Here is a 57,671-nt window from a genome sequence, read left to right on the forward strand (position 1 = left end):
ATTCCTCGGTTGGATGCGATGCTCGGCGGGGAGGGGTTTTACCGAGGCAGCACGGTTTTGATGTCCGGCACCGCGGGGAGCGGCAAGAGCAGCATCGCCGCCCACTTCGCCGCTGCTGCGTGCAAGCGTGAGGAACGCTGCTTGTACTTCGCGTTCGAGGAATCGCCCGGGCAAATCCTACGCAATATGCGGTCGATTGGCATCGACCTGGAGCCTTGGGTGGAAAAGGGGCTGTTGCACTTTCATGCCAGCCGCGCTGCGATCCACGGCCTGGAAATGCACCTGTCAACCATTCACAAATTAGTCCGCGAGTTTAGGCCCCGCGTCGTGATCATGGATCCGGTTGGCAGCCTGACTGCGGTCGGGACGCGTCAGGATGCCAGCGTGATGCTCACCCGCTTGATCGACTTCCTCAAGATGCAGGGAATCACGGCGCTCCTCACGAGTCTGACGAGCGGGGAAGAGGCACTGGAGCAAACCGATGTCAATGTTTCGACGCTCATTGACACCTGGCTGCTGCTCCGTGATCTGGAACTCGATGGCGAGAGGAATCGCGTGATGTATGTCCTCAAATCGCGTGGCATGGCCCACTCCAACCAACTCCGCGAATTCTTGCTGACCGATCAAGGAGTCGAGTTACAAAACGTCTATCTCGGCGCCGAGGGTGTACTCACCGGCTCCGCGCGACAGACTCGCGAAGCCATCGAAAAGGCCGACAGTTTGCTCAGGCATCAAGAAATCGAAGCCAAACAGCGCGAGCGCGTCTTGAAGCGCGAAGCCCTCGCAGCCCGGATCACTGCCTTGCAAAAGGAATTCGAGGCCGAAGAAGAAGTGGCGAAGCGGGACATCGAACAGGAAAATTCTCGCGAGGAAACCCATCGGCAGGATCGCGACCGAATGGGAATCAGCCGCCAAGGCGACAAGGTGCTCAAGGATGCCGAGCCCGCCGCTCGTTCCCACGAGACCCCACGGAGCCGCAAATGAAGACGACCACAAGCCAGGAAGGACCCGCCGGGGTTGGGGAAGAGACGGAAACTTGGGAACTGCGGCTGTACATCGCCGGACAAACTCCGAAGTCCGTGGCCGCCTTTCGCAATCTCAAGAAGCTGTGCGAAGAACATCTGCCGGGCCGATACCAGATCGAGGTCATCGACCTCATGCAGCATCCGCAATTGGCGGCCGGCGATCAGATCGTCGCGATCCCCACGCTAGTGCGCAGGTTGCCTGAACCGCTGCGGCGGATTGTCGGCGACCTGTCGAATACGGAACGTACACTGGTTGGATTACAGCTGCGACTCGCGAAACCGCTCACAACGACTGAGGAGGGCTCCGATGCCCGCTGAGTTGACGCCCAAGGAAATCGATTCGTCTGCGGCCTTCGAAAAGTTAGTGGCTGGACCTCCAGCGGACGCGCGCTATGTCTTACGGTTGTATGTCACGGGCATGACGGCCCGCAGCACGGAAGCGTTTGCCGCGATCAAAGCCATCTGCGAAGAGCGCCTGCAAGGACGATATGAGTTGGAAGTGGTCGATATCTATCAACATCCACAACTGGCCATCGATGAGCAGATTATTGCCGTCCCCACCTTGGTCAAAATGCTGCCGGCGCCACTCCGCCGGATGATCGGCGATCTATCCAACGTGGATCGGGTGCTGTTGGGTCTCGATCTGCGGCGCAAGCCAGAATGAGCGAGATCGCATGGCAGATGTGAAACAGTCGGAACTAGCCGAATTGCAACTTCGGCTCGAAGAAGCTGAAGAGACAATCCGGGCCATTCGCAGCGGTTCGGTCGACGCGTTTGTGGTCGAGGTGCCGAACGGAGCGCGGGTTTACACGCTGGAATCTGCAGACCGTCCTTACCGACTGCTGGTGGAAGAAATGCAGCAGGGGGCGATCACGTTGAGCCTTGATGGCACGATCGCCTACTGCAACCGACGCTTTGCCGATTTGGTGGGTAAACCTCTGGAACGGTTGTTGGGCGTGGCCTTTCATGAATTCATCCCGTTTGCCGCACGAACTTTTTACGAGAGTTTGTTACAGCAGGGGCGCGCTGGTTCCAGCGAGGGCGAAACGCATGTCCAGAAATTCAATGGCACCCTGGTTCCAGTATTTCTCACGATTAACGCCCTGCCGCCGGAGAGCGGCGTTGCCATCGGCCTTTTGGTCACTGACCTCACGTCGCAGCACCATCATGAAAAATTGAACTCGCTCTTAGGCGAACTCAAGGAGTCTGATCGTCGCAAGAATGAGTTCCTGGCGATGCTGGCTCACGAACTCCGTAATCCGTTGGCTCCCATTCGCAATGCCGTTCAACTGCTGCGCCTGACCAAGGGTGGCGATGGGGCGACGATTCATTCGATCGCCGAAATGATGGAGCGCCAGCTGGGCCAGATGGCGCGGCTGATCGACGACTTGCTGGACATCAGCCGCATCAGCCGGGGCACGATTGAACTGCGCCGGGCGCGGATTGAATTGACCTCGGCCGTCCAACATGCGGTCGACGCAGCCCGCACACTGGTTGACGAGAAGGTTCACACGTTGACGCTCACCTTACCGTCGCAGCCAGTCTACTTGAATGCCGACCCAACCCGGTTCGCGCAAGTGGTCGGCAACCTGCTCAGCAATGCCTGCAAGTTTACAGACAAAGGTGGTCAAATTTGGCTGACCGTTGCGGTGGATGAAGTCGGTGATGCGAAATCAGGAGCCCATCCGTCGAGCGAGAGTTCTTTGCTTCCTGCCATGGCGACGATCAGGGTGAGGGACAGCGGCTTGGGGATCGCCGCCGACCAGCTGATTCGAATCTTTGAAATGTTCGTGCAGGTGGATACCTCCCTGGGGCGACCCGTCAGCGGCTTAGGCATCGGCCTAGCGCTGGTAAAGAGTCTGGTGGAAATGCACGGCGGGAGCGCGGAAGTCAACAGTGCTGGTATCGGTCAGGGGAGCGAATTCGTGGTTCGGATTCCGATTCTGGTCGAGCGACTCACGCCTTTACTGCCCCCCGCTGACCAGCCCACGGCCATCAACTCACACCGCATCCTGGTCGTCGATGACAATCGTGACTCCGCTAGAAGTCTCGCGATGTTGTTGAAGTTCTTGGGCAACAAAACGCAAATGGCGTTCGACGGGCTGGAAGCCGTGGAAGTTGCTGCGACGTTCCTGCCGGAGATTGTCTTGCTCGACATTGGCATGCCCAGGCTCAACGGCTACGACGCTTGCCGAAAGATTCGCGACCAGCCGTGGGGGAAATCGATGGTGCTGGTTGCCTTAACCGGTTGGGGCGAGGACGAAGCCCGGCAAAAGTCCAAAGACGCTGGTTTCGACGGCCACATTGTCAAACCGGTGGATCACGCCATACTCGCCAAGCTGCTGGCTGAACTGTTGCCGATCCCAGCTTAATTTTCCCGACCTCAATTCGAGTGATTCTCTAAGACGAACTCGGTTCGGTCACATGGACCGAAGAGGAATGGCCTCGTTCGATCCGGGGTACTGGTCGGGACGCAGATACTAACTGGAGAGCGTGGTCACCATTACTGCAGGTTCCCAGCGCGGTAGGCACCCCACCGACGACATCCAATTTGGCCGAGCTAGCCCGAAGCAGTGGTTGCTGTCGTCCCGCTTGCCGAGCCGCGAATACTGGCCAAGGCACGCTAGATTCAGGCTAAACTCTGGTGCTCTCCTCTCCCTTCGCCAAGGACAATCCGTGTCTGACACTTTTGAATCTCACACGCCTCTGCGGATATTAGTCGTCGAGGACAACAAGGACGCCGCTGACAGCTTGGCAATGCTTCTGCGAATCCAGTGCGCACACTCCGTAGACGTGGCTTACACGGGGCTTCAGGCCTTGCAGATCGCCAACATTCGCCGCCCTGACGTGATCTTGCTCGATCTGGGCCTCCCCATCATGAATGGCTATCAGGTCGCTGAGGCTGTGCGAGCTATGCCGGATGCTGAAGAGATTGTGATCATCGCCATCACTGGGCACAGCCAGCCGGAAGCAGTTGATGCATCGGCCGCCGCCGGAATCGACCTTCACCTAGCCAAACCGGTCGACATTCGGCGCTTGCTCAGCTATTTAAGCGGTCGTGGCCTGAGCTGATCGCAGGATGCGTGTGGTTCGTTGGGTTGAGGTAACCAGAGAACGCCGAGTTGAAATCTCAGTTAATAGCGTGGATGCAGCCATTCAAGTTCTGCCCCATGCGGATGAGCTAACGCCAGAAATTCATCTCTTCGCTCACCGCGATGAAATGTTGTCCGGCCTAGCAAGAACGGACGTGGACCCGACGGCGGAGCTAACGCGGCAATTTCCGGAACGACGGATCTCGATTCATTCGAGATCCAGATGATGTCACGTGCTCGGGACGCATCGGCCATGTTACTGGCAAAGATATTTCGTTCTTGAGGGGATACGTAGCTGAGCACTGCCGAATGAAATACGACAAGTTGTGCGTGGTCGGGGGCAATGTCAATTAGTTGCCTTAGGTCAGTCACAAGATTGCCTTGATGCACCTTGACTTCGCGTCGTCTGCCCAAATCCATCGCCGCCTGAAGCCGCTGTTGTCTCTCGACATGATCAGCGAATACGCACGATGACATCCAGCGAGCATCAGTTTGGTCCCGTAAATTGACCGGCGCAAGATCTAACCCCGCTCGCCATACAACCTGCGGCAGTTTTTCGGGCAACGGAAGCACGCCCTGAGTCTGGCACCGTAGCCTTACGGGTGACTCTGGAATGCCAATCTTTGTGTCACCATAGTCGTAGTAGAACTCGTCTAGAAGCAGACAAAGCCCGGCACTTGCACCGACCTCCAGTAGTGCGAGAGGACCGTCAGGCAATGCTGGCAGTAGTACTGCACAGCGACCAACTTCGTTAGTTTGCGTGCGTCGCAATTTCATTAGCGTCGCTATTTCTACACCTCTCCGCTGCACAAAAACTTCTAACTCTTTAGCCGACTTTGGCATCCACTCCTGCCCGGCAAGGTATTGAATAGCAGCCAGAAAGAGATTGGGCTGAATGACGGGCAAGGGGGAAAGGAATGCAACAAGCTCCTCCTTGGCGGCAACCGCATGGGCCAAGTTGAAGTACAGGTCGGAGTAACCCTGGCATTCATTGTCAGCAAAACTCCGGTAAACGCCGCTCACGTGGTCAAAATCAAACATCCTCGTGTTTCCTCAGTAACCTGCTGACATGGCGAAGCAAGTAGCTGTGTTCACGCTGATCGACAACAATCTGGCCGATCCTGTTGTCGGTAACTTCGCCGGGCAACTTGGCGGTTCGCTGGTGAACGTAAATGGTTTCAACAAGCAGATTTCGTATATTCGCGCCGCCACCGAAACTACCTCAAAATCGCGAAGTCGTTGTTTAAAATTACTTTCGGTCTTCAGGAAGAGAGAGCTTTTGTTCGAAGAGGGTTGGGCACAGGGAGAATCAACGCGATCCAAGAGCTGGTGACGTCCGACGAGTACCGGCATGTGCCAACCGGGACACTGGCTCGGATCGGGTCTACCAAGCCGGGACCGGCATGGGCCAAAGTCCAAAGTGGCGAGAACTCGCGCACAAAAGTCCAGAATGTCGTGAAACACAGCGTAGCGGACATTCTCACTGCTCATTCTGGCCGTAAGTCAGCCCAGTGGTGAAATGGTCGTGGGCGCAGTGCTGACTATCGGCTTGCAGCGAAGGATGTTCTCATCGTGCTCGCAAAACCCGAGAACCTCGAACGATTTCGCAGGCATCACGGCCGCGGAGCCGAACCGATTTAGAACAACGGGCTTGGAGTTCGTAGGGGGGCTCGGCTGGTATCGCAAGCATCGAGCAATTGAAGAAAGCGTGATGCGGCTATGCGAACAGTTGGCTAAGGCGTGCAATTTGAGGGCTAGCGCCGATAGGGTCGTGTGCGATCAGAGCTATTTTCCAGCTCCGTGGTAGGTATCGGAATGACGCGTAGATCAGGACCCTTTTCAGAAATGTGAAGAACGTGTCGGCAGTGCTCGTGACAACTGATGCACGTGGTGAGCGAGTTCATGTAAGTGTACGACGAGCCATCAAGGTTCTTCTCCTCCGCTAGCAGGATTAGCTTCTTGGCGGTGCGTCGTAATTCCGCACGATAATGGGAGTAGACTTGGTCGTCGGTAGCGTGCCAGTTTGTTGCATCGCAGACCTTCGCCATTTCTTCGGCACCCTTGCGGATCAGGTCGAAGTCGCTGGCCATCAAACCTTCCACCACTTTCTGCGAGCTTGCCAACTTCGCTCGCATCAAGCCGGCCAGGGCGTCCTCGCTATGCGTTGGGACAGCGGGCTTGGGTTGCCCCCACGCCAACATCGCTAGGGCAGTTGATATTACGCCGACAATGCCCAGGAGTTTCAACTTCGACATCACCACACCTACCGTCTGTTAGTTCACGGACAAACCCCTTCGTCTTTTCGGCTAATGATAATCGTACAGTTTAGGGATTCTGCCGATTGTGAGGAGCGGATCCCCAAGTAATCATATTCGGCGCTCGAATAGTGCAGCGCGCGGGGGCTGATGGTCGGTCGAAAAGTGTAGTGTTAGCCCTGCTCGGGAGAATCCGTAAGGCAGATTTGAGACTTCCCAGCGTCTCAAGCCTTACGATCTGCACCATGCTGACAACCGTGCTTTGCGCCAGGAAAATTGGGACTTTCCGCACGAGTTCTCGCCACTCGGACGGCTACTCTCCTCGCTCCCGTTGAGTTTCACGCCGACGTGTTTTCGGTGATTATTGAGGGATGACCTCAACCACCCGGACCCAGCGCCGGTATGATCATCGCCTGCGAGAGATAGTCTGCAACAGCAAGAACATCGACGCGGCAGTCGGGTGCGGAGTACCCCGCTCTACAGCTCGTGGCTGGCTCGCGCCGAGGGCGATGTTCGAATCCTGGTGGCGCGTGCTCAAGCATCAGTGGCTGTTCCTGAACAGGCTCGATACCCTGGCAACGGTGCAGAAGCTCGTCGCGTTTTACGTGGACCAGCACAATTCTCATCTCCCACATGCCGCGTTTCATGGCCAGACACCCGACGAGATGTACTTCGGCACCGGCGCAGACATTCCCAAACAGTTGGCGGCTGCGAAAGTCGCGGCTCGGCAAGCGCGTCTGGCGGGCAATCGGGCCGTCCGCTGCCAGAGTTGTAGCGCGCCAGTGGCCATCAGCAACTGACGCCGGTCGAGCGAGGAATCGGGCGAAGTTGGGTGCCGGTGCGCGCGAACGGCATGAAAGGTGCTCCGGCCATCGGACAAGCCGTCGTTCCGAGGAGTGTAGCCGCGATTCTCTTGCCCGGACTCGGACATCTTTTGGCCTCCCGCACCCCAAGTGGCGAGAACTCGCGCAGAAAACTCCCCAATGTTGTGGTTCTCAGCACGGCTAAAATCGCCCCAAGCCGGCCGGGGCGATGAAATTTCAAACTGACGCACTACAGTCGATGGATGTACGCTTGGGCGAGCTTCACTAGGCCGAATCGGCACAGGGCGGCTGCCGCACCACGGGATTGAGTGGGCAGCCTGCGAGCGCTCGTCAAGTAAGTAGTTGCTTGATCACATGCGCCTCTTCCACGCCGGTCAGCTTTTGATCGAGCCCTTGCGACTTCACTGAGAATCGTTGGTGATCGAAGCCGAGGAGGTGCAGGATCGTGGCGTGCCAGTCGCGGAGGTGGACCGGATCTTTCGTGATGTTGTAAGAGAAATCGTCGGTTTCGCCATGCACGACGCCTCCTTTGATGCCACCGCCGGCCATCCAGATGGTGAAGCAACGCGGGTGATGATCGCGGCCGTAGTTGGTTTTCGATAAGCCGCCTTGCGAGTAGATGGTGCGGCCAAACTCGCCGCCCCAGATGATGAGCGTGTCATCGAGCAGGCCGATCCGCTTGAGATCCTGAACGAGGGCATAGCACGGCTGATCGACGTCGCGGCATTGATCGGGCAGGCGCCCCGCGACATTGGCGTGCGTGTCCCAGTTGTTGTGATAGACCTGCACGAACCGCACGCCGCGCTCGACGAGTCGCCGGGCGAGCAGCGCTGTGTTCGCGAAGCTCGCGGGCTTCTTGACGTCGGGGCCGTACAAGTCGAGCGTCTCTTGTGTTTCTTTGGAGAAGTCCGTCAGGTCCGGTACGCTGCTTTGCATCCGATACGCCATTTCGTACTGCCGAATGCGGGTCTGCGTTTCGGGATCGCCGAGTTCATTGAAATTCAACTCGTTCAACGCATTCAAGCCATCGAGCGTCTTGCGCCGGATTGCGCTCGGCACGCCGGGTGGGTTATTGATATAGAGAATGGGATCGCCGGCAGAGCGAAACGACACTCCCGCGTGCTCACCTGGCAGATAGCCGCTTTGCCAGAGCCGCGCCGAGATGGCTTGCACTTGCTCGGTGTTGCTGGGCTTAGCGACCATCACGACGAACGTCGGCAGATTCTCATTCGCCGAACCTAGGCCATAGCTGCTCCACGCGCCGAGGCACGGCCGACCGGTGACTTGGTTGCCGGTTTGAATGTAGGTGATCGCCGGTTCGTGGTTGATCGCCTCTGTGTTCATCGTGCGGATGAAGCAGAGGTCATTAGCCATCTTCGCCTTCCACGGCAGCAACTCGCAAAGCCACGCGCCGCCGGCGCCATGCTGGGCGAACTTGAACTTCGACGGCGAGATCGGAAACCGAGCCTGGCCGCTGGTCATCGTCGTCAGACGCTGCCCTTTGCGGATCGATTCAGGCAGATCCTTGTCGTACCAGTCGTTCATCACCGGCTTGTAATCAAACAAATCCATCTGCGGGGGCCCGCCGACCATGTGCAAATAGATTACATGCTTGGCTTTGCCCGCAAAATGCTGCAGCCCCGCGAGCTTGTTCTCGTTCGGCGCTGCTGCCGCGGATTGGCCAGCGAGCGTCGCGAGCGCGGCCGTGCCGAGCGCGTGGGAGCCGGTCTGGAAGAAATGACGCCGGGTGAGGTTGAGTTGGTATTGGTGGAGAGGGTGCATGAAAATCACCTTGAAAATCGTGGTTATTTGTTCAACACTTCATCCAAATTTAGCAGCTCGTTCACGATCATTGTCCAGGTCGCCAACTCTGCTGGTTTGATGAATGGGTCAGGCTTCGACTCACCGACGGTGATCAATTTGTTGGTATCGTCCGGTGAATTGGAATAATGCTCTCGAATCGTCTTGAGCGAATCCAGCACCACGGGTAGCTCGTTGGCGCGGAGCGAGCGAGCGAGAACATGCTGCGTGACGAAGTTCAACCTAGCAGCGTCATCCGCGCCACCTTCTTTGAGCGTGCGCTGAGCCAGGAATCGCGCCGCTTCCACGAACTGCGGGTCGTTCAGTGTGACGAGGGCCTGCAGCGGCGTGTTGGTGCGTTCGCGGCGAGTGGCGCAGCTCTCGCGGTTGGGGGCGTTGAAGATCTCCATGGAGGCCGGCGGGGCGGAGCGTTTCCAAAAGGTGTACATGCTGCGGCGGTAGAGATTTTCGCCAGTGTCACGCTTGTAGTCGCGAGTGTTGCTGCCGATCATGGCGACCGCCTCCCAGACTCCGTCGGGCTGATAGGGCTTGACACTGGGGCCACCCAGCTTTTGCACCAGAATGCCCGAGGATGACAGGGCATAGTCGCGAATCATTTCGGCATCCATCCGATACCGTGGGCCACGACTCAAGAAGCGATTTTCGCGATCTTTCTCTAGTTTTTCCGGCGTCGTGATGGCTGCCTGACGATAGGTGGCAGACATGAAGACTTGCTTAAAGAACCGCTTCACGTCCCAGTTTCCGTCCCGGAAATCGACGGCCAGCCAATCGAGCAGCGGCTGATTCGCAGGGAGATCGCCGGCAACGCCCAGATCGCCAGAGGTCTTCACGATGCCATTGCCGAATACTTCCTGCCAGAAGCGATTGACCGTGACCCTGGTCGTTAGCGGCTGATCTTCTCGCAATAGCCAGTTGGCTAAGCCGAGTCGATTGCGAGGCACGTCGTCGGCCATCTTGGGCAGGACTTCGGGTGTGTTTGGCTTCACCTGATCCTTACGGCGGTCGTATTCACCGCGCTGCAGAACGAACGCCATCGCGGGCGATTCCTTTTCCTGCATCACATAGGCCTTCGTTCCGCGGGCGATGATGTTCGCTTTCTCCTGCTGCAGCTCATTCAGGTTGGCGGTCGCCTCTTGAAACGTCTTGTCGTTCGTGCCGAGCCACCAGTTGTAGAGTTCGTCGTTTTCGCCCGGCGTTCGCTGATCGGCCGGCTTAGCGAGGAGCGCGGCGAAGCGCGTCGTCTTGGCGAGCGATTCCACTTCCGCCGCCGTGAGCGACTTTTGATAAATCCGCAGATCTTGCACGGTGACACCCGCGAGGATTTCGCCCGTATGTCGTTGTCCGAGCTTGAAGGGCACGCGCGTCTTGGTGGTCGCAGAGAGCTTGTCCGCTTCGACGTTCGTCTTCTGTTCTTTACCGTCGTAATAGAACTTCACGCCGCTGGCCTTCGACGAGCCATCGTAGGTGACGGCGACGTGCGTCCATTGGTTGCCGGGAACCTGGGTCTCGGCGACGACCTTGAGCGCGTTATCGGGCCAGGCGTTAACAATATGCGTGCCGACGCGACGGGCCTGGACCCAGAAATCCCAGCCGCGGTACTTGTTGGCGTTATCCATCCGGGCGGCGATCGCGCCGGCCGAATCGTTGGGGTTGAGCTTGATCCAAGCCGAAGTGGAGAACGGCTGATCGCGCTCGAAATTGGCGACGTCAGCGAGTTCCAAGGCCGCCCCGGTCGTTTGCAACGCCGGTCCCGAGTTGCCCGGCTGCCAGCTGCCCTTCTCCGTCAGCGGGACTTCGCGATCCTTGCCGTCCACCTGAATCTTCGTAGTCCGACCCTGGCCTTCGCTCAGCGCAGCCGAGAGATACAGTTTTTCCGTGGGAATCGTGGCGGCCGCCGAGTTCGTATCGCTGCCCGCGGTCGCTAGCCAGCGGTCGAACTCGCCGCGGGCCTGTTGTTTCCGCGCAGCCTGGGCGGCGGTCGCTCCGGCAATTTCACCGTCGAGCGTGAAATAACGGGCCTGATCTTCCGGCTTCGGCACCTGCATGATCGGGGGCGTATTGGGAATGTTCCCGTCCATCGCCGCTTGCGTCGTGTTATTGAAAAACGCGGCCAACTCATAGAACTCTTTTTGGCTGAGCGGATCGAACTTGTGATCGTGGCAGACGGCGCAGCCAGCGGTCATGCCGAGCCAGGTCTGGGCGACCGTTTCGGTCCGTTCGCGGTTGTACAGGACGAGATATTCCTCCGCGATCGCGCCCCCTTCGTTCGTCGTGATGTTGCAACGATTGAAGCCCGAGGCAATCTGCTGATCGAGCGTGCGATTGGGGAGCAGATCGCCGGCGAGCTGCTCGACCGTGAAGACATCGAACCGCTTGTTCTCGTTGAAGGCCTTGATGACCCAATCGCGATAGGACCAGATCTCGCGATAGTTATCGAAGTGAATGCCATGCGTATCGGCGTAACGCGCAACGTCCAGCCAATGCCGGCCGCGATGCTCGCCCCATTGTGGCGATTCGAGCAATTTGTCAATCAGTTTCTCATACGCATTTGGCGATTCATCTTTTATGTAGGTTTCCACGACGGCCGGATCGGGCGGCAGACCGGTGATGTCGAGGCTCAGCCGCCGCGCAATCGTGCGTTTATCGGCTTCCAGCGCTGGCTTCAGTCCAAGCGATTCCAGCTTCGCGAGCACGAACGCATCGATCGGGTTTTTCGCCCAGGCTTTGTCCTTCACTTCGGGCAACGGCGGACGCACGGGCGCGATGAATGACCAATGCTTCTGATATTCCGCTCCCTCTGCGATCCATTGCTTCAGCAGTTCCTGCTGAGCCGGCTTGAGGCTCTTCTTCGTGGCCGGCGGCGGCATGATCTCTTTCGGATCAGTCGACATGATCCGGGCGATGAGGGCGCTCTCCGAGATTTTCCCCGGCACGATCGCCGTGCTCTCGATCGCCGCCTCGCGCTGGTCAAGCCGCAAATCGGCCTTGCGGGCCGCGGAATCGGCTCCGTGGCAGGCGAAGCAGTTATCGACCAGGATTGGCCGGATGTCGCGGTTGAACTCGATCTTGCCATCCGCGGCGGCAGCCAGTGACAAGAACTGCACGAGGGGAGCAACGATCGCAAGTGTGAGTCGTGGCATGGCGTATTTCAATGACTATAGGACGATGCGAGGTGAGGAGGAAGCTCACGCATAGGGACCATCACACAGGGACGGTCGGCGGGAACGGACTTTCACTTTTCTCAGGCTCCAATGCACTTTGCGCCTAAGGGAACGCGCCTGAGAGGACGTTCTTTCTCCATAGTAACGACAGGCAAGCCCGGCGTCCATTTTGAGGAGTGGGGAACCATTTGGCGCTGGTTCGTCCGTGCGCGGACTTAGGAATAGAATATGGGAATTGGCTCGCGGATTCCGTTAGAGCGATACCGGTGGCAACTGGTCCTCTGTGGTATTCTGGCGTGCAGTGTGTCACGACCTTCTGGATTTTTCTGCGCGAGTTCTCGCCAGTTTAGTCCATGCCCGTCCTGACTTGGCAGACCCGAGCCGTGGTTTCTCCGCGAGTCCCGCGTTGTAGCTTCGCTTTTCACCTCGCCGTTCCCAAGCCGCGCATACTCCGACCACGGACGACTCGTTTTTTTACTGTACCAAGCTCAGTTGAGGCTCACGGTCACCGGCTCACGCGCTACAGGTCCGCCTCCGGTTGGCCTCCGCTCGCGTCTGGCGGGCAATCGGGCCGTCCGCTGCCAGAGTTGCAGCGAACCAGTGGCCATCAGCAACTGACGCCGGTCGAACGAAGGAATCGGGCGAAGTTGGGTGCCGGTGGGCACGGACGTTGTCGGAAGCGATCTGAATGCCGGAAAACACTCCCCGGTTCGGGTGGCGTGGTGGTAGCCGCTGCCCCATAATGTCGCCATTCCCGGGATTTCCGGTTCGTCGGTGGCGAAAACTCGCGCACGAAAGTCCCGAATGTCGCGGCTCGCAGCACGGCTCTAAGCAATCAACACACAGCTGCGTATTAGATTGAAACACACCATGCTGCAACGTTCCGAAAAGTCCTCGAAGGTGCCACTGAATCACCAGCCGACCATCGCTATCCTGGGCGCGGGCGCTGCTGGCTTATGCATGGGGATGCGACTAAAGCAACTCAGCATAGAATCATTTACCATTTACGAAAAATCTGATCGCGTGGGGGGCACCTGGCGGGAAAACACTTATCCCGGGGCAGGCTGCGATGTCCCTTCGCACCTGTATTCCTTTTCGTTCGAGCCCAAGTTTGATTGGAGCCGCGTCTACTCGCGCCAGCCGGAGATTCAGCGTTATCTCGAACATTGCGCCCAAAAGTACGACCTGCACCGCCATGTGCGGTTTGGTTTCGAAGTCGCTAACGCCAGCTTCGACGAGGCGGCGGGTATCTGGCGTTTGCGAACCACCAGCGGTGAGGAGTTTACCGCCCAGGTGCTGATCACCGGAACGGGACAACTCAACCGGCCACATACGCCCGAGATTCCGGGGCTCGAAGAGTTTGGTGGTGCTCAATTTCATTCTGCCCGTTGGAATCACCAACACGATTTGGCCGGGCGCAACGTGGCAGTGATTGGCAACGCCGCCAGCGCGATTCAGTTTATTCCCCCGGTCGCGGAAGTTGCGAAAAAAGTACACGTTTTCCAGCGGCATGCCAACTGGATCATCCCGCGCAATGATCGTGCGTACCGCACGTGGGAGCGATTCGCGTTTCAATATGCGCCCGGTTACGCGCGGCTGATGCGGGCGTTGATCTACTGGAAATGTGAAAGCCGCTTTTTTGTTCTGTTCCGGAAAAGCTGGGTCGCCTGGTATCTGAAGTGGTGTGCCACCCGTTATCTTGAGTCGCACATTCAGGATCCCGCGCTGCGTAAAACGCTGACGCCTGATTTTACTCCCGGTTGCAAGCGAACGTTAATCTCCGACGACTACTACCAAGCTTTGGCTCGGCCAAATGTCGAGGTCGTTACGAACGGCATCGCGCGGATCACGCGAGATGGCATCATCACCAATGACGGAACGTTGCATGCTGCCGATACGCTTGTCTTTGCCACTGGTTTCGAGGCCACTCGCTTCCTGGCACCGATCGAAATCACGGGGCGCGAGGGGCGTCAACTTGCTGACGTATGGAAGCATGGTGCGGAGGCCTATCTGGGCGTGGCGGTGTCGGGTTTTCCCAATTTATTTCTACTCTATGGTCCGAACACAAACCTTGGACACAACTCGATCATTTTCATGATCGAGTGTCAGGTGAACTACATCCTGCAATGCCTGTCCCGTCTTCAGTCGCAGCGTTTGGCGACGTTGGAGGTCAAACCCGAGGTGCAAGATTCGTATAACCGCGAGCTCCAGCGCGGTCTCGCAAAAACCGCTTGGTACGCCGGATGCAGCAGTTGGTATAAAACGAAGGCCGGCAAAGTCACCAACAACTGGTCCGGATTCGCATCGCAATATTGGTGGCGCATGCGGCGTCCAGACCCTAACGCTTTTCATGCCGCCCCTGAGGTAACCTAACGCCCCGAGGGTGGCATTATTTTCTTGTGGATCTCGGTTCAATCTAACTGCTTCGGTGGCGGCCTGGATCGAGATTCAGTTTGTATTTGGAGTCATCACGGCGTTTCATAAAATCTTCGGGCTTTTCCCTGGCCAACGTGCGGTTGCCGGATGGGACTGCTAAGACACTGCTGCTGCGGGCCATTGACCGTTCCCGATCGCATTTCAGCCTGCGTCCTGTCCTCCGCATCATCGGTTTATCCCAGACAAGATTCTACGCCTGGAGCAACGAGACGCGTTGCAGCCTGGCCAACCAAGCGTCGTGTCCGCGCAGTTCGCCGTAGCAACTCACGGCCGCCGAAGTCGGCGTGATCCGGGACATGGTCACGGCCGATGAGTACCGACATGTGCCGACCAGAACGCTGGCCCGGTTGGCCCAGCGAATCGGCAAGGTCTTTGCTTCGGCGAACACCTGGCGCCGCTTGGTCCGGCTTCACAGCTGGCGCCGACCCCGACAACGCGTTTATCCAGCCAAGCCCAAAATCGGCATTCGAGCTTCGTGCGCCAACGAAATCTGGCACATCGACACCACGCGGAGCAGCACAACAAGCATCTCCCGCATGCCGCGTTTCATGGCCAGACACCCGACGCGATGTACTTCGGCACGGGGGCCGAAGTTCCGAAACAGTTGGCGGCTGCGAAAGTCGCGGCTCGGCAAGCGCGTCTGGTGGGTAATCGGGCCCTGCGTTGCCAAAGCTGCAGCCAGTCCGTTGCCGCCATTAACTGAAGTCGGTCGAACGAAGGAATCGGGCGAAGGTGGGTGCCGGTGCGCGCGAACGGCTTGAAAGGTGCTCCGGCCAGCGGACAAGCCGTCGTTCCGAGGAGTTTAGCCGCGATTCTCTTGCCCGGGCTCGCACATCTTTTGGCCTCCCGCACCCCAAGTGGCGAGAACTCGCGCAGAAAGTCCCAAATGTTGTGGTTGTCAGCACGGCGAGAACTCGCGCGGAAAGTCCCAAATGTCGTGACACGCAGCACGCATAATTTTTTTCGCACGCCGGGCTGCGCCAGTCGAGAGAGAGAGAGAGAGAGAGAGAGAGGAACAGAGAACAGAATTACAGAGATCAGCAAATCAGAGATTCAGAGTACGACGACTGGAAGCCAAGCCCCTACCACACCCGCACGACACGAAAACCGCTGACGTTGTTACGGTGCGACGGCGAGTTGTTGCCGCGATACGCAGACCGACAGTAGGAAGCGTAGTAGTTCCAGTGGCCGCCACGGAGCACGCGATCGGAGCCGGAAAATGGGCCATTTGGGTCGTTGGCGAGGGTCTTCTCGTGCCACTTTTCGTCGTAGTAATCTTGGCACCACTCCCATACATTGCCATGCATGTCGGACAGGCCGAACGGGTTGGGCAGCTTGGTTCCCACCGCATGCGTTCGACCGCCATGGTTTTTGTTGTACCAACCATATTGCTCTAACTGCTGGTGGTCGTCGCCAAACGAATACTGCGTCGTCGTACCAGCCCGACAGGCGTATTCCCATTCGGCTTCGGTCGGCAAACGATAGCCATTCTTGTTCGGTTGCAACTGACTGGTGTTCCCGTTCAGCACATAACAGGGATCGAGTTTTTCTTGCACAGAAAGCCAATTGCAGTAGGCCACTGCATCGTTCCAGGTAATCACCGCCGCGGGTGAATCGTCCGCCACAACGTAGCCGGGTTTGAGGTAAGTCTGGATCGGTTTGGCCGGCTGACCAGGAACGACCGGCGGTGGAGACGCCTTAGCTTTGAGCTCTTCTTGCTCGGCTGCGGTGACGTAGCCAGAGGCAGAGAAGTTCTTGAACTGGCCCACCGTCACTTCCGTGGCACCCATGAGGAAGGGCTTGGTGATCACGACCTGATGCTGGGGGCGCTCCGCCTTTTCGATGCGGTCTTTTGTACCTTGATCGGCTTTGGTTTCCTCCGCTGCCTTGAGAGCAGCTGCAACTTGCTCATCCGTGCTGCCCATCATGAACTCGCCGGGCGGGATGAGAACCATTTTCATGCCGACGCTGTTGGTCGTCTCGACCTCGGTGCCGAGATGCTTGGCCCAGGCTTGTTGATGTTGCTTGGCTTGAGCGGCGTCGAAGGGGGCTTTAGCGAGTGGCGGGACGGGGCTAGTCGCCGTTAGGAAGGAAACGGCAGGCGATTTCGATGTCGAAGCGGTCGCAACTGCTCCCAGATTCGATGAGTCGGCCTTCACCCACTTCGCCCCGACGATCTTGGCGTGATGCTTATTGTCCGACGAATCAAAGGCCGTGTCGCCGCTGCCCTCGTCGAAGTGATAGAGGGCAATGGTATCGGCGTCGGGAGTGAAGCGAGGATCGGGTTTGAAGTCGCCGGTGTAGCGGGCGACCTTGGAGATGCGAACTTCGTCGATGATGCCGTCGAAGACGGCAGAAGGACTTACAGGTAGTTGCGGCCCTTTTTTTCCTGTTGGGTCGGCCCCAATGACGATTTGATACGGGCGACTAACGAATTCCTGGTCTGCCACCGATGCACCTTGTAATACTCCATCCTTGAATAACCGGATGCTCGTTCCATCAAACACTGCCGCAAGATGACTTTTCTCGCCTTCGACTTCCGCCAGCGATACTTGGGTCGTCGTTTGTGATTTTGTTAGGGAACTGGCGGCCCATTTCGACTTCACAATTTCGAGGCTAAAACCGGTGTCGCTTGCATTTGATATGACCGTGCCCACCTTTCTGTTGCGAGCCACTACAAATGCTTCGACCGTGAGTGGACCATCGTTCTTGTAAACCAGTGGCGTATAGACAAAGCTCGACTTTCCATCGAAATCCAGAGCGACTTCATTCGTAGTCGATTGCATCTTCACGGATACCAACTTCGCCGTAATCGCTTTCTTGCCGCCCGACTCCATCTCGAACTCTTGGCCGAATACAACGAATCCATTTTTCTCAACACGCAGACGATGCTTGCCTGGATCGACGCTGATCGTGACTTTGCCAGCCACGCCTTTCTGACTGACCTCGACTTTGCCTTCCGAGTCCAACACCTGCACCATCGCATCGGGCTGATCGACTTCGACGATGAGCGTGCCGTCCTTGGTTTGGAGTGAAACGATGATGCCCGCCAGGACCAACACGCCGAGGAACGCCGCACCGATCAGCACCTTGGTGTTCTTCCACGGTGGCTGCTTCCCATCGTTCGACTTGGCAGCGGCGATCTTCTTAGTGGCCTTCGACTTATGAAGCGTCTGCTGGATCGGCATGTCCTTGAGGAACGTCAACGCACTGTTTTCACAATTAGTGCTGGCCGCTTGCGAAGTCCCGAGTGATGTCTGCGAGCGGCCGCCAAGTCGCTCCAGGTCAGCGATCACTTCGCTCATCGACTGGTAGCGATCTTCGAGCTTCTTAGCCAGCATCTTGCTGAAGACGGATTCCAGTTCTGCCGAGGCTTCGCTACATGCCTTGCGAAGTTCTGGAATGGGATGAGCTTGATGAGCGACGAGCTTGGCCGTGATCGTCTCGCCCTCGAATGTCGGCTTGCCGGTCAACAGATAGAAGAGCGAACAGCCCAGGCTGTAGATGTCGGCCCGTGCGTCGGCACTCTTGGTACTCATGGCCTGCTCGGGGGCCATGTAGTCCACGGTTCCCATCACCGCCCCGGTGCCGGTCAGTTCGGCTTGGGTGGCCGTTTCGCCGTCCGACTCGATGCGAGCCAAGCCCATGTCGAGGATCTTAACGACGCCCTTTTTGTCCAAGAGCAGGTTGGCGGGCTTGATGTCTCGATGGACGACGCCTTCGCCGTGAGCGAACTCCAGTCCACGAGCGGCTTGCAAGATGTAGTTGGTCGCTTTGGCGACGGGGAACGCACCGTTCTTCTTCACCAACGCCGAGAGGTCTTGTCCTTCGACGTATTCCATAACCAGGAAGTGGACGCCATTGGCTTGGCCAGCATCGTGAGCGGCGACGATGTTGGGATGACTCAGCTTGGCAGCGGCTCTGACTTCACGTTCAAAGCGGGCAATCGCGGCTGCATCTTTCATCGTCGCACTTGGCAACATCTTGATCGCCACGGTGCGATCCATACGCCTGTGAAGTGCTTTCAGGACTTGCCCCATACCGCCAGCCCCGATGCGATCCAGGATGGTGTACTCACCGAGGATCAGTGACTTGGATTTCCCGGCGGCAACCTGAGCCGCCTGAAACTTGGTCAGGTGATGCTCTTTGACCAATTGAGCGACGAGTTCGTGGGCGTCCTTGGGAGCGGCTTTGGGCGGAATGAAGTTTTCGAGTTTGCCCTGGGCAACGATCCCGCTGTCTTCGAGCTGCTTGACGACGGTTTCGAGGGCGACGGCCATAATACTTCTTATCGTGCGGTTACTTGGTGCCGGATGCGGCGGGAGTCGGTGCGGCGGGTTTGGCCGGATCGTCCCACTCGATTTTGCAGTTGGGCAGGGCTTTTTGCAGAGCGGCGACTTGGGTCACGATTTCGCGACTACTTCCCGTCAATTTTTCTCCAAAAACTCTGTGGACGGCTTGAAGTTGATCCGCTCCAGCGTCTTGATGGAACGGAGTAGTTCCTTGTCCCGTTCGGGATTGTAGTTCAACTGGATATCTTTCAATGGCATGCCGGCCAACACCGACAGGTCCGAGACTTTCATCGCACCAAAAGAGCCGATAGCAAAGCTTTCCAGTTTCATCTCCTTGAGGGGCGATAGATCAACAAGTTGGCGGCAATCAAATAGATCTAGGTTCTTTAGGTTGATGCCCCTAAGCGGTGATAGATCGACAATCGGCGTTTCTCGAAGGTTGAGCGTCGTCAACGCCATATCCTGTAGCGGCGTCAGATCGGACACAGACTTACATCCTGAGCAATCCAAATCGTTCAAAGGCATGCTTTTGAGTGGGGTGAGGTCGGAGAGGAATTTCTGACCTCGGATGGAGAGACTTGTCAGTTGCATCCCTGTAAGTGGCGAGATGTCTCGGAGAATGCCATTCGCTGGTCCCTGTGGCACATGGCATGATAGTTTCTTCAATCCCGCAAAGGCTCTTAACGGCGAGATGTCGAGCAATTGGCTGCTAACAAGTGCTACTTGCGTGACCACGCCGTTCTCGACCTTGGGCTTTCCCTTTACAGCGGACGGCCCAGCGTCAGCCCCCATCGCTCCATCAAACCCCGGATTCAACTCCACCAGCTTCTTGCTCACCGCTTCGATCTGCTGCTCGGCACTCATCGCCTGCACGTCCTTCATCCACTGCGGGAAGGCGGGGTCGTGCATGAAGAGTTTGGCGGATGCAGCGGCGGGGACGGCGGGCTGCGGCGTGACGCTCGCCGTCGTTGATGGGGCGTTGAACACCCGCACGATGCGGAAACCGGCAGTACCTATTTGGTTAGTCGCCGGTTCATGGTTTCTAAACGCACTGCGGGTCGTAGGAGGGATGCTGTTCCATGCACCACCACGGAGCACACGCAATCTGCCGGTTAATGGACCAACTGGATTCTCTAGCGTTAACTTTTCATACGACTTTTCATCGTAGAAGTCTTGGCACCACTCGACCAAATTGCCGTGCGTATCAAACAAGCCGAAAGCGTTGGGTAGTTTCATGCCCACGGGCCGGGGATTGGTTTTCGCGTTCTGGTTATACCAAGCATAATTTTCTAACTCGGCGTGATCGTCGCCAAACGAATACTGCGTCGTCGTGCCCGCTCGACAGGCGTATTCCCACTCAGCTTCTGTTGGTAAGCGATATTGTGTCTTCTCTTCGTCAGAGAGCCACTTGCAATAAGCCAATGCCTCGTACGAGGAAATAGCTGCGGCCGGTGAGTCGTCTGTCACAGAGTAGCCGGGATTGAGATAAGTCAAGATTGGTGAGCCCGCGTCGGTCGGTGTTTGACCGGGTGATTGGATAGTTTTAGATGCTGCCCCTGCTCTTTGTTCCGCATCAGTTAGAAAACCCGTAGCGGAAAACTTCTTAAACTCGCCAACGGTGACTTCTGTGGCTCCAATCCAGTATGGCCTCGTAATTACGACTCGATGCCGTGGTCGCTCATCTTTTTGAATCCAGTCTTTATGAAATTGGACCGCATTGAATTTGTCTGCCACCTTCAACGCCGCCTCGACCTGCTCATCGGTCGAACCCATTTGGAACTCGCCGGGAGGAATCAGCACCATCTTCGCCCCGACTGAGTTCACCGTCTCGATCTGCGTGCCGAGATGCTTGGCCCAGGCTTGTTGATGGGCCTTGGCCTGAGCGGCGTCGAAGGGGGCTTTGGCGAGGGGCGGCGTGGCGCCAGCGGTTTTGATTGCGGGTGCGGGTGTGACGACCGGCGGAGTACTTGGCGGGCCGTTCGCCGTCGTCGCCGGGGCGTCGAGAACCGACACGCAGCGAAAACCGGGGCGGGGCGACGGCGTGTTGTTGGTGCGATAAGCACTGCGACAGTGGGAAGCGGGGAAGTTCCAGTTGCCGCCACGGATCACGCGATTGGAGCCGGCGGATGGGCCGTTTGGGTCGTTTAGCGGGGATGCCGCATACCATTTCTCGTCGAAATAATCGCCGCACCATTCGTACTGATTGCCGTGCATGTCGAACAGGCCGAATGGGTTCGGCAACAGCGTACCGACCGGATGCGATTTGCCACCGGCGTTCTTGTTGTGCCAACCGTACTTGGGCAATTCGTTGTAGTCGTCACCAAAACTGTATTGCATCGTCGTCCCGGCGCGGCAGGCATATTCCCACTCGGCTTCGGTCGGCAAGCGGTAGGTTCTTTTTTCTTGTGTTGAAAGCCACTGACAATAGGCCGTGGCGTCGTTCCAGGTGATGTAGGCGGCCGGCGAATCGTCGGTTAAGTCGGGGCGGTGATTAAGATAATTTGGGGTCGGCTTCGGCGATGGCTGGCCCGCCTCGACCGGCGGCGGAGACGCAGCATTGGCGGCGGCCTCGGCTTTCTCCGCTTCGGTTTGGTAGCCCGTGGCACTGAACTTCTTGAACTGTCCGATCGTTACTTCGGTTGCACTCATCAGCAGCGGCTTGGTAATGACTACCTTGTGTTGCGGACGTTCGGCCTTTTCGATGCGGCTGATGACTCCGCCATCGGCCTTGATTTCGTCGGCCGCTTTCAACGCCGCTTCAACTTGCTCGTCCGTGCTCCCCATCATGAACTCACCCGGCGGTATGAGGACCATCTTCGCGCCGACGCTATTGGTGGTTTCGATCTCCGTACCCAGATACTGGGCCCAGGCGGCTTGATGGGCCTTGGCTTGAGCGGCGTCGAAGGGAGCTTTAGCGAGGGGAGGAGGCTTGCCAACGGGTGTGCTTGGCGGGAGATCGTTCCCTTTGGTTTGGATCGTCGCCGATCCTCCGTCTGGCACCTCAATTCTGGCGACTTCTTTGCCATCTTTGTCGCGAATGATAACCCAGACGCCGAGGGCGAGCAGCAAGAACCCACCCAGCCCGCCTGCCATAACGACAAGCGGTTGCCGCCACCAAGGCCCCTGGGGCCGCTGCGGCGGGCGGCTGCCGGCCACCTGGATCGAACGATCGGAAATCGGCTCGGTTGTGACTTGAGCGCTGGCGACCGCGATCGTCGGGGATAGTTCGTCCATTGTCTTGGCCGCCGTGCGCGGCCTCTGTGCAGTTGCGACTCCGCCGGTGACTGGCATGGGCTTTTTTCCCATGAACGATTGCAGGAATGAACCAAGTTTGCTGTCGGCTTCGGGCTTCGCCGAGGAACTGGCGGCGGGCGGTGGACTGGCGAGCAGCGCGAGAGCCGCTTCCACCTCAGCCATCGTTTGGTAGCGGTCAGCGGGCTTCTTCGCGACCATGCGTTCGAAGATCGTCACCAGGGCCTTGGGAGTATCGGGCCGCTGAGTGGCCAGCGAGGGAATCGGTTTGCTCTGGTGCCCCATCAGCTTCTGCACCATCGTTTCGCCGTCGTACATGTTCTGGCCGGTGAGCAAGCGATAGAGCGTGCAACCGAGCGAGTAGGTGTCCGCCCGAGCGTCGGCGTGGCGAGTATCGAACGCCTGCTCCGGAGCCATGTAGTCAACGGTCCCCATCACGTCGCCCGATTTGGTGAGCCCTTCCTGGGCGGCCACGCCATCTTCGAAGCGGGCCAAGCCCATGTCGAGGATTTTGATCGTCCCCTTCTTATCCAGCAGCAAGTTGGCCGGCTTGATGTCGCGGTGGACGACGCCGTTTTCATGCGCGAAGGCGAGCCCCTTGGCTGATTGCCGGATGTAATCGATCGCGCGAGCCACCGGCAGCGGGCCTTCGTGAGCGACGACGCCCGACAAATCGCGCCCTTCGACGTACTCCATCACCAGGTACCAGACGCCGCGTTGTACGCCGGCGTCGTAGGTCTGCACGATGTTGGGATGCGTGAGCTTCGCTGCCGCTTCGACTTCCCGCTCAAATCGTTTGATGGCGGCTTCGTCTTTGGTCAGCGAAGTCGGTAGTAGCTTGATCGCCGCTAGGCGCTTCATCCGGCGATGGTGGGCCTTAAACACCTGCCCCATGCCGCCGGCCCCGATCTTGGCCAGCAGCACATAGTCGCCCAGCACCAGCGGCGTCTGCGAACCGGACAACAATTCCTCGGCCTGAAACTTGGTCAGCTTCTCACGTTCGATCAGCACCTTGGCGAAGGTCTCGCCGTCTTTGGGGCGAGAACCAGCTGGCAGCGAACTCCACAGCGACTTGATTTCATCGGCCGACGAAAGCCCCGCGGCGATCAGGGCTTTGGCGAATTGGTCGGCAGTCTGAGGCACAGCGAGTTCTCCCGAGGCCCGCCATTCTAACCAGGCCTGCGGTCATCCGCAGCAGAGAATCAGCGACTGAAGTTGCGATGGTGCGCGGCTGGCAATCGGCATCGCGGAAGCGCGCCGCTGTTAACGGGCTGCAGCAATAGTTCGAAGAGCGTCGCGACCGTTTTTGCCACCGCAACGGACTCGAACTCCACAAGTGCCGACTCAAAAGCACTTACGAAAATCGCAAAAGAGAGTACTGTTACGTAGAGGGTTATGCACAGGGAGCGGGCCCTCGTTCCATGATGGCAACGGGTCATCGGCGTGAGCGTTGGAAGTGAATGACGTCGCGATGATGGAAACAGCGACAACCATTGAAGCTATAAACATTCTGAGCTTCATGATGCTACATTCCGAGGTGGTTGAATGCGGAGCAAAGGGCAGCACCTGTGTTTCCACGGGTGCGCCCAAATGACAAGTCAATGTGTCGTGCGGCGTGGTATCATTTGCCGCCGGCCGTCATTCCCTTGATCTGTTTTTCCAGCGATTCGAGGCTCCAGTCGCCTGGCATCTGGCTCGGCGGGAATTCCTTCATGGTCATGAGGAACTTGCTGGCGACCATCTGCATGGGCCCAAGTACATAAGCCCGGTCGATCATCCAGTCGTGATAGGTGTTCGAATTCTCGTAGGCTTTCTCGAAGGGGTCGCGACGCAGGTTGAAGAGCAGGGGCATGCGCAGCTTCACGAGGGGTTCGCGCCAGACCTGGAGCTGACGGGCGCGATTCTCGAGGTAGGTCGCCTTCCAGTCACCCACGCGGATTGCCATCATGTCGCCGTCGTCGCCGACATAGAAGAACTCATTGCGGGGCGATTTCTTCACCTTGCCGCTGAGGTAATCGGTCAGGTTGTAGCCATCGACGTGGTTCTTATAGTGCCGGCCATTGAGGTCCGCGCCTTTGAGGAGCTGTTCCTTGATGTTGGGATTTCCGGCGGCGGCGGCGAAGGTGGGAAACCAATCTTCGTGCGACACGATGCCGTTGAGCGTCACGCCCGGCGGGAAGTGGCCGGGCCATTTGATGAGGCAGGGCACTCGGAAGGCACCTTCCCAGTTGGAGTTCTTCTCGCCATGAAAGGGCGTGGTGCCGGCGTCGGGCCAGGTGTTGTAGTGCGGACCATTATCGGTCGAGTATTGCACGATGGTGTTGTCGGCCAAGCCCAGTTCATCGATCAGTTCCAGCAGTTCGCCGACGTGCATGTCATGCTCGACCATGCCATCGCCATATTCATCCTGCCCTGAGATACCGATGTGTTCAGGCTTCACGTGCGTGCGGAAGTGCATCCGGGTGCCGTTCCACCAGCAAAAGAACGGCTGGCCAGCCTTAGCCTGACGGGTGATGAAGTTCTTGGCGGCGGCCATGGATTCATCATCGATGGTCTCCATCCGCTTCTTGGTAAGCGGGCCGAGGTTCTCGATGGTCTGGCCACCCTTGCCGTCAGCCTTGGATTTGATCACTCCGCGCGGACCGAACTGCTCGAGGAAGGTTTTGCCGTTGGCCAGTTTCATGTCCCGCGGGTAGTCGCGTTGCTCGGGTTCTTCCTCTGCGTTGAGGTGGTAGAGGCTGCCGAGGAACTCATCGAAGCCGTGCATGGTTGGCAGGTGCTCATCGCGATCGCCCTGGTGGTTCTTGCCGAACTGGCCTGTGGCGTAACCCTGGCTCTTTAGCACGGTGGCCATGGTACAGTCGGTCTTCTGCCAGCCTTGAGGGGCGTTGGGCATGCCGACCTTCGTCATGCCCGAGCGCACCGGCACGCTGCCGCTGATGAACGCAGCGCGGCCGGCGGTGCAGCTTTGCTGGCCGTAGTAATCGGTGAAGGCGACGCCTTCTTTAGCCAGGCGGTCGATGTGGGGCGTCTTGTAGCCCATCATGCCACGGTTGTTGTGGCTGATGTTCCAGGTGCCAATGTCATCGCCCCAGATGACGAGGATGTTGGGTTTCTTGCTTTGAGCCTGAGCCGAAGCCAGGGCGGTTAAGCAAGCCAGCCCGAAGACCAACGTAAAAGTGCCAAGTTTCATCGTGAGGATTCCTCTTGTCTGATTGATCTGTCCCAGCGACCGCCGCGGTTGATTACGAAATGCCACTATCGATAAGGCACATCCTATACCGCAATCAGCTCAGTTGATGGGGGCCTATGTGGACTCATTCCGGTCCAGTGAACGGTGGCGGCAAACCAAATGAGCACATGCCAGTGAGCGATTACTCACACTTTGGCTGGTGGTGAGTGACTCCTGCGCGCCACCAGGTCAGTTCCGGGCAACTCTTCGCTCGCTCGTGGTCGGGGCCATTCTGGCCTTGGGCGTCCTGCGCACAACGCGACTCGGTCATATCGGCCGAGGTTCCTCATCGTCTCAAAAAGTTACTGTGCGCTCAGATTGAGGCGATGCTTTGAACCTGCCACAATCACCTGCGGTCCGTAGGGTTTCCCTCGGGCTACGGGAGAAAGTTTTATGAATGCTGGCACACCCCATTCGCCGATGCGTCGCCGGCGATTCCTGCAAGCCACCGCCGCTGTTACAGCGACCGGGTTGATGCTTCCCGTCCCCAGACTGCATGCAGCGACCGCCACTCGGGAAACCGACCACTTCTGGTTTCGACTTGCCGCGGAGGGGCCTTACATCGATTCGCAGCGCGAACACAGAGCTTTTGGGTTCGGCGACGGCAAGATCTATTTGTCCGAGGATAACGCCAGAACCTGGGCGTACAGTGCTGACTTTCCGGACGCCGAAAACATCACCTTCAGTTGCCTGCTAAAAAACGGCAACGTCTTGTTCGCCACGCGCGAGAAGCTGTTCTTAAGCACTGACAACCTCGCCACGCATCGGCAGATCATCGTCAAGGACCGCGCGGGCCGAGATTACCTACCGCATACACCTCGCAACCCGGATTTGCCTGGCTGGTATTTCCACTCGCTCGACGGCATTCACACCTGGGACATCGACGGCTCTGAAATGCTGGTCTGGGGCAATTACTGCAATGTGCTCGGCGGGCCGGTGCCAGTGAATATCTACTACTCGACTGACAGCGGGCAGACGGTCAAGATCGCCTATGCTTTCGGCCGCAACCCTCACTTCCAGGAGAAGGGAGCTGAACCGGGATTGTTCCTTGGCGATCCAACCAACCCTGTCATTTGCCGGCACTTGCATGCCGTCGCCTACAATCCGGTCGAGAGAGCGTTCTACGCTTGCACCGGCGACGTCAATCGAGGTCATGGCAACGAATGCCACTGGTTGCGCGGCGTGTACGACGCGCGCTCGGACACGTGGGATTGGCGAGTCGTGGTCTCCGTGAACTCGAACTCGCGTTACAAGTCGGGTGGCATCAACTTCGTCGATGGTCAACTCTACTGGGCCGCCGATGCGAACGGCCGTAAGTCGCCGGAGGAATCTTACGACCGTGGCATCTTCCGCTGTGCGCCTGCCGATCTTGCCGATCCGAAGAAGCACACACGGTTGTTCGCTGCAGAATTTGAAATGGCCAACATGGTCATCGAAGACGGCGTGATCCTGGCAGGTCATTGCGCGCCGGCCTCCACCTACAAAACGGGCATCGCCATCTCGCTCGACATGGGCAAGACTTGGGCTGAATACGACTTGGCTGAGTTCGGGGCACGTTCTCCCGTCCGCTTTCATCCTAAAAACAGCGACGGCTGGTTTCGCGTGGACCTGCGAAAGGGATGGATTGAACGAGCAGAGGTTCTGTTGATCAAACCAAAGCGGTGACAACATGGAAATTCTGCCGTTCGTTCTGAAGTCCGCGGCACATGCGCACGTCACCGAGCAAACGCCGACTCGATTGTGAAGGTCGCAGGTCATTCACACTTGCCGACTGAGTCGGCGCCGGTACGGTGCGGGCGTAATTTCGTCGGTCAATTGATCGACTGATACGTTAACACCTCGTGTCACTGCGTCACTGGTACCGCTGACTTCGTCGCTGCAGCCAGGGACTACTGCCCAGCGACCTGCAAATCGATTGAGGAGATGTGGCGCAGGTCGCCGGACTGTGCTGAGTGGCTAATTCGGTTCGGCAACTCGCGTTCGAGAAGGATGGCGTGCTTTATGCAAAACAGCGAGGGTGTTCTCGATGGCCCGGTGGTTCACTTACTTGCGGCGGCCTGCCGCCACCGCCCGCCACAAAAACCTAGCAGCGGGCGGCGATCTCGATCCGGCGGAATCGCCACGTCTGCTCCCAGCCTTACGCAGCCGGGTTCTTAGGAAGAATCAGCGGCGGCAGTTTTTTCGCCGGCCGCAGGGAAGCCGGTTCCTCGATCTCGGCGTTCCGAGCAGCTTTGTGCGCTGCAGCCACCTTGGCAATCACATCAGTCAGCGACTGCTTGCCCAGCGTCGGACGGTATTCGCGATCCTCCGCATCAAGACGAGGCGACCGACTGATCAAACTCATCAGTAAGGGCACAACCAATTCGGCGTCCTTGCTCCTCCTGAACCAAGTGAACACCTTCAACCGATCGCCGATGTTTTCCTCGATGAACCGTTTGATCGGCTTGAAATACACGGCCACATCGAGGCTGGCCACCAGAAACCGATCTAGCGCTTCTTCGGGTGTGGGAGGCTGGCGTTGCTTTTCGGGAAGCCTCGCTTCAAGCAGCTCCCGAGCCCGCTTCTTCACATTGCCACCGCTGATAGCCAACTGCCGCAGTTCCTCAGTCTCTGCTTCGGTTGCGTGGTCCAGGATCGCCTGGCCCACCTGCTGCGAGAGCTTCTTGCGGTCGACCAGCCGCCGCAGTTCCAACGGCAACGCCATCAGATCCCAATAACGCTCCATGGTCACACGTTTCACGTTGCGGCGCTCGCCGACTTCCTTCAGCAGCTTATCTTTTTCAACCTCTTCGCCCCTCCCCCGTTGCGCCTCGATGGTCAAGCCAAGCTCCTCCAGAGGTGGCAGATGGCGCCGATTCAGGTTGGCCTCGATCAGCCGGACTTTGATTGCTGCGTCGCCCTGCGAGTCGAGGTCATACCGCACCTTTACCTCGATCGTTTCCCATTGCGGAAGATTACGGTCGATAACCAAGCGGCGCAGGGCTGACAGGCGACGATGGCCCGAGATTACCGTACCATCCGACGTAATCTCGACGACCTCAGTGAGGCCGTTAGCCAGAATCTGGTCGCAAAGCTTTTCCAGATCCGCACCGTTCTCGGGCGGAAAGAAGTGTTTCTGGTCAGGGTGATCTTTCAACGCGAAAATGTTTCGCAATTCATGCTGGGGAACCGAGACAGATGTGCTCGGCGAAATGGACTTCGGCTTCTTCTCCACCAGAGGCGGGAGTGGCTTCGCTGGGAGCTGACCTTTCGATCCCGCTGTGTTCCGCATCAGCGTTGGAAGTGGCTTGAGCATTCAATGGCCTTTCGACGGTTGCGACGACACGTTTGGTCGTTAAGAAATGGGTTGAAGCAGCAAGAACAGTTGTTGCTTCGAGCTATGGCAGGAAAATACGCGATCGCAGACTAATCCGAAGCCGCCGGAGAGAAGCGGCTTCGACAAATTATTAGGAGCAAACGCGAACAAGAACAGCGTGTCCAGGCATCAAAAAAGCAAACTTGTGCGACGAATGCCTTTCTTCCATTTACAACGAGCGCAGAGGTTGCTTTCAAATGTTCTTGGTTAGATTGGAGCCAAATCAACGGCGGTCTCCAGCAGGCGTGTCTGAGCATCTGTTGTCCAGTACAAAGGCAGTTGCTAGCTCGCCAGACTTTTTTGTTGACTCGGTTTCACCTGGAAGCTCGCCGGTAATGGTGGAGTAATGAGGTACACCACTTCGGTCGTTCTGGACATTTAGATCAGGTTACTTAACGGCCAACTGAACCATTTGGGCAATCACTTGGCGCGCCGTCACGGGCAGGTTGGGCCACAGGTCGATCACAATTTGTAATTCGGCATCGAGCGTCACAGCGCATTCATTGTCCCTGTTGTTGGTGCAAACCCTGGTGCAACTGCCAATTGCACCTTCCGTAAGTTGTTGGCTTATAATGCGTTGGAAATCTAGTCCGCGGGACTGTCGATCAGGTGGTTACGCGTTCGAGCCCCGTCGACCTCCCTCTGAATGCTGCCCTTGGTTTTCCAAGGGTTTTGTCGTTTCTTGACCAAGGTCTGGAGGAAGTGCTGCAGTCCACGCGAAAATCCAACAGGCAGGGAAACTACACGAGTCCAGCGTCGTATGGGGTGAAAAACAATCGTTCATCGGTATCAAACGTGGTTCCGAGTCGCTCGGCGGCAGATTTCGAGCTATTTCCCTGAGCGTTGCCGCGCGTCCTTCTTGGCAGGCTGGTCGTCGCCATTGAATAAGGCTGGGAGTGGCAGGTAATCGAAATCGAGAATCATTTTTTCCGCGAGCGCTTCTCGTAGTTCTCGCTCGATGGCAGCGACTTCCGGTTTGCCGCTGAGGTTTTGCAACTCGGATGGATCGGCCTGCAGATCGTACAGTTCGTAGACTGGTCGGGGGACAGTGAAATAGGTCGCTCGTAAACCAGCCGGCAACTTCCCAGCGGTGTTGGCCGCTTGCATCTCCTTCCAGCCCAAACCGCCGGCGGAGTCAACCGGCGAATAAGGCAGCCACGGCGTGCAGTTGTAGATGAATTTGTAGCGATCGCTGCGCACTGCGCGGCCAAGGTCATAACCGGCATTGGTCATGTTGACCGCGACCGGAGCCGAGCCGTGCGGTCCCCGTTCGATGAACACATGCTTGCGCGGTTCGTACTTTTCTCCTTTGAGTAGCGGCAAGAAACTGCAGCCGCTCATTTTGGTTCCGGGTGCCACCCAACGCCGTGAACCCTTTTTGGCGAGAGTGAAAAAGTCTTGATGCGATTGAGGTTAGTGGCGATGCTTTCGTTTCTCACCGCGAAAGGATCGTTCACCGCTCACCCGAAAGGATTCGGGAATGTCGCATCAAGACCCTAGTCGAAGTCAGCAAGGTCGAAGTCAGGTTGTCGTTGCCGAGTTCCAAGCGGATCAGCTCAAGCAGTCACTGGAGCGATTGCTCGGCGAGGGGGACTGGGGTGCGATTCGGTTTCGTGACGACTGCACGTGGGGCCCACGGCAATTGGCGGCCACGGCGTTGCTCTGGGCTTGGTCGGATGAACTCACGCTGGGGGACCGCTTCTTTGCTGCCCGCAGATTAGCTCAATTTCTGTTTGCGCCGCAACAGGAGTTTGCCAGTTCGGTGCAAGCCTTCATGAAGTTGCTGCTGCGTTGGACGGTGCTGCTGGTCGGCGTATTGCAGGTGACGTTTCGACGGCAGATGCAGCGTGCATTACCCACCCTTTGGCGAGTTCATGGCCTGGTCCTCTTCGGCATTGATGGCAGCCGAGTCGACGTGCCGCGAAGCAAGTCACACGAGGCGGCACATGCTCCGGTTCGCGATGGTAAGGGACGAAAACTCAAACGCAATCGTCGCCAGAAACCGCGCACCGCGATTCACTCGCGCAAGGCAAGCGTCCCGCAAATGTGGTTGACCCTGCTGTTTCACGTCGGCACAGGACTGCCTTGGTCGTGGCGAATCGGTCCGACCGGCAGTAGCGAGCGCGAGCATTGGTTGGCGATGCTCGACGAACTTCCGAGCAATGCCCTGATCACCGCCGATGCTGGCTTCGTGGGTTACGATTGTCTGCGCGCCGTTGTTAACAGTGGTCGCCATTTCCTGGTGCGAGTCGGTTCGAATGTGCGTCTGCTGTACAAGCTGGGCTTCTCCCGCGAAGTCGTTGGCACGGTGTATCTCTGGCCCGATCGTGCTGCCCGTCGCAGTCAGCCGCCGCTCGTGTTACGCCTCGTCGTGGCCACTGGTGGAAAGTATCCGGTCTACTTGCTCACCAGCGTCGGAGAAGAAGAATTATCGCGCGGACAAGTCCTCGACGTTTACCGTCGTCGCTGGGGCGTGGAACTCTTCTTTCGCCACTTGAAGCAAACGTATCAGCGCCGCAAACTTCGCAGCACCAATGCCGCGCATGCGCGTTTGGAGTTGGAGTGGTCGCTGCTGGGACTATGGAGCATGGCGCTCGATGCTCAGGTCCAAGCGACGCGCGTACAACTAGATCCTACTCAACTCAGCCTAGCGGGCGTCTGGCGCACGTATCGGCGGCTGATGCGCGACTATCGACATCCGCTGGCTCGGCAACAATCGCTCCCCCACCAACTCCCTCAAGCAGTGCGCGACACCTACGAGCGAGCCAACAAATCCAGCCGCAACTATCCTCGCAAAAAACGTCCCGACCCGCCCGCTGGCTCTCCCGAGTTCCTACTCGCTACCAAGTCCCAAATCCATCGCGCCCGCTACCTCACGACCGCTGCCTAAAAAGGGTTCACGGCGTTGCGTGCCACCCGACGCTGAGATAGCAAGCAACGACAACAGTAGAAGTGCGAGTCATGGAATGACTCGCCAACGAGGGGGACTAACCGGCCATCGGGACGGGCATGACAAAGTTGTTCGCCCAGTCGAGGCGCATGTTCTGGCAGCGGGCGAGATAGAACTGCCGGGGTTCTTCGCGACTGAGACAGAGAGCGAGAAAGCGGTCAGCAGCGAGAAAACGGACGGCGCTGACAACGCGGCGGGTCACCGCCCCTTTGGAATCCTGGTAGTCGAACACCAGCACCAGGTCGTCGCTTTGGCGGATCGCACGTTGGATGAGTTGTCGCATGGGGTAGTTCGCTCATGGGGTGGTGCTGGCTGCTGACTACCTCCATCTTCGCGAGGGCTGTGACTAGTCTGGTCACGGCGCGCGGGGACTTCGAATTTTTTTTACCGTTCACGCCAGCACCCTGTAGGTTCTGGCCGCTGGCCGGAACCTGAAGCGGCGAGACACCGAATTTGTAGTTTGCCGGTCGGATGCCGAATGCTGGCCCAACTGCCCACCAGGATCACATCCGGCGGATGTGACCTACATGCTGGTGTGAATGCTTTTTTTTGAAAATTGCGGACCAGACGTGTCACGCCCCATGCCTCTAATAGCTGGCAGTTGGTCTTTGGCAATTCGGTCGAACGCTGGGTAAAGGTGCGCGGAAATCGCCTGAGCGCTAGCAGCAATTTGGCGACGCGATTACGGAAATTGGAACAGGGCATTGCCAACGACGCGGTTCTATCTGGACTACCTGGATTGCCCATATTGAACTGAATAATGGAAACTTTCCGGAAATCGAATACCGGAAACTTCCGCCTTGAATCGAACTTAAAGTCAATATTATCAAAGCCTTGTGGTCTTTCGAAACGATGCGAATAGTGGAAATTGGAAAGTTGCCGGTAAGCGGAAGGAGCGGGCAGCAATCGAGTGGAATAATGGAAATTGAAACTGGTCGAAGGCCCCTCCGAATCGGCATTAACTTCTTGCAGATCAAAGAGTTGAGAGTGACTGCGAGTGTCACAATTCCGGAAATTGAATTTCCCTGGCCAAGATTGCCCTGCGATCCCATTCGGGATGGCTTTGGTCGTTCGAATGGCAATCCTCTGACTGCTGACTGAAAGTCCTTTGCTCCAGTTCCAAGTTCCCAGCCACTGACTCCCCCTTCGCGCCAAACTTAAAAAATTCTGTGCCGGCGGGCCCAATAACTTTCGGAAGCCGGCGAAGTAACCCTTACGTTCTGCCGGTGCCGGTCGTACTGGCGCTTGGGCAGCGCGAATTGGAGGAGATGTTTAGCTGGGTTGGAGTTGCCAAGGGGGCGATTCCCAGGCTGCATCGCATTGCGGAGGGCCTTGAGATGGTCAAGAAGGGTGTGTTTGCGGGTGGAGCGATTTTGTTGCTATTGGGGCTGTTGTTTGGCCGCGATGCGATCAGCTATTCCACGACGTCGCTCGGTTGGGTTCGTCAGTCGGTGCGCGACAGCGTGCCGGTGTCGTTCGAACTGGAACGGGCACGCAAGATGATTCGCGATCTGGATCCAGAAATTCAACGGAACATGCATCTGATCGCCAAGGAAGAAGTGGAAGTTCAAGGAATCAAAGAACAAGTGGCCGCTGGTGAGAAGAGCCTGGCGAAGAACCGGGCCGAAATCGAACGGCTGACGAATGACCTGAAGAAGGGTGACTCGACCTTTGTCTATCACGGCAGGTCGTACACCGGCAAACAGGTCGAAACCGATCTGACCCATCGGTTCGAATCGTACAAGGTCAAGCAAGTGACCGTCGAGAAGCTGGGGCAGATTCTCGCGGCTCGCGAGCGTGGCTTGGTTGCCGGACGCGAAAAGCTGAAGGCCATGCAAGCTGCCAAGACTCGGCTGGAAGTGGACGTTGCTAACCTCGACGCCCGCATGGAAATGGTTCGCGTCGCTCAGTCGACCAGCGAATTCAATTTCGACGACAGCCATCTGGCGCGGACCAAGGATCTGGTGAAGGGGATCGGCGCTCGCATCGACGTGGCTGAAAAGCTCGTCAATGCCGAGACGACTTACCCGGGCCAGATCAACCTCGATGAACCGACTTCGTCGGACATCACCGAGCAGATTACCAAGTACTTCGACAACGACGACAGCGTCGCTGTGAAGCTGGACTAAGCCTGCGACCAGCAGCCTGATTCGATCGCCAATTCAGTAGTTCGCAAGACTCCCTGATGAGCCTACCTCCAGCTCATGAGGGAGTCGCTGTTTCTTGAGCCGGCGAGGAAGGCAACTATTCTTGAAGAATTACTCGATTCTTGCCCGCGGTTTGACCAGACGTGTCACAAGGTCAGCATTTAATGAACGGCTGATTTGGTCTTTCACAACCTGGTGGAACAGTGAACTCCGGCTGTTGCATAGCCTGCCACAGTTTTTCGGTAAGCATTCACGCCAGCATGTAGGTCACATCCGCCGGATGTGATCCTGGTCGGCAGTTGGACCATCATTCGGCATCCGACCGGCAAACTACAAGTTCGGTGTCTCGCCGCTTCAGGTTCCGGCCAGCGGCCAGAACCTACCGGGTACTGGCGTGAACGGTTGCGTTTTTCGGGAGTAGTGCGAATGTAGGTGACGTAAGCAAATGTGGAATTGGCCATCACTCGTATCTCTGGGGACTTGCCAGCCGGCGAACCGAGTTACAACAGAGGGAGTGCTGGCCAATGATAATCGCTAACAAGAACGCAAAAAGCCCTGGCGTGAAGAGATGCCAGGGCCTTGCTTGCCGTCAATGCGGCCTACTTGCGATTGGTTGAACTAGCTGCTGAGGAGCTGGGCGAGCGCATTGATGGCCGAGCGGGCGGCATCGACGCCACCGAGTTGATCGACAAGCTTTTTGGCTTTGATCAGTTGATCGACGTTGCCGATGGAACTTGCCATCGCCGCTTTGCGACCGGGCTTTGGTCCGCGCTTGCCAATTTTGCCACCCTTCTTTTTGGCGTTCGAAAGAACCGTGCTCACAAATTGAGCCGAGACGACGATTCCTTGCTTGCCAAGAGCTTCGGCAATTTCCTTGGGACTGGCCGTGGGATTGGCGTCCTTGTAACCGCGGATTTCAGACGACTTGTTAGGACCACCCTTGGCTTTTTTGGCCATGCGACTCGACTCCGAGATGAATTTTATGGTGTGACAGCTTCTGTCACCGGTATTTTAATAATACCGTAAGCGCAATATTAACGGCCGTCAATCAGTTGTGGGGTCTGAAAAGGGTAATTTCCAAGATTTTGCGGGGCACCCTAACAGGAATGTTGGCTGGGGGGAATTTGAGCGCGGACGAGCCTTACGATGTTCACTAAAATCAACATGTGAACAGGGTGTGTACAATCGACCAGATAACAACAGCCGCGGAACCGGCCTGTAATGAAGAGCACCCCTATTATAGGGATGATAATGAGCGCAATCTGTTATCAGCCGACATGCCTGAGCTTGGTAACTCGACCAGTAGGAACCCATTCGACAACAAAGATATTGCCGGTGCGATCAAAACAAGCATCGTGGGGGTGAATAAATCGTCCAGCTTCCCACCGCTCGGGCTGGGTTCGCATCTTGAAGCCGGCGAGAACCTGCCTGGTCCACTCCACATCATGGCCCAAATGCGTCAGAACCTTATTATCGGGACCCAACAGCGTGACGCGTGCGTGTAGGTCGGGGACTAATAAGACGTCGCCGCGGATATCGAAATGGGCTGGAAAGCTGACCTCGTTCACCATGCTCAAAAACTTGCCATCAAGCGTGAAGTACTGGAGCCTGGCGTTGGCCCGATCGGCGACCACGAGAGCCGGTTCGCGGTCCGGGCGGTTATCGAGCCAGATGCCATGCGGCGTTTGTAGCTGCCCGGGATCCTTGCCGGCGCCGCCCCAGGTGCGGATCCACTGCGCATCGCGATTGTATTGGTGGATGTAGTGCGAGCCATAACCATCGGCAATATAGAAACCACCGTCGGGACCAAACGCAACATTGGTAGGGCTATATTTGGTTTTAGGATCCTTATAAACGTCGGTTTCATGAGGTCGCCCCTTGGCCCATACCAACTCACCCTTCAGGGTGGTTTTGGTAACGAGATTATGTGTGACGTCGCATAAATACAAGAACTCCTCGTTCCCTTCCTGGCGAATATCGATGCCATGCCCGCCGCCATGATACTCGTCGCCGAACGAGCGCACGAACCGACCTTCAGCGTCGAAAACCACAATCGCGTCCATCGGGTCGCCAATGCGATTCCGATGTTTGATGTAAATCAGCCCGGCCTGGTCGATCGCCACACCATGGGTATCGCCCCATTTGATGTGGCTCGGCAGTTGGCCCCAGTTGTGTTCGCACTCGTACTGAAATTCGTTCTCGCCAACAGTTTTGAGTTTGGTGCCAGTCTTGTCCGCCGCGCCCAGAATGACGGGGCCGCAGGCTGCGCCTGCCACGCCGGCAGCAGTGGACTGCAGAAACTTGCGACGAGAAACAGCCATAGGTTCTACTATCAGGCAAGAAGAACTGGGGGCGGAGCGCGAATCGCTCGATTCGCCGGAAAGTCGTGACCGCGCGATTATAGCGCTCGAAAACGGCAACAGCCAGCATTTGCCGCGGCGAGGCGACTTATTCAACCGCCAGACTTCAGCTGCTGGCTTTCAGATTTCGAGTGTTCAGATTTCGAGGAGTATCGCACCCTATTTGCCGAATTGCTGAAGACTCGTAAAATCGGGGCCTGTTCAGGGAATTTACCCGAGCGCTTTTGTGCCTCTCTCCGACCGTTTGCCGACTTCATTAGCAGGATTAGTTCATGCCCGCCGAACGTACCCTCATATTGCTGAAACCCGACTGTGTTCAACGCCGCCTCATGGGGCAGGTAATCAGCCGCCTGGAAGACAAAGGACTGAATCTGATCGCCATGAAGATGCTGAAGGTTACTTCGGCCCTGGCCAAGGAACATTACGCCGAACACGTGCAAAAGCCGTTCTTTCCAGCCCTTGAGAAGTTCATCACAGCTTCGCCCATTGTGGCGATTGTGGTCGAAGGTTTGGAAGCGATCAAAGTCGTGCGCGATATGCTGGGCGCGACGAGCGGACTCAAAGCGGCTGCGGGGACGATTCGCGGCGACTACAGCAGCAGCCGTCAGATGAATCTCGTGCATGCGTCGGATGGTCCTGAAGCTTCAGCCCGCGAGATTGGCTTGTACTTCAAGGCCGATGAACTGCACGCGTATGTGCCGACTCTCACCCCCTGGTTCAAGGCCGACGACGAGTAAGCGACGACGTGTTACTGGCACGTAATCGACCATTCAACACCATGGGCCCGGCGCGAGCTGGGCCCGGCGCGCATTCGGATAGCCGAGGTCAAAATGCCCAATGCGATGTTTGAAGCCCGCGGTCGCGAATTGTTGCAAGGACTGGTCGATACGCGGCAGCTCAAGCAGTTTCAATACTTGACTGGATCGCTCGGCGCTACTGCCACCATTGAAGGCCGCGGCGAAGTCATCGTCCTCTGCTCGAACAACTACTTGGGGCTGGCGAATCATCCCGAAGTCATCGAAGCAGGGCACGAGGGACTACGGAAATATGGTGCGGGGACCGCTTCCGTCCGCTTCATCTGTGGCACGCTCGCCTGTCATCGCGAACTCGAAGAAACGATTGCCCGGTTTGTCGGGACGCAGAGTTCGCTCAGCTATGTGGCCTGCTGGAATGCGAATGCGGCTGTCTTTCCGACGCTCGCCGGTCCAGATGATGCCATTCTGTCCGACGAACTAAATCACGCCAGCATCATCGATAGCATTCGCCTGGTAGGCAAAGCCACCGAACGTGCGGTGTATAAGCACAACGACCTGAACGACCTCGAGCAAAAGCTTAAGACCACGCAGCAGAAGGCTTGTCGGTGGGTCGTGACCGACGGCGTCTTCAGCATGGAAGGCGACGTTTGTCCTCTCCCCGAGATCATCGCGCTCTGCCGGCAATATGAGGCGATGTTAGTCGTTGACGATTCGCACGGCATTGGCGCTCTTGGCACCACGGGTCGCGGCACTCCCGAACATTTCAATTCGCTGGGGCAAATTGACATTCTCACCGGCACATTGGGCAAAGCGCTCGGCGGGGCAGCGGGGGGCTATGTGGCTGCTTCGCAGACGGTAATCGATTTGCTGCTGCAACGTTCGCGGCCAAGTTTGTTTTCGAACGCCGTGCCCGCTACGGTTGCCTGCAGTGCGCGGAAGGCGATTGAGATCATCGAGCGTGAACCGCAGCGAGTTGCCAAGCTAAATCGCAATGTGCAGCAGATTCGCGCGGGCTTCGATAAGCTAGGGTTCGACTGTCATCCATCGCCGACGGCTATTATTCCGATCATGATCGGCGACGAAGCAGAAGCCATTGCCAAGAGCCGCCGCTTGCTGGAATTGGGCGTGATGGTGATCGGCTTTGGCTTTCCCGTGGTACCCAAGGGACAAGCTCGCCTGCGAGTGCAAGTTTCGGCCGCTCTCGAGCCTCAGCACATCGAGCAAGCTCTCGATGCGTTTGCGAAACTATAAGCGATTCTGCCCGGAGACCTACTGCATCGGCACAATCGTCGTGTGGCCGCCGTGCACGACCATTGAAGCTTCGCCTTTGTACTTCGGCAGGTCCTTGGGCACATCGCGCACGATGCGTCCAATCACGACCGCAGTATCGCCCACTTTCGCCCCTTGATCTTGCAGGCTCTTGGGAGTGACAACGGCGACGGAGAGCGGCCCCGATTTGCGAGCGATCTCAATGGTTGTTTCGAACATGTCGCCGACGGACTTGAAGTCGGTAACGGTGCCGCCAAAGGCAATTCCGTCGTTCCCTTCGGTGGCGGCGAGCCGCTCTGCCGCAAAGAAATTGACGAACTGCAGCTTGCCGCTGAGCAGTAGCGAGAATTCTTTGATCTCCGAGGCTTTGTCCTGCAGTTCAGCTTCCGCCAGGTCTGCTTGCGAAGCAACCTTGCCAAGCTCAGCTGCGGACTCGAACATTTCGAGCCCCTTTTGCTTACGAGTGGCAGCATCGGCTCCAGCGGCCTGGTCAAATGCTTCGCGCTTGGCAACTGCCATGGCATAGGCCGTTGTGAGTTCGAACGAGCCGACAACTGGCTTGGCGTTTGGATCCTCGGGCTTGGGAGGTGGCGGTGTGAAGTCGACCGGCTTTTCAGTATCGACGACCAACGGTGGCTCCGCGGTCTTCGTGGGCTCCACCATCTTCAAGGGGTCTTCGATCTTCACATCGGTCTCGGGTGCGAGAACTGGCGCTGCACCCGGATCGAGAGGATCGATCACCGGCACAGCGGGGTTTTCTAATTGGCTGAACTTGCCATCGGGATCGAAGCTATTGCCGCCGTTCTTTTTCTTCCCTTTTACAACCGCGGGAACGGGTGGCGCGAACTTTTTGATATTGTTCGAACCGTTGGTATCGGCACTGTCGTCAGTCGGCTTGGTCTTTTTCGTGCCCCGATACTTTTCGGGGACGATCGCGGGGATGTACTTCGCAACGAGAGGCCCCGCTTCGAGCGGATCGCCCAGGCCAAGAGGTGTGTACCAGGCCAGTGCATGGAACAGGACGATCGCTCCGACACCGCCCATGACCACCTGAATGACCTGGCCAACCGGGCTGCCGCTTTTCTTTTTGGGCCGCGTAGTACCCTTCAGCGGGCGAGGTGCAGCAGCAGCGGCACCTTCACCGGGTGGAGTCGTGTCGAACATCCCGCCAGGCGCAGTGTCGCCAGCGACTTTGTACTCCGGTTCGTCGTAAGCGGTCCCGCTGCCATAGGTTGGCTCATCCAAACCGGGCCCCGGATCGAGCACGATCAGGGTCGGGGGCATCTTTGCCAACGCTTCGGAGAGGATGTACTCGTCGCGGCAGAGCGGGCAACGCACACGGGCTTGGGGCGAAACCTTGGCGGGCAGAGTAACTTCGTCGCGACAACGGGGGCAAGCGACAATCGACATGAGACAACTCCAATCGGCCGGTTCAATGCTGTACAGGGGCCGATGATAGGACGGCTAAGTGATGAGCGACCTCGGGATCTGCGCAAACTTTCGCGCTCGCCCTCGGCCAGCTACAATTTAAGCTCCAGCCGGGGGCTTCGGCTAGCATTTATGCGAGAAAGTCAGCCCGGCGGGCGAAAAACGAGCCGAGTTTCTGGCCAGAGGAGAATAATCACCTCAGTTCGCACTACAGGAGCGAACGGATGATCTTTCCGTCGTTGACGATCTTGATCGGCCGTCCTTCCTGCGTGAGGAACTCCTGCTGCGGATCGATCCCCAGCAAGTGAGTCATTGTGGCGAACAAGTCCTCGGGGCCGTGCGGCTGATCGGCCGGCCGTTCGGCTCGTTCGTCGCTGGCGCCAATCACGCGGCCACCTTGAATGCCGCCACCCCCCAAAATCACCGTGAAGCTTGGGCCCCAGTGATCTCGGCCGGCGTTTTTGTTGATACGCGGCGTGCGACCAAATTCGCCCGAGACGACTACCAGGGTCTTCTCGAGCATGCCCCGCTCGCTCAGGTCGCGAAAGAGGGTTGAAATCGCCGGATCCAATTGCGGCAGCAGGTCGCGCTTGAGCGTGGCGAAGTTGCCGTCGTGCGTGTCCCAATTCGCATGCTCGATGGTTACGCAGCGCACACCCGCTTCGACCAGGCGGCGCGACATCAAACACGATTGACCGAGCGTGTTGCGGCCGTATTCATCCCGCAACTTGTCATTTTCGGCATGCAAATTAAAGGCTTGCTTCGCTGCGGGCGAGACGATCAGGTCGAACGCCTTCTGTCGAAAGACGTCCACGGTTTTAGCTCGGCTATTGGCTTCGAGCTCTGCTGATTTCTGGTACTTGTCGACCTTGGCGAGTAGTGCCTGGCGCGAGCTGAGGCGATCGGCAGAGAGTGTAAGCGGTGGGACCAAATCAGGAACGGAAAAATCTGGAGCTGCTGGATCGGCCTCGACCGAGAGCGGAGCACAAGTTGCACCCAGATACGCAGCGCCCGCACTGTTGTGCATTTGCGGCAGACAAACATAAGTGGGTATGGGACTGGCCGCGCGGGCCGAGCCATTTTGCGGGCCAAGCTTCTTAGCGATGATCGAGCCAAGCGATGGGCGTTGGTTGTTCGGCGACAAGCTGGGGTTGAAACCAGCTTGGGGAAAATAACCCGTCAGCATGTAATGGTCAGCAGCGCCGTGGTCGCTGTTCTTGTGACCGAAGCCACGCAATAGCGCCATCTTATCCATCTGCAGGGCCATCTTGGGTAGCAGGTCGCAAATCTGCAGTCCCGGTACGTTCGTGGCACCTGGATTGAAGTCGCCGCGAAACTCGGCGGGTGCGGAGGGCTTCATATCGATGGTGTCGATGGTGCTCAAGCCTCCCTTCAAAAAGACATAGATCACACTCAGCCCGCGATCGTTCGCCGCCGCTCCGATGTTCTCGGCCCGCAGCATGCCATCGAGCGACAGTCCGCTGCCAAACAGCCCGGTTAGGCCGACCTTGAGCAGATCGCGCCGCTGCAGTCCATCACAGAATTTGCGGTTGGTCATGGCTTACTCGTTTTCCAAATGCGTGGTCGCGACCTGGCGGCTTGTAGCGAGTTTAGTGATTAAACACAAACTCCAATGAGTTTAACATCGTCCAGGCTAAGTCTTCGGCTGCAGTCCGGCGGGCAGCAGGGCCTGCTTTGCCGGCGGTTTGTAAGTAATTGACGGCGGTCTGGCTCTCTTCAGCTGTAGGCTGGCGAGAGAAGATGGTCAGATAAAGCTCTTCTGCCAGGCGGTCGTCTTGCGATTGCTCCTTCACCAGGCGCGCGACGGAACCGCCATCGTGCGACAGCTTCTCTTGCACGCGTTGCGAATTGAGCAGATGCAGCACTTGCGCGACGCTCGGTTCACTGACGCGTTCGCAATCGCAGGCAGTTACGCGAACGGGGCGACCGAACAGCTTGAGGAAGTAGTGATCGACCTGGCTATCCCAGAGTTCGATCGCCCGGGTATTGGCCTGCGCTCCTTCGTACCGCTCTTGGATGCCAGTGGCCTGGCAGAGCGCATCGAGTAGAACTTCGGCATCCATTCGCTTGAGAAGTGCGCGAGAATAATTTTGTTCGTCGCGCACGTTGGTGGCATTGGTCGTTGTCGACTGCTGATAAGTCCGCGAGAGGGCAATTGTCTTCAGGAGTGATTTCAAATCGAATTTCGAAGCCACTAAATGCTGAGCCAGCCCAGCGAGCAGTTCGGGATTGCTCGGCGGGTTTGTGGCGCGCACATCGTCGACCGGTTCGACCAGCCCGCGACCGAGCATATGAGCCCACACCCGGTTGGCCATATTCTTGGCGAAGAACGGATTGCCTGGCGATGTCATCCACGCAGCTAGCTCCACACGGCGATCGCCGGAGACATTCTCTGCCGGCATTGGTTCGCCCAGCGGATGTGCAGTGATGACTTCGCTGGTGCGAGGATGCTTCGTCACGGGGTCGCCAGTTGCCACCAGGACTTCGCCAAATGGCGTCGTCTTCCGCTGCAACTGTGCAAAGTAAGCCGTCATGCCGAAGTAATCGGTCTGGCTCCAGCGATCGTAAGGGTGGTGGTGGCATTGCGCGCATTCGATGCGCACACCCAAAAAGACTTGTGACACGGCGCTGGCAGCTGGTCCGGGCTGCGGCACGGCTTTAAACATGTAACCCTGCGGATTCTCACTCAGCGGCCCATCGGCGGTGACCACCGCGCGAGCAAATTGGTCGAGCGGCATCTCCTGGGCAATCGCCGACCGAATCCAACGATATTGTTCATAGGCACCCTTATGACCGAGGGCCAGACGGTCGACTCGCAACAAGTCGGACCATTTGAGGGCCCAATAAGCGGCAAATTCTGGCCTTTGCAGCAGCGAGTCAATCAGCAATTCGCGACGATTGGTGCGCGTGTCGCTGAGGAAGCGGCGAGCTTCGTCCGCAGTGGGAAGCGTGCCAATCAAGTCGAGATGCACGCGACGCAAAAAGTCGGCGTCGCTACAAAGTTCGGCAGGAACGATGTTGAGTTGCTTCAGCCGTCGGTAGACGTGGCCATCAATAAAGTTGTGCTCGGGGACGTGCGGATAGTCAGTCACGGCTTCAGGGCGCGGCACAATTACATGCAATACGTCGACCTGCCCCATGTAACTTGCCATTACCGCGACGACACCTGGGTTTTGTCCCGCGGTTACCAGGCCTTCTTCCGTTACGGAAGCAAGTACATCGTGATTCGATTGATAACGAGCCAGGCGGGTCACATCAATCCGCTGGCCGTCGGTCATCTCGGCGACAACTCGCAGTTGCTGTGTTTGACCGAGCCCCAACTGGCGCTCGCGCGGCGTCAGTTCAATCTTCTTCACGGTGGGATCACTGGTTGATCCAGCCGGCAGCCCTTCGGCAATCCAACGTCGCAGCGTTTCATATTCGGGGCGATCGGGCGTAATTCGGATGCCGCCACCGTGCGGAGCGCCGCCGCTCGCCTTGCGCAGCAGCAAGCTCCGCTCCGGAGCGGCTGGAAACACTCGTCGTCCACGAGCCTCTTGTGTCAGCGCGCGGTAATCGGCCGGAGGATCAAACCCAAATACCGACAACTTGAAACCGTTTTGTCCTTCCGCTTTACCATGGCAACCCGAGGCGTTGCAAGCGAACTTGCCCAGGATCGGCACAATGTCATTCTCGAAGTTCAAGGCACGATGCTCGTCTGCCAGAGTGACGGTCACCGTCACTTCTGTTTTCAATTCGCCTGCAGAGATCTCAATGGTCGTCTGACCGTTCCCCTTGGCGGACACAATTCCTTCTGCAGTCACTAAGGCAAGCTTTGGATCGCGCGATCGGTAAGTTGCGGCGTGCGTCAGATCGACCGTCCGGTTGTCGCTCGTCGTTCCGCTAATTAACAACTGCCAGGTCGCATTTGCACCCACCAAAGATACCTGCGCGGGATCAACCTTCACGGCGTTAACTGGCTCGGTGGCACTTACGAAGACTCCCAGCAGCAAAATGCTCGCGGTCGATAATAGCGCGGCAGCTGGTCGCATCACGAATGCCTCGGGAGGGAAAAAGGCGGGCAGGGAAAGGGCGGGACGCACTCGCGGCGAAATATTGCTTAGGTCGCCAGCATGCGTCCATCAATCGTAATCGACTGGTGAGCGGCAAAGCAAGCTGAATGAGGGGTGGCGATTACCCGGTCGCGACCGCTGCGGCATCAGCGAAAGTCGGGTGAAACGTTACAATGGCAACGCCTTTGCCGGACGGATTCCAGGGTGCAGCCCATGAACTTGAATCAACTGTTGTCGCTAATTGAGCTTAGTGAAGCGAGCGCAATCTATTTCCACCTCGCTGGTGAATCGAACACATTCAAGCTGACACTGCACTACCAGGATCGCGAACTCGTTCGCGACGGTCTGGAGTTTTCGCTTGATGTGCTCCGTGAATCCGATGACGTCGGCCAGGAAATTGCCGAATATGCGGAAGTGGCAGCCGCCAATCCAACCAGCCGCATCACGGTCGAGTTGCCCCTGGTGCCAATTGTGGATTACATAGCATCGTCCGGCGCGACAGACCTAACGATGCGGCGCGAAGGAGATTCTGTGGCAATCGTCAGGCTCGCCAGCAAAGTGGCTGGGCATGACGTCGCCTACTACTTCGCAATCAACCGCGATAGCGTGCTGGGCATCGACGAAGCGAGTGTTTCGCAGCAGGATCGCGCGTTGTATGCCCTGTCAGTGGCGTTTCGGAAGACCCTGTTCGAGGCGAAGCAGAATACGTTCAACCCAGTTGGATTCGAGGGGGAATTAATCTTAGAAAACAGCCCGATCTTGTGCTTGGGCGGGCCCAAAGATGGTGAACGAGTGACCGATGCTGGCCCGTTTCTTCGCCTGGCTACCCTCGGCCAGGTTTATGAAAAACGCTGGTTTCGATCGGCTGGCATCGAACGAGCGTTCTATGTTCATGCCGGCATCAGCGACGCAGCAGCTGCCGCACTTGCCCGAGCAGTGATGACCGCTGCGTCAAGGTAGGGCAGCGTCTAATCGATGTCATCGATTCGTTCCGGCAAATTTGCCGACTTCGGCCGCAAGCTGTTTGCTAACCTGCGGTCATCCCGAGCCACGGAACTTGCCTGGGAGTGTCCGCCGCACATTGCCGCTGCCTGGCTAGGGCACTCGACCCTGGTCGCCCAAAAGCACTGCTGGCAAATTACCGATGAGGACTACCGCCTCGCGCGTCGGTGAACCTCAAAAATCCCGGAAAAGTGTCGAATACACGGAATTTTTCGAAGCGAGAAATGGGCGGTACTGGACTCGAACCAGCGACCTCCACGATGTCAACGTGGCGCTCTAACCAACTGAGCTAACCGCCCGAAAAGTCGATTTTAGAGTAGCCCGCCAAGGCGAATTACGCAACGGGGGCTATCAGGTTTGGGACTGCGGATCGATCGGAGTGGAGGCGAACCAGCAACGGCCAAGGGAAAAATACTTAGGCCGTCGCAAGCAACTCTATCGGCGGCAACTGGCCGCCAGCTTTACTCGTAGACGAAAGTTGCCATGTACGCGCTGCGGCTGTTCGGGGTCGACCACGTGGTTCCCAAACCGCGGCCCTTATATTCGGCCTCAATCGAAACACCGGCGGCGAAGTTTTGCAGCTTGGCGAGTGGCGGGTAGTAGGCGACTTCGTTGGTGCAAATGCAATCGGTCGCGCGGGCTTTGCGGGTCGATAGCTTGACCATCTTCCCGGCAGCCAGATTGCCCGACAGGGTTGCCAGATCCAGCGACATCGTAATCGGCGCGTTATCGATCCGCACCACTTCCTTGCCAGCCCGCCCTGCATGTTCCTTGGCGAACAGTATCAACGCTTCGCGCTGTTCGGGCGAAGCCTTCTCATCGACGATCACCGTCGACTTGAGCGACTTGGGATCATTCACGCCACCAAAACCCAGCGTATCGGAACCGGTCATGCAGACCACGACACTCAGGCCGGCGAGATCGACACCCGCGTGTTTGCCGTCTTCGATGTTCCACGCCATCACCGCGTCTTTGCCAGCCAAAGCTGTCTCGGCATTGGCGAAGCAGGGCCCGGTATAAACCTGGCAAGTGCGAGTTTCCAAATAGGTGCCGGACACTTCATCGGCCCAGGCGGGCAAGGCCAGGCCAGCAGCAACCAGGGCGAGCATTGCGGAACGCAACATGCGGAACTCCTTCAGGCGAGAAACCATTCAGCGATTGACCAACGGAGGAAAGACCAGCAGGCCCCCCTCATTCTATGCGGTATTTGGCTGCGGAGCCAATAGATTGCTGGGCGCTCGCTTGATTGTCGAGCCTGGTCTTGAGGCAAGCTGACGGTCGAAGCAGGCAAGCGACTCTGGAATCAGCTACCCGCGAGTGAGAAAGGGCTCAGCGCGACTCAACCGCTCGCCGCGAAATCTTGCCAACCTAAACGTTCAACATGGAACCTCTTAATTGGACACCCATCGCTCGCAAACCCGAGAGTTACGCCGTTTCGTGTTCAATTAACGACCCCTTAATTGAACACCCCCCCCTCTTTGCGCGCCATGACGCCACTCAAAGAATGCTCGCTCAAGCGGCGAACTTCGCTACTGCTCTATTTGCTCTACTTATTCCAAATTGGCCGGCAGGAGCCCCAGCCAAAAGAGGATGGCGATTACAAGAGCCATGGCGAGGCAAAGACCTAGCCAACCCAATGCTTGATCGAACTTCACTGGTCGCCTCGGTGTAGCAACAGCCCTAGCAACAACAACTGGGAGTGCTGCACTCGCCCACGCCGCACTTGTCCTTGGCCAGGCAATCCGTCTGTTTGCCCACGAGCACGAACGTCAATGCGCTCGGGCCAACTTCGACATTGGAGAGCACATATTGGGCAGCGATTTGCGGCCCGTACTCGATTTCAATGGGCAGTTCGCCCGTACCAAGCACCGGCTTGGCAAGGTCGAGAATCTTGGCGAGCTTTCCCGATTCGAGCCGATGATCGAGATCATTGGCCGTCCAAGTCTGTAACAAGCACGAAGCTGTCTGCCGGCGCGTGCCGCCGCAATCGATGAAGGTTTTGTCGACCCGACCGACTTCGGTTACGTGAAAATGGTCGGGAATAAACTCGCCAGTCGGGAGCTGAAGCCGCAGCGACGATTCTGTGTGCTTTTCGAGCAAGCCTTGGAGTTCTTGTACGTTCATGGTTTGTTCCTTTCGGTTTCAAGCCAGGTGAGGATGTGTTGTTTGATCTCATCCCGCAAACGGCGGAATTCGCCAATACATTCGCTCAAGCGAATATATTGGCTAAATTTTTTAGCCCATCCAAATTACTCGCAGCACTTAAACCGGCTCTGCTTGAGTCGTTCGGCGTCTTTGGCGAGGCGCGGGATCGAGCCGCAGCTCACGATGCAACTTTTCAAGGCTGCGTCGAAGCCATCCGCCGCCAGCGCCAACTGGTAATAGCACCAGATGCCATCCTTACGAACAGTCACCAGGCCAGCCTTGCGCAAATAAGCAAGATGGCGCGAGACAGTCGGTTGCGGGCAACCCAAGGCCGAGACGATATCGCACACGCAAAGTTCACCAACCAGAAGTAGGGACAGAATGCGGAGTCGTGTCTTGTCTGACAAGGCTCGGAACACTCGGTCGGGCTTCAGTGTGGTGGTCTTCATATCTGCTTAAGCGAATATATAGCTGCGGCCGACAAAAAACAAGGCAGTTGCCTCGGCCAGCTACTTCTTCGCATCGACGGGAATCTGGTCGATCTTGGCGGCCAGAATGAAATCGTTCTCGCTCAAACCGCCGATAGCGTGCGTGAAGATTTCGATCCAGACGCGGCGATAACCTTCCAAATGCAGATCGGGATGATGCTGGTCGGCTTCGGCAATGCGGGCCACTTCGTCGAAGAATTTGATCCCGACCATGAAGTTCTTCACGTTCCAGTCTTTGCGAATTCGCTGCCCGTCGTGAGTCAGTCGCCAGCCCGGCAGCTGAGCCAACTGCTGTTCGGCGTCGCGGGCCGCATAGGGCTCGACGCCCCCTTCGCAGGGTTGGCACTTTTTCTTCGCTAGTTCGGTGGTTGATTGCGCGGCCATGTATTGTCTCCTGGAGAGTTCGGGCCTTTCATTATCGGTGCCGGAAGCAAACGAGGCAAAGGGGAGGAACTGGCGACGAATGGCGCACGCGCGGTCGCTGGCTATAATCAGCTGTCACCATTGGTAGCACTTTTTGAAATCGATTTGAACCTGCCTCATGTCGTGGTCTTTTGCTAACGCCTCCGCCAAGCACGCTCTCGTGACGGGGGCTTCGTCGGGACTGGGGCTGGCGATTGTGCGGCAACTGACGGCGGCGGGAACCAAAGTCGCGCTCGTCGCGCGCGATGCAGCGAAGCTGCAGCAGACTATTGCCGCCTTACAATTGCCGGCCGAGCAAACACTGGCGATTGCGGCAGACATCACGCAGCAAGCCGATGTCGACCGCCTGGCAGCGACCGTCGAACAAACCTGGGGCCAGCTCGACCTGCTGGTGAACTGCGCCGGCAAGAGCAGCCGCGGCAAGATCGAAGAGACGACGCCCGAGCAGTTTCAAGAACTGTGGGAATTGAATTTTCTCGCGGCGGTTCGCTGCACGCGCGCACTCTTGCCGCCCCTGCTCGCCAGCCAAGGGCACGTTGTGCAAATCGGCTCGTTGGCTTCCAAGAGCACTTCGAAGTTTCTCGGAGCCTATCCGGCTGGCAAGTTCGCTTTGGCCGCTTACTCGCAGCAGTTGCGGCTGGAACTTGGCGACCGCGGACTGCACGTGTTACTCGTCTGCCCGGGGCCCATCGCCCGCGACGATGCCGGCTCGCGCTACGACACTCAAGCGGCCGACCTGCCGGCAGAGGCCCGTCAGCCCGGCGGCGGTGTGAAGCTCAAGGGAATCCAGCCCGACGATCTCGCCCGGCGAATTCTCCGCGCTTGCGAACGTCGCCAGCCCGAGCTAATCGTCCCCGCCAAAGCTCGCCTGCTCTTCACCATCAGCCAACTCTGGCCCACCCTCGGCGATTGGCTCACCAACCGCCTGACAGGCAAATAATCGTCTTATCTGGGTCAGCTGAGAATATTCCGCAGGTGCCGGCGCAGGAATTAAGCCAACGCCTGCTTGAGCGATTCCGACATCACGCGCTGGCGCTCTTGAACGAAGGCGTGAGCCTTGGCAGCTTTGGCTTTCGCGCCAGCAGGGTCTTTGGCAATGCCGAGGACCGCGGCAGTCAGACCTTTGTGCGCCTCATCGAAGTCGTGATCGAACAGCCATTCTTTCAGGCCAATATCGTCCCACATCCAGCCTTTGGTCGTCTGCTCGGCGAAGCGGCAAACGATGGCCGGCACGCCGTTGCCGATGCACATGATCGGGCTGTGCATCTCGTTGCCGAAGAGACCGGCACTGCGCACAAAGACGCTCAATGCCTCGTCGGTGAGCCAATAGTTTTCGCGCCAGACAACGCGCTTCGCCACATCGGCCGGCAGCTTGTCCATGATGGTCTCTTTGCCGACGGCCATTTGCGACATGTCTTCTGGACAGACGAGGACCTTCATGTCGGTCTCGCGCACGAGCGCGATGACAGCGTCGCGGAGCGGTGCATTGTCGTGCTCCTTCATCTCTTCGTTGCGGGCGTGCTTCTTTTCATCGAACGGACGATCTTTCTTAATGAGCCAATAGGGTGTGTAGCGGAGTCGCGGAATGCAACACATGAACTTGCCTGTTTCCAGCCCACTCTCCTGCAAGTATTTGTCGGCGAGTGCATCGTTACGGAGATCAACCGCAAAGGCACCATCGGGGCCGAACTCCATGACGGGGCAAGTAACGCCCGCTTTCTTCATCGCGCTGACGGAGCGCCCATCGCGGAAATAACAAAACTTGGCCCCGCTGAGCAATTGCTTCGAGACGTCGCTAATTTCGGGCGCGTGCGAGATTCCCCAAATGCCATAGGGCTTGCCGGTCTCTTTCTGCCAGCGGCCGACGTCCTTCACTGCCACAAATCCCGAACCCGAACCGTGCAGCAGGAAATCGTTCTCTTTCACCGCAGCGTCGATCTCGGCTTTGCCCTTGGCGATTTTCAAGTTAGGAAACCGCTTCAGCAGCAAGGGTTCGACACCCTCGCCAATGCTGCTTGGCCAGAGCGTGACGTCGATCTCGGGAACGTGCTTTTCCAGGATGGTCAAGATGCCCGGCGTGTGTCCGATGTCGCCAATGTTCACCGTCTGCCAGGCATTGCGGAGCAACACTTTGGGTTTGCGCTTTTCCTGCGCGGGCAGAGAAGCGGTCACTGCCGCAGCCAAGGCGGAACCAAGGGATGTTTGCAGAAATTCGCGGCGTTGCATGATCGTTCTCGGCACTGGAAGAGGAAGTTGGCCCGGAGCATTCTTTGTAGAGTTCGTTGCCCGCAGCGGCAACCGCCCTAAGTCGTCGACTGCTCGTGCGACAACTCGGGGATCTTCCCAGTAGAATTCAGCGAGCCAGCTCAAGCAATTCTCGTCGCGAGCGAATACATCGGCGAAGGTTGATTGCGGCGGGCGTCACGCTTTCTTACAGGACAAACTCGATGGAAATGAAACCCGGCATTCCCGAGGGATATCAAGAACAGCAAGACCGCGAGCACTTGAAGCTCCTTTCGATCTTGTTCTATGTGATGGCTGGCCTGTCGGCCCTCAGCGGTTGCTTTCCGTTTCTCTACCTGGGCTTCGGACTGGTGATGCTCGGCGGCGCTGCAACTGGCATGAAGCCTGAGCATGAGGACCGAACCGGCATGCTCGTCGCTGGCGGCGTGATGGTGGGGTTCGCGATCTTTTTCGTTTTGTTCCTGCTCGTTCAGGCCTATTTGCTGTACCGCACGGGCAAGAATTTGACCGAACGACGCCATCACACGTTTTGCATGGTCATCGCCGCCATCTGTTGCCTCAACGCGCCGCTGGGTACCGCCCTCGGTATCTTCACGATCATCGTCCTCCAACGGCCGACAGTAAAACTCTCGTTCGATGCCGACTTCCACCGCCCCTTTGCCACACCGCCGCCGCGGTACTAACCGGACAGCTATTCAACGTTTGACGAGTCGTGTATCAGCCACGCCCCTGGTCTCACCTTCCGGTCTATCTGCTCCAGGGGCCAGTAGAACGTCTCTGCAATGTCATTTTGAAATCGGTAGCGATGAATGACCGCAGGAATAATCGGGCTATAGCCAAGATAGTACTCGGCATTTTGGTTGATCTCGGGCCGAATCACGATCCCCTGCGGTTCCACCAAAGCCAGATAACTCCCCACGTACAGCACCGGCAGGAGCAGCAAGACGATGGCGACGATGAGGGGCGCGCGGCTGGTCATGACCACATAATCCTGTATGCGAACGCTGCCACCGCTGCTCCTCCAAACCAATAAGGCTCAGTTCCTCCATCAATCGCCCCCATCGGTGCCGTGAGTACGAATGCGGCACAAAAACCGAGAATGGCGAACAGCACGTAGATCGCGAAGTAGCGCTTCCGCGTTTTTGGTGTCGGCGTGGGATTCTCTGTGCTCGGCGATTCGTAGGGATTTACGTCCATCGCCCCATTCTACCCGCGCACGAAAAAGCTCCGCTAGGTTCGCGGGGGGCGATTTGTCAGTTCAAGGTAACGAGGGTACTTCTCCAGAAAGAACTTCAATTCAAGTTCAATGCAATAAGATTGAAGTTCGCAAAACCTTGAGATCGGGCCGAGGATAAAGCCTTCGTTTTTAAGTGTTGATAGCCACGTCTCCTCGTCGGGCCTATCAAAACTTAGAGATTCGCTCTTGAAGAATCGCTCAAGCAGTCGACTTTCGCCATTGGACATAAGTCGCAGGCGTTTCTTGCGAACCCTCCACTGCCTAGCGTTGTCCACACAAAGTTTTGGCCAAGTCCCAGATTAAGTGCATGCCTTGAGCCAGCGCAAGAACACTGGATACAAACAGTACGAAAGCGCAAATCCACCGATGCTGCTCTATGCCAAGAGGCTTTGCTAGTGAGTCCCACATTGCAAGTGAAACAAGCGACAGAATTAGTGCTGCAAGCGGCATAAATGGGAGTTGTGGCAGCAGATTTAGAAATTGCGACAGGTCCATGTTGAGCCAGACAGGTTGACAGCAAAGCCGGTAGGCGTACCATGAACGCAACGACACGCATGGGCCATCGGCTCATAAAGAAAGCCGCGAGATTGCACCCTCGCGGCTTTTTTATTGTACTGATCTAGGCCGCTGCTTCCAGCAGTTCCTTGATCGTCCACACGCGGTCAGTCAGTCCGGCTACCATCGCTGGCGTTTGCTTTCGCTTACCGCACGATTGATGCTTGCGGCAGAAGTTGTAGAACGCAGCGAAGATGCTCAGCATCGCGCTGTGGTGGTCGGCGCTCTTGATGTGGACATTCGTGAGCCGAGTTAGGCGGCGATTGTGCATGCGAACCGAGAGGTTCAACCGCTCGCTGTGGCTCGTGCTGACGTGCGCTTCACCGGGATTGCCGAAGGGCTTTACCTATAATCGGATTTGTTATCGCATTTCGTAGGTTCCGCTGTGCGGACCATCGCAGCGGGTTGTGTTCCGCACAGCGGACCCTACTGTTTTTGGGCAAAGCCCCGAACTAGTCAACCAAAAGCACCCACTACCCCCACCCCGCGACTCTAGCGTGGCATTCTCGTCCGCGGATAGAATGTGGCGATGTTCTGGGAACTAATAATCATGGCGATGACCGATTGCTGGCAAGTAATCGATGGGCCGACCGATTACTGGCACGTAACTTACGTAGCGCTGCGCACAAACTCGCTGCACGTGGTTGCTGCTGAGTCACTTGCACGGCCTTTCTATGTGGCTATTTTAGCGCAATTTCCGAGCAAGGACTTGCAGAGAATTTACGAGACCCTCTGGATTAACATGCAGAATCCGAATGCAGCACTTTTCGCAATGGAGCTTGCATTTGACATTAATCGCACTTTGCGTTACCTGGCTTCGATGAAGTCCGGACCCAGGGAATTTTAATGGACGGGCGTGGCTTCTCTGGCCACTTCACTCGCCAAGAGTTCTGCACTTCGTCGCAAGTCAGTGGGCCGGCGCGGGTTCGGTTTTCATATCCACAATGTTCGGACAGTATTGAAGAATCTCGACAGCGCGCTCGAGGACGGCGATGGTATCTGAGAAGACAAACGCGATAGTCCCGGTTCGCAGCCCTCCGAATACTGCAGGTACTATAAGACTCTGCACTCTCATGCCTCGCTTACGCTATTCATTCCCAGAAGCTCAAGCGGAGGCCGTGCGGCTGGCAACGGAATACATCAGGCAGCAGCCCAAAATGGAGGGTGCTCGGCTGGGCGCTCAACCCAACAAGGTCGCGCCAAAAAGTGCGACGTCGAAGATTCCCGTGATGTGGGTGGTAGTCGTTGTCTTTCATCCACCCGACGTTGTGATGGACGGTGGCGATCTGGTGCTCGACGTCAACATCGAGACCAAGGAAGTGCGTCCCTGGCGCTAGGCAGCCCCTCAAGCCGGAGGGTGTTGAATAAGTCGCCGACTTATTCAACAGCAGTTGCCATAACTCTCGGGATTGGCGAGCCGGAGTGTTGAAAAATTCGACCACTTTTTCAACAAGTGCGCTGAAATCGGAGTTGTCCCAGGAGTGCTGGGGGCGCGCGACAGTTGCGGTGGGCAGGGCGTTCACCCCGGTTATGCCATTTCTTGCGTTCCGCTAGACTATTGGCAGAAGGAACGCCGTTTTGCGGACGAGCGGCAGCGTCTCGTGACTCATCAAGGGAGTTGTTGCCGATGCCTGGAGAGATCATTCAAATTGTCACCACGACTTCTGAGAAAGAGTCGGCCGAGAAAATCGGCGCTCAGATTCTGAATCGACGTCTGGGGGCCTGCGTCCAAATCAGCGGGCCGGTCGAAAGTAGCTATTGGTGGAACGGTCGGATCGAAACCGCCCGCGAGTACCTCTGCACCATCAAAACGGTGAAGGAAAAGTTCGCCCAAGTCGAGCGGACCATTCTTGAAACGCATCCCTACGATAAGCCGGAAATTCTGGCCACTGCCGTGGTCGAGATTTCGACCGATTACAAAGCCTGGCTGATGGAGCAACTCAAGCCCGTTAAAAAGGCCGCGCCGGTGAAAGAAGAAAATTCTTAGAGTTCGCCCTGCCTGCCCTGAACCTGCAGTCCAGTTCGGCCGTCTCTCCCCTATTTCAGACCATGCTCTATTACGCCGAACTCGAGGCACAACTGGCCACGGCGATGCAGCGCGATCGCCATCGCCTGCGCAATCAACTTCGCGCCATTTGCCAGGCCGAACAGCAGGGACGTCCCTTCGACCGCAACCTGGCCAAGCTGCAGGACGAACTGGAAAAGTCGCTCGCTGAAGCAGCTCGCCGCAAGTCGTTGGTCCCCAAGATTGAATACGACGAATCGCTACCGGTCGTCGAACAGCGCGAAGTGATTGCCGAAGCGATTCGCAATCATCCCGTCGTCGTCATCTGCGGCGAAACGGGCTCGGGCAAGAGTACGCAGTTGCCGAAGATCTGCCTGGAGATCGGTCGCGGTGTAACGGGCCTGATCGGGCACACGCAGCCGCGGCGAATCGCGGCCCGCTCGATTGCCGCCCGCGTGGCCGAAGAGTTGAACTCGACGGTCGGCAAACTTGTGGGCTACAAGATTCGCTTTGCCGATCAAACCACGCCGGAGACTTTAATCAAGGTCATGACCGACGGTGTGCTGCTTGCCGAGTCGCAGACCGATCGCTACTTCGAGCAATACGATACGCTCATCATCGACGAAGCTCACGAGCGGTCGCTGAATATCGACTTCCTCCTGGGTTACCTGCATCGGCTGATCGTCAAGCGTCCCGAGTTTCGCCTGATTATCACCAGCGCCACGCTCGACGCCCAACGCTTTGCCGAACACTTCGGCCACGCCGGCGAAAACGGCAAACTCATCCCCGCACCGATTGTCGAAGTCTCCGGCCGGACGTACCCCGTCGAGACGCTCTATCGTCCCTTATCACTGCTCGAAGACGAAATCGAGCTCGATCCAGTACAAGGCGTCCTCCGGGGCATCGATGAATTGTCTCGTCTGGGGCAGGGGGACATTCTCGTCTTCTTACCCACCGAGCGCGACATTCTCGAGGTCTCACACAAGCTCCGCGGTCGCATGCTCGGCGGCAATGCCGAAGTGTTGCCGCTGTATGCCCGACTTTCGACCGCCGAACAAAACAAGGTCTTTCGCTCCCATACGGGCCGGAGAATTGTATTGGCGACGAATGTCGCTGAGTCCTCGCTGACGGTGCCGGGCATTCACTACGTCGTCGATACCGGCACCGCGCGTGTTAGCCGATATTCGGCCCGCAGCAAGCTGCAACGCTTGCCCATTGAGGCCATTTCGCAAGCTTCGGCCGATCAACGCAAAGGGCGCTGCGGCCGCATTGGGCCGGGCGTTTGCATTCGATTATATAGCGAAGAAGATTACGCCCGCCGCGAGCGCTACACGCCGCCCGAAATCCAGCGAACAAATCTCGCTGCCGTCGTGTTGCAGACGTTAGCGCTCGATCTGGGAACCATCGAGGACTTCCCGTTTCTCGATCCACCGCGGGCCGAATCGATTCGCGATGGCTACAAAACCCTGTTCGAACTGGGTGCCATCGATGACTCCCGTCAACTCACGCCCGTTGGCCGCCAACTCGCCAAGCTCCCCGCCGATCCGCGCATCGGCCGCATCTTGCTCGCTGCCGATCGCGAAGGCTGCCTGGCCGATGTGCTCATCATCGCCGCTGCGCTCGAAACGCAAGACCCGCGCGAACGCCCCGCCGATCGCGCGGCAGCTGCCGACGAAGCGCACCGCAAGTTCCAATCGGGCGAGAGTGACTTCCTCTCCTTCATCAAGTTGTGGGACTTTTATGCCAGGTTGAAAGCCGACCTCAGCCGCAATCAACTGCGCCGCGCCTGCTCGCAGAACTTCCTCTCTGAACTGCGGATGCGCGAGTGGCACGATGTGCATCGCCAACTGCTCGACATGGTGACGCAGTTCGGCCTCCGTGCAGGACGCCGCCGTTGGCAAACGAGCGAAGACGACGCGCCCAAAGACAAGGACGCCTACGACTCGATTCATCGCTCCCTCTTGGCTGGCTTGCTCGCAAATATCGCCCTCCGCAGCGAAACGGCCGAGTACAACGGCGCCGGCGGCAACAAGCTGTTTCTCTGGCCGGGGAGCGGCGTCTTCCAAACGAAGCCCAAGTGGATCGTGGCCGCCGACCTGGTTGAGACGACAAAGAACTATGCCCGCACTGTGGCTCGCATCGATCCCGATTGGATCGAGCCGCTCGCTAGCCACCTGGTCAATTATCACTACACCAATCCGCAGTGGGATAAACGATCCGGCGCAACGATGGCCAATGAGCGGGTCTCGCTCTATGGCCTGACGATCATCGCGCGCCGCCGAGTTCGGTACGGCCCCATCGATCCTCTCGCTTCGCGCGAACTGATGATTCGCAGTGGGCTGGTCGAAGGAGAGTTCGAAACTCGCGCGCCGTTCTTTCGGCACAATCAACAACTGCGAGAGGAACTCGATCACCTGGCCGCCAAAGCGCGGCGGCGCGACTTGCTGGTCGAAGATCAAATGGTCTACGACTTTTATGCCGGTCGCATCCCGGCCGACGTTTACGATGCGCCACGTTTGGAAAAATGGCGGCGCTCGCTGGAAGAGAAGCAACCGCGCATCCTGCACATGGAGCCAGCGGACTTGCTTGGGCAGGAACTAAACCCACCTGAGCCTGAGGAGTTTCCCGAGCAGTTGCAACTCGACCGACTGCAATTGCCGCTCGACTATCACTTTGAACCTGGTGCCGAGAACGACGGCCTCACGGCCACGGTCCCGCGCGAAGCGATCTTTCAACTCTCCGCCGAGCGCCTCGGCTGGTTGATTCCCGGACTGCTCGCCGAAAAGGTCGAGCACTTGATTCGCTCGCTCCCCAAACAGCAGCGGCGGAACTTGATTCCCGCACCGGACGTAGCCAAGCGGACGGCCAAGAAGCTCCACTTCGCCAAGTCATCGTTTCTGCTCGAAGTGGCCCGCGCGTTGTCGCTTGAAGCGGGCGAGCCAATTTCGCCGGATGCTTTCGATCTTACTCGTTTGCCGCAGCATCTGGTGCTTAAAGTGCGCGTGGTCGACGAACAAGGAAAGGTGCTGGCCGAGGGTCGCGATATTGAGCAACTGCGCGAGCAAGTGGGAGCCAAACCAGCGACGGCGACTAGCGCCCCAGATAAAAGCCCCTGGCACCGCGACGGCGTGAAGAGTTGGGAATGGGACATTCTGCCCGAAGCAGTCGACATCAGTCGCGGCGGACTCACCTTCACGCGTTTTCCGGCCATCGTCGATACGCAAGAGAACGTTGCCCTGCGCTTGACCGAAACACTTCCCGAAGCCGAACAACTCACCTGGGCTGGCATTCGCCGGCTGATCGTTCTCGATCGCCCGCGCCGCTATCGCGAACAGGTCGAGAACCTGCCCAAGCTAAGCCAGATGCAAGTCCTCGCGGCCAAGCTGTGCCAGGATCGTACGCTCATTCAACAACTGGTCGATCTGCTGGCTCAGCGGTCAATCGATCTCGCATTGCCCAGTTGGAAGAAGCAAGCGGCGAATTCACTACCACGGTCGAAGGACGAGTTCAACAAACTTCTCAAGCTGGCGACCGATCAACTGCTGCCAGCTGTGCAGGAGGTCTCGCGCTTCGCGCTGCCCCTGTTCGAAGCCTATCACCAAGCGCGGCTAGCGCTCGAACAGGCCCGCCCCGAAACCTGGCAGCCCGCGCTCGACGACATGCGTGCCCAGTTCGGTGAACTGATCATTCCCAACTTTCTTGCCGAAACACCCTGGACGTGGCTGCAGCATTTTCCGCGCTATCTCAAGGGCATTTCGCTGCGGCTGCAAAAGATTGTCAGCACCGGCCTGCCGCGCGATCGCCAGGCGCTGGCGCAAGTGACTCCGCGGGTGAAGGCGTGGCAC

General features: G+C 57.7%; 43 protein-coding genes and 1 tRNA gene (2 of these 44 running past the window's edge). 21 read left to right on the plus strand and 23 right to left on the minus strand.

The window, feature by feature from the left end; translation table 11 throughout:
* The 5 genes from kaiC to ETAA8_RS31390 all read left to right on the plus strand — a co-directional run.
* Window positions 1-984, plus strand: the 3' portion of a protein-coding gene (kaiC, locus tag ETAA8_RS31370; protein WP_145098442.1) for a circadian clock protein KaiC. 783 nt of this gene lie to the left of the window's left edge; the window shows 984 of its 1,767 coding nt (coding positions 784-1,767); its start codon lies off the left edge, out of view; the stop codon is at window positions 982-984.
* Window positions 981-1,343 (plus strand): circadian clock KaiB family protein, encoded by a 363-nt coding sequence (locus ETAA8_RS31375; protein ID WP_145098445.1) that lies wholly within the window; start codon window positions 981-983, stop codon window positions 1,341-1,343. Before kaiC ends, ETAA8_RS31375 begins: the two co-directional genes overlap by 4 nt.
* Entirely contained in the window at window positions 1,333-1,689 is a 357-nt protein-coding gene (locus tag ETAA8_RS31380) for a circadian clock KaiB family protein (RefSeq protein WP_145098448.1), read from the plus strand. Before ETAA8_RS31375 ends, ETAA8_RS31380 begins: the two co-directional genes overlap by 11 nt.
* 10 nt (window positions 1,690-1,699) lie before the next feature.
* Window positions 1,700-3,397, plus strand: coding sequence for a hybrid sensor histidine kinase/response regulator (locus ETAA8_RS31385; RefSeq protein WP_145098451.1), 1,698 nt, complete (start codon window positions 1,700-1,702; stop codon window positions 3,395-3,397).
* Window positions 3,398-3,701: 304 nt separating this feature from the next.
* Window positions 3,702-4,097: a response regulator gene (locus ETAA8_RS31390; RefSeq protein WP_145098454.1), complete on the plus strand. Its 396-nt coding sequence runs from the start codon at window positions 3,702-3,704 to the stop codon at window positions 4,095-4,097.
* 62 nt (window positions 4,098-4,159) lie between these two features.
* On the opposite strand, the gene ETAA8_RS31395 is transcribed toward ETAA8_RS31390, so the two are convergent.
* Window positions 4,160-5,158, minus strand: a complete 999-nt coding sequence (locus ETAA8_RS31395; RefSeq protein ID WP_145098457.1) for a DUF2332 domain-containing protein — start codon at window positions 5,156-5,158, stop codon at window positions 4,160-4,162.
* Window positions 5,159-5,186: 28 nt separating this feature from the next.
* On the opposite strand from ETAA8_RS31395, the gene ETAA8_RS31400 reads away from it, so the two are divergent.
* Window positions 5,187-5,450, plus strand: a complete 264-nt coding sequence (locus ETAA8_RS31400; RefSeq protein ID WP_145098460.1) for a hypothetical protein — start codon at window positions 5,187-5,189, stop codon at window positions 5,448-5,450.
* A gap of 421 nt (window positions 5,451-5,871) precedes the next feature.
* On the opposite strand, the gene ETAA8_RS31405 is transcribed toward ETAA8_RS31400, so the two are convergent.
* The gene (locus ETAA8_RS31405; RefSeq protein ID WP_145088085.1) at window positions 5,872-6,372 is read right to left on the minus strand and encodes a hypothetical protein; all 501 of its coding nucleotides are present in this window, start codon (window positions 6,370-6,372) and stop codon (window positions 5,872-5,874) included.
* A gap of 509 nt (window positions 6,373-6,881) precedes the next feature.
* Between ETAA8_RS31405 and ETAA8_RS31410 the strand changes: the two genes are divergently transcribed.
* Window positions 6,882-7,172, plus strand: a complete 291-nt coding sequence (locus ETAA8_RS31410) for an integrase core domain-containing protein (RefSeq protein ID WP_202921387.1) — start codon at window positions 6,882-6,884, stop codon at window positions 7,170-7,172.
* Window positions 7,173-7,526: 354 nt separating this feature from the next.
* Here the strand turns inward: ETAA8_RS31410 and ETAA8_RS31415 are convergent, their stop codons facing one another.
* Entirely contained in the window at window positions 7,527-8,978 is a 1,452-nt protein-coding gene (locus tag ETAA8_RS31415; RefSeq protein WP_145098466.1) for a DUF1501 domain-containing protein, read from the minus strand.
* 23 nt (window positions 8,979-9,001) lie between these two features.
* The gene (locus tag ETAA8_RS31420; protein ID WP_145098470.1) at window positions 9,002-12,157 is read right to left on the minus strand and encodes a DUF1553 domain-containing protein; all 3,156 of its coding nucleotides are present in this window, start codon (window positions 12,155-12,157) and stop codon (window positions 9,002-9,004) included.
* Window positions 12,158-13,036: 879 nt separating this feature from the next.
* Between ETAA8_RS31420 and ETAA8_RS31425 the strand changes: the two genes are divergently transcribed.
* Window positions 13,037-14,551 (plus strand): flavin-containing monooxygenase, encoded by a 1,515-nt coding sequence (locus ETAA8_RS31425; protein ID WP_238397623.1) that lies wholly within the window; start codon window positions 13,037-13,039, stop codon window positions 14,549-14,551.
* Window positions 14,552-15,696: 1,145 nt separating this feature from the next.
* On the opposite strand, the gene ETAA8_RS31430 is transcribed toward ETAA8_RS31425, so the two are convergent.
* From ETAA8_RS31430 to ETAA8_RS31440, 3 genes are all read right to left on the minus strand, one after another.
* Complete coding sequence (locus ETAA8_RS31430; protein WP_145098476.1) at window positions 15,697-18,894, minus strand: protein kinase domain-containing protein; 3,198 nt, start codon at window positions 18,892-18,894, stop codon at window positions 15,697-15,699.
* Between the two features lie 147 nt (window positions 18,895-19,041).
* A complete protein-coding gene (locus ETAA8_RS31435; protein WP_145098479.1) occupies window positions 19,042-23,301 on the minus strand; it encodes a bifunctional serine/threonine-protein kinase/formylglycine-generating enzyme family protein in 4,260 nt (1,419 codons plus the stop codon).
* Window positions 23,302-23,779: 478 nt separating this feature from the next.
* On the minus strand, window positions 23,780-25,351 hold the full coding sequence (locus ETAA8_RS31440) for an arylsulfatase (RefSeq protein WP_145098484.1): 1,572 nt from the start codon (window positions 25,349-25,351) through the stop codon (window positions 23,780-23,782).
* A gap of 432 nt (window positions 25,352-25,783) precedes the next feature.
* Here ETAA8_RS31440 and ETAA8_RS31445 point away from each other — a divergent pair, with 432 nt between their 5' ends.
* Entirely contained in the window at window positions 25,784-27,055 is a 1,272-nt protein-coding gene (locus ETAA8_RS31445) for a hypothetical protein (RefSeq protein WP_145098487.1), read from the plus strand.
* A 472-nt stretch (window positions 27,056-27,527) separates the two neighbouring features.
* On the opposite strand, the gene ETAA8_RS31450 is transcribed toward ETAA8_RS31445, so the two are convergent.
* Window positions 27,528-28,604, minus strand: a complete 1,077-nt coding sequence (locus ETAA8_RS31450) for a ParB/RepB/Spo0J family partition protein (protein WP_145098490.1) — start codon at window positions 28,602-28,604, stop codon at window positions 27,528-27,530.
* 969 nt (window positions 28,605-29,573) lie between these two features.
* Window positions 29,574-30,086 carry an alkaline phosphatase family protein gene (locus ETAA8_RS31455; RefSeq protein ID WP_145098493.1) on the minus strand — a complete coding sequence of 171 codons (513 nt, stop codon included), beginning with the start codon at window positions 30,084-30,086 and terminating at the stop codon, window positions 29,574-29,576.
* Between the two features lie 139 nt (window positions 30,087-30,225).
* On the opposite strand from ETAA8_RS31455, the gene ETAA8_RS31460 reads away from it, so the two are divergent.
* Window positions 30,226-31,635, plus strand: coding sequence for a transposase (locus tag ETAA8_RS31460; protein ID WP_145083689.1), 1,410 nt, complete (start codon window positions 30,226-30,228; stop codon window positions 31,633-31,635).
* A gap of 97 nt (window positions 31,636-31,732) precedes the next feature.
* Here ETAA8_RS31460 and ETAA8_RS31465 read toward each other — a convergent pair whose 3' ends face one another.
* Window positions 31,733-31,978, minus strand: a complete 246-nt coding sequence (locus tag ETAA8_RS31465) for a hypothetical protein (protein ID WP_145098496.1) — start codon at window positions 31,976-31,978, stop codon at window positions 31,733-31,735.
* Window positions 31,979-32,963: 985 nt separating this feature from the next.
* On the opposite strand from ETAA8_RS31465, the gene ETAA8_RS31470 reads away from it, so the two are divergent.
* Window positions 32,964-33,824: a hypothetical protein gene (locus ETAA8_RS31470; protein WP_238397624.1), complete on the plus strand. Its 861-nt coding sequence runs from the start codon at window positions 32,964-32,966 to the stop codon at window positions 33,822-33,824.
* Window positions 33,825-34,460: 636 nt separating this feature from the next.
* Here the strand turns inward: ETAA8_RS31470 and ETAA8_RS31475 are convergent.
* On the minus strand, window positions 34,461-34,799 hold the full coding sequence (locus ETAA8_RS31475) for a hypothetical protein (RefSeq protein WP_145098499.1): 339 nt from the start codon (window positions 34,797-34,799) through the stop codon (window positions 34,461-34,463).
* A 311-nt stretch (window positions 34,800-35,110) separates the two neighbouring features.
* Window positions 35,111-36,163 carry a twin-arginine translocation signal domain-containing protein gene (locus tag ETAA8_RS31480; protein ID WP_145098502.1) on the minus strand — a complete coding sequence of 351 codons (1,053 nt, stop codon included), beginning with the start codon at window positions 36,161-36,163 and terminating at the stop codon, window positions 35,111-35,113.
* A gap of 311 nt (window positions 36,164-36,474) precedes the next feature.
* Here ETAA8_RS31480 and ndk point away from each other — a divergent pair, with 311 nt between their 5' ends.
* Both ndk and ETAA8_RS31490 read left to right on the plus strand, forming a co-directional pair.
* Window positions 36,475-36,939, plus strand: a complete 465-nt coding sequence (ndk, locus tag ETAA8_RS31485) for a nucleoside-diphosphate kinase (protein ID WP_145098505.1) — start codon at window positions 36,475-36,477, stop codon at window positions 36,937-36,939.
* Between the two features lie 93 nt (window positions 36,940-37,032).
* On the plus strand, window positions 37,033-38,208 hold the full coding sequence (locus ETAA8_RS31490; protein ID WP_145098508.1) for a glycine C-acetyltransferase: 1,176 nt from the start codon (window positions 37,033-37,035) through the stop codon (window positions 38,206-38,208).
* Window positions 38,209-38,226: 18 nt separating this feature from the next.
* Here ETAA8_RS31490 and ETAA8_RS31495 read toward each other — a convergent pair whose 3' ends face one another.
* The 3 genes from ETAA8_RS31495 to ETAA8_RS31505 all read right to left on the minus strand — a co-directional run bounded on the left by ETAA8_RS31495 (window position 38,227) and on the right by ETAA8_RS31505 (window position 43,706).
* Entirely contained in the window at window positions 38,227-39,636 is a 1,410-nt protein-coding gene (locus tag ETAA8_RS31495; RefSeq protein WP_145098511.1) for a hypothetical protein, read from the minus strand.
* A gap of 226 nt (window positions 39,637-39,862) precedes the next feature.
* On the minus strand, window positions 39,863-41,212 hold the full coding sequence (locus ETAA8_RS31500; protein ID WP_145098514.1) for a DUF1501 domain-containing protein: 1,350 nt from the start codon (window positions 41,210-41,212) through the stop codon (window positions 39,863-39,865).
* A gap of 52 nt (window positions 41,213-41,264) precedes the next feature.
* The gene (locus ETAA8_RS31505) at window positions 41,265-43,706 is read right to left on the minus strand and encodes a DUF1553 domain-containing protein (RefSeq protein WP_238397839.1); all 2,442 of its coding nucleotides are present in this window, start codon (window positions 43,704-43,706) and stop codon (window positions 41,265-41,267) included.
* Between the two features lie 234 nt (window positions 43,707-43,940).
* Here ETAA8_RS31505 and ETAA8_RS31510 point away from each other — a divergent pair, with 234 nt between their 5' ends.
* Window positions 43,941-44,687 carry a hypothetical protein gene (locus ETAA8_RS31510; protein WP_145098520.1) on the plus strand — a complete coding sequence of 249 codons (747 nt, stop codon included), beginning with the start codon at window positions 43,941-43,943 and terminating at the stop codon, window positions 44,685-44,687.
* Between the two features lie 15 nt (window positions 44,688-44,702).
* Window positions 44,703-44,900 (plus strand): hypothetical protein, encoded by a 198-nt coding sequence (locus ETAA8_RS31515; RefSeq protein WP_145098523.1) that lies wholly within the window; start codon window positions 44,703-44,705, stop codon window positions 44,898-44,900.
* A 54-nt stretch (window positions 44,901-44,954) separates the two neighbouring features.
* Here ETAA8_RS31515 and ETAA8_RS31520 read toward each other — a convergent pair.
* The 5 genes from ETAA8_RS31520 to ETAA8_RS31540 form a co-directional block, all read right to left on the minus strand.
* Window positions 44,955-45,028: transfer RNA gene (locus tag ETAA8_RS31520), tRNA-Val, on the minus strand.
* A 162-nt stretch (window positions 45,029-45,190) separates the two neighbouring features.
* Complete coding sequence (locus ETAA8_RS31525) at window positions 45,191-45,853, minus strand: DUF1326 domain-containing protein (protein WP_202921388.1); 663 nt, start codon at window positions 45,851-45,853, stop codon at window positions 45,191-45,193.
* A gap of 556 nt (window positions 45,854-46,409) precedes the next feature.
* A complete protein-coding gene (locus tag ETAA8_RS31530) occupies window positions 46,410-46,853 on the minus strand; it encodes a DUF6428 family protein (protein ID WP_145098529.1) in 444 nt (147 codons plus the stop codon).
* 125 nt (window positions 46,854-46,978) lie between these two features.
* On the minus strand, window positions 46,979-47,323 hold the full coding sequence (locus ETAA8_RS31535; RefSeq protein ID WP_202921389.1) for an ArsR/SmtB family transcription factor: 345 nt from the start codon (window positions 47,321-47,323) through the stop codon (window positions 46,979-46,981).
* A 60-nt stretch (window positions 47,324-47,383) separates the two neighbouring features.
* A complete protein-coding gene (locus tag ETAA8_RS31540) occupies window positions 47,384-47,746 on the minus strand; it encodes a 4a-hydroxytetrahydrobiopterin dehydratase (protein WP_145098532.1) in 363 nt (120 codons plus the stop codon).
* 157 nt (window positions 47,747-47,903) lie between these two features.
* Here ETAA8_RS31540 and ETAA8_RS31545 point away from each other — a divergent pair, with 157 nt between their 5' ends.
* Window positions 47,904-48,725, plus strand: a complete 822-nt coding sequence (locus ETAA8_RS31545; protein ID WP_145098535.1) for an SDR family NAD(P)-dependent oxidoreductase — start codon at window positions 47,904-47,906, stop codon at window positions 48,723-48,725.
* A gap of 50 nt (window positions 48,726-48,775) precedes the next feature.
* Here the strand turns inward: ETAA8_RS31545 and ETAA8_RS31550 are convergent, their stop codons facing one another.
* The gene (locus ETAA8_RS31550; protein WP_145098538.1) at window positions 48,776-50,011 is read right to left on the minus strand and encodes a polysaccharide pyruvyl transferase family protein; all 1,236 of its coding nucleotides are present in this window, start codon (window positions 50,009-50,011) and stop codon (window positions 48,776-48,778) included.
* A gap of 221 nt (window positions 50,012-50,232) precedes the next feature.
* On the opposite strand from ETAA8_RS31550, the gene ETAA8_RS31555 reads away from it, so the two are divergent.
* Window positions 50,233-50,712, plus strand: a complete 480-nt coding sequence (locus ETAA8_RS31555; protein WP_145098541.1) for a hypothetical protein — start codon at window positions 50,233-50,235, stop codon at window positions 50,710-50,712.
* An 8-nt stretch (window positions 50,713-50,720) separates the two neighbouring features.
* Here the strand turns inward: ETAA8_RS31555 and ETAA8_RS31560 are convergent, their stop codons facing one another.
* Together ETAA8_RS31560 and ETAA8_RS31565 are read right to left on the minus strand one after the other, a co-directional pair.
* Window positions 50,721-51,008 (minus strand): hypothetical protein, encoded by a 288-nt coding sequence (locus tag ETAA8_RS31560; RefSeq protein WP_145098544.1) that lies wholly within the window; start codon window positions 51,006-51,008, stop codon window positions 50,721-50,723.
* A gap of 877 nt (window positions 51,009-51,885) precedes the next feature.
* A complete protein-coding gene (locus ETAA8_RS31565) occupies window positions 51,886-52,092 on the minus strand; it encodes a hypothetical protein (RefSeq protein ID WP_145098547.1) in 207 nt (68 codons plus the stop codon).
* Window positions 52,093-52,371: 279 nt separating this feature from the next.
* On the opposite strand from ETAA8_RS31565, the gene ETAA8_RS31570 reads away from it, so the two are divergent.
* The 4 genes from ETAA8_RS31570 to hrpA all read left to right on the plus strand — a co-directional run.
* Window positions 52,372-52,668 (plus strand): hypothetical protein, encoded by a 297-nt coding sequence (locus tag ETAA8_RS31570; protein WP_145098551.1) that lies wholly within the window; start codon window positions 52,372-52,374, stop codon window positions 52,666-52,668.
* A 226-nt stretch (window positions 52,669-52,894) separates the two neighbouring features.
* Entirely contained in the window at window positions 52,895-53,158 is a 264-nt protein-coding gene (locus tag ETAA8_RS31575) for a hypothetical protein (protein ID WP_145098554.1), read from the plus strand.
* Window positions 53,159-53,448: 290 nt separating this feature from the next.
* Entirely contained in the window at window positions 53,449-53,808 is a 360-nt protein-coding gene (cutA, locus tag ETAA8_RS31580) for a divalent-cation tolerance protein CutA (protein WP_145098557.1), read from the plus strand.
* A 62-nt stretch (window positions 53,809-53,870) separates the two neighbouring features.
* Window positions 53,871-57,671 carry the 5' portion of an ATP-dependent RNA helicase HrpA gene (gene hrpA, locus ETAA8_RS31585; RefSeq protein ID WP_145098560.1) on the plus strand. The gene runs 171 nt beyond the window's last position, so the window shows 3,801 of its 3,972 coding nt (coding positions 1-3,801); the start codon lies at window positions 53,871-53,873; its stop codon lies beyond the right edge, outside the window.

Origin of the sequence: Anatilimnocola aggregata (genome assembly GCF_007747655.1) — a bacterium.
Classification (GTDB): domain Bacteria; phylum Planctomycetota; class Planctomycetia; order Pirellulales; family Pirellulaceae; genus Anatilimnocola; species Anatilimnocola aggregata.

Coding starts and splice junctions, on each gene's coding strand:
- ETAA8_RS31395 (WP_145098457.1), bottom strand. CDS start 5,158: ATGTTTGATTTTGACCACGTGAGCGGCGTTTACCGGAGTTTTGCTGAC.
- ETAA8_RS31415 (WP_145098466.1), bottom strand. CDS start 8,978: ATGCACCCTCTCCACCAATACCAACTCAACCTCACCCGGCGTCATTTC.
- ETAA8_RS31405 (WP_145088085.1), bottom strand. CDS start 6,372: ATGTCGAAGTTGAAACTCCTGGGCATTGTCGGCGTAATATCAACTGCC.
- ETAA8_RS31575 (WP_145098554.1), top strand. CDS start 52,895: ATGCCTCGCTTACGCTATTCATTCCCAGAAGCTCAAGCGGAGGCCGTG.
- ETAA8_RS31500 (WP_145098514.1), bottom strand. CDS start 41,212: ATGACCAACCGCAAATTCTGTGATGGACTGCAGCGGCGCGATCTGCTC.
- ETAA8_RS31530 (WP_145098529.1), bottom strand. CDS start 46,853: ATGAACGTACAAGAACTCCAAGGCTTGCTCGAAAAGCACACAGAATCG.
- ETAA8_RS31410 (WP_202921387.1), top strand. CDS start 6,882: ATGTTCGAATCCTGGTGGCGCGTGCTCAAGCATCAGTGGCTGTTCCTG.
- ETAA8_RS31385 (WP_145098451.1), top strand. CDS start 1,700: ATGGCAGATGTGAAACAGTCGGAACTAGCCGAATTGCAACTTCGGCTC.
- ETAA8_RS31495 (WP_145098511.1), bottom strand. CDS start 39,636: ATGTCGATTGTCGCTTGCCCCCGTTGTCGCGACGAAGTTACTCTGCCC.
- ETAA8_RS31560 (WP_145098544.1), bottom strand. CDS start 51,008: ATGACCAGCCGCGCGCCCCTCATCGTCGCCATCGTCTTGCTGCTCCTG.
- ETAA8_RS31455 (WP_145098493.1), bottom strand. CDS start 30,086: ATGAGCGGCTGCAGTTTCTTGCCGCTACTCAAAGGAGAAAAGTACGAA.
- cutA (WP_145098557.1), top strand. CDS start 53,449: ATGCCTGGAGAGATCATTCAAATTGTCACCACGACTTCTGAGAAAGAG.
- ETAA8_RS31510 (WP_145098520.1), top strand. CDS start 43,941: ATGAACTTGAATCAACTGTTGTCGCTAATTGAGCTTAGTGAAGCGAGC.
- ETAA8_RS31465 (WP_145098496.1), bottom strand. CDS start 31,978: ATGCGACAACTCATCCAACGTGCGATCCGCCAAAGCGACGACCTGGTG.
- ETAA8_RS31490 (WP_145098508.1), top strand. CDS start 37,033: ATGCCCAATGCGATGTTTGAAGCCCGCGGTCGCGAATTGTTGCAAGGA.
- ETAA8_RS31430 (WP_145098476.1), bottom strand. CDS start 18,894: ATGGCCGTCGCCCTCGAAACCGTCGTCAAGCAGCTCGAAGACAGCGGG.
- ETAA8_RS31460 (WP_145083689.1), top strand. CDS start 30,226: ATGTCGCATCAAGACCCTAGTCGAAGTCAGCAAGGTCGAAGTCAGGTT.
- ETAA8_RS31570 (WP_145098551.1), top strand. CDS start 52,372: ATGGCGATGACCGATTGCTGGCAAGTAATCGATGGGCCGACCGATTAC.
- ETAA8_RS31480 (WP_145098502.1), bottom strand. CDS start 36,163: ATGGCTGTTTCTCGTCGCAAGTTTCTGCAGTCCACTGCTGCCGGCGTG.
- ETAA8_RS31565 (WP_145098547.1), bottom strand. CDS start 52,092: ATGCACAATCGCCGCCTAACTCGGCTCACGAATGTCCACATCAAGAGC.
- ETAA8_RS31550 (WP_145098538.1), bottom strand. CDS start 50,011: ATGCAACGCCGCGAATTTCTGCAAACATCCCTTGGTTCCGCCTTGGCT.
- ETAA8_RS31475 (WP_145098499.1), bottom strand. CDS start 34,799: ATGGCCAAAAAAGCCAAGGGTGGTCCTAACAAGTCGTCTGAAATCCGC.
- ndk (WP_145098505.1), top strand. CDS start 36,475: ATGCCCGCCGAACGTACCCTCATATTGCTGAAACCCGACTGTGTTCAA.
- ETAA8_RS31555 (WP_145098541.1), top strand. CDS start 50,233: ATGGAAATGAAACCCGGCATTCCCGAGGGATATCAAGAACAGCAAGAC.
- ETAA8_RS31440 (WP_145098484.1), bottom strand. CDS start 25,351: ATGAAACTTGGCACTTTTACGTTGGTCTTCGGGCTGGCTTGCTTAACC.
- ETAA8_RS31420 (WP_145098470.1), bottom strand. CDS start 12,157: ATGCCACGACTCACACTTGCGATCGTTGCTCCCCTCGTGCAGTTCTTG.
- ETAA8_RS31400 (WP_145098460.1), top strand. CDS start 5,187: ATGGCGAAGCAAGTAGCTGTGTTCACGCTGATCGACAACAATCTGGCC.
- ETAA8_RS31540 (WP_145098532.1), bottom strand. CDS start 47,746: ATGGCCGCGCAATCAACCACCGAACTAGCGAAGAAAAAGTGCCAACCC.
- ETAA8_RS31470 (WP_238397624.1), top strand. CDS start 32,964: ATGTTTAGCTGGGTTGGAGTTGCCAAGGGGGCGATTCCCAGGCTGCAT.
- ETAA8_RS31515 (WP_145098523.1), top strand. CDS start 44,703: ATGTCATCGATTCGTTCCGGCAAATTTGCCGACTTCGGCCGCAAGCTG.
- ETAA8_RS31375 (WP_145098445.1), top strand. CDS start 981: ATGAAGACGACCACAAGCCAGGAAGGACCCGCCGGGGTTGGGGAAGAG.
- ETAA8_RS31525 (WP_202921388.1), bottom strand. CDS start 45,853: ATGTTGCGTTCCGCAATGCTCGCCCTGGTTGCTGCTGGCCTGGCCTTG.
- ETAA8_RS31535 (WP_202921389.1), bottom strand. CDS start 47,323: ATGAAGACCACCACACTGAAGCCCGACCGAGTGTTCCGAGCCTTGTCA.
- ETAA8_RS31505 (WP_238397839.1), bottom strand. CDS start 43,706: ATGCGACCAGCTGCCGCGCTATTATCGACCGCGAGCATTTTGCTGCTG.
- ETAA8_RS31545 (WP_145098535.1), top strand. CDS start 47,904: ATGTCGTGGTCTTTTGCTAACGCCTCCGCCAAGCACGCTCTCGTGACG.
- ETAA8_RS31445 (WP_145098487.1), top strand. CDS start 25,784: ATGAATGCTGGCACACCCCATTCGCCGATGCGTCGCCGGCGATTCCTG.
- ETAA8_RS31380 (WP_145098448.1), top strand. CDS start 1,333: ATGCCCGCTGAGTTGACGCCCAAGGAAATCGATTCGTCTGCGGCCTTC.